This is a genomic window from Gemmatimonadaceae bacterium (assembly GCA_019752115.1).
Lineage (GTDB): Bacteria > Gemmatimonadota > Gemmatimonadetes > Gemmatimonadales > Gemmatimonadaceae > Gemmatimonas.
Genome location: JAIEMN010000045.1, coordinates 173,014 through 214,440, shown reverse-complemented (window position 1 = coordinate 214,440; position 41,427 = coordinate 173,014). Strand labels below are relative to the sequence as shown.

Genomic DNA, 41,427 nt, shown 5'->3' with positions numbered 1-41,427 from the left:
GCGACCGCCGCGGCCACCACCGGCGCCCGCCCCCGCACCCGCCGCCGCAAAGCTCGGCGTCGCGCGCGTCTCGCCGGGACGCTCGTTGAAGAAGCCCGCGGCCCCACCGCGACCGCCGAAGCCGCCGCCACCACCGAAGCCGCCAAGCATCGCCTGCATGGCCGCCGGCGGCGCGCCGGTCTTCATCGTCTCACGAATCATCGCCAGCACCGGCGCCGGCACCGCCCCCGCCTTCTCCAGCGAGTCGAGCTTCCTGGCCACGCGCACGGCGGTGTTGATGCTGTCGCGCACCTGGCTTGGGCTCAGCGCAATGCGCGGGGCCGGCCGGGTCGCACCACGCATGTCCCACAGCACACTGTGGAGCCCCGCCGCGCCCGGACCCGTGAGCGTGCGGAGCGTATCACCCGCCGCGTTCTGGATCACGATGCGCGCCTGCCCGTTGCCCTCGGTGACGCGATACCAGATCGACGCCCCGTACTGGCCGCTGTTCCCCTGGAAGAGCATGTGGCCGTTGTCGCCACCGTTGATCGTCTGCTCGCCCCACTGGAACGCCGTCTTGGGCTCGATGAGCGCCACCTTCTGCGCGAGCGTCTGCGGCGTCATCTGCTGCAGCGGCGTGATGTCGGCGATCCAGATCGACCGCCCGTGCGTGCCGGCAATGAGCTCGCCGTCGCGCGGGTGAATGAGCAGGTCATGCACCGGCACCGTCGGGAAGCCGCTCATGAAGCGCTTCCATGTCTGACCGCGATCGAGCGACGCGTACACGCCCACATCGGTCCCGAGGAACAGCAGGTCGCGGTTCTTCACGTCTTCCCGAATGACGTGCACGAAGTCCGCGTGACCCGTGGGCAGGTTGTTCACGAGGCTCGTGAAGGTCTTGCCGAAGTTCGTCGTCATCCACACATACGGCGTGTAGTCGTCGTTGCGGTGGTTGTCGACGGTCACGAAGAACGTGGCGCTGTCGAAGTGCGACGGCTCGATGCGCGACACATAGCCGTTCGCCGGGAAGCCCGGGATATTCTTCGTGACCTCTTCCCAGCTGCCGCCATCGTTCCGCGTGAGCCACACCCGCCCGTCGTCGGTGCCCGCGTACAACAGCCCCGGGCGGATCGGCGATTCGTTGAGCGACACCACGGTGCCGTACGTTTCGGCGCCGGTCACGTCGGGCGTGATGCCCCCCGTGGTCTTGAGCGCCACGTAGAGCTTGGCGCTGTCGGCATAGCTCAGCTCCGGTGAGATCGGTGCCATCTCCTCACCGCGCTTCACGCTCTTGAGCACGCGGTTGGCGCCGAAGTACAGCGTGGCCGGGTTGTGCTTGGAGATGAGGTACGGCGTGTTCCAGTTCCAGCGCAGCGACCAGGCGATTGAATCGGCCTTCTGCTTGGCACGGAACTCGGCAATGCGGGCCTTCTGCGCCTTCGTGGCCGGCTTGGTGGTATCGGGCCAGATCTCATAGATCGAATCGCTGTACGCGAGGTAGCCGCTCTCGCGCCACGTGGGCTTCCGCAGCGGTGTCCGCTCGCCCGTCGAGAACTTCAGGCGCCCCATGTTGCCGCCCTGGCTCTCGCTGTAGAGGATGTCCGGATCGCTGTAGTCCTGATTGGTGACGAAGCCATCGCCGCCACCCACGTTGTGCCACATCGCGTTCGTCACCGGGCCCTGCTTGCGACGGCTCGGGCCGCACCACGAGCCGTTGTCCTGCAGACCCCCGCAGACGCGGTACGGCACGGCCATGTCGGCCGAGATGTTGTAGAACTGTCCGATGGCGAGATTCTGCGGGAAGATCCAGTTGCCACCGCGATCCATCGAGATGCCGATACCGCCGTCGTTCCCGGTCACGATGCGCTGCGGATCGTTCGGATCGATCCACATCGCGTGATGGTCCACATGAATGCCTTCGGTGGTGTTGCCGGCCGTCTTGCCGCCGTCGCTCGAGTACTTCACCGGCGTGGACGACCAGTACACGCGATCCGCGTCCTTCGGATCGACGCGCACCTGGTTGTAATAGAACGGGCGCGTGTTCTCCGGATTGCGATACTCCCACGTCTTGCCGCCATCCGCCGAGCGATAGAGCCCGCTCGGCCGCGTCTGCGGCTTGCTGCCCGCGGCCGGCTTCGGATTGGGGTTCGTGTCCGCTTCCACCAGCGTGTACATCACATCGGGGTTCGACGCCGCAATCGCGATGCCGATGCGCCCCTTGGTGCTGGTCGGGAAGCCGTTGCCTTCGACCTTGGTCCACGTCGCGCCGGCGTCGGTGCTCTTCCACAGTGCCGAGCCCGGGCCACCGGAGTACAGCGAGTAGGGGCTGCGATAGCGCTGATAGCTCGCCGCCCACAGCACGTCCGGGTTGCGCGGATCGAGCTGCACATCGATGAAGCCCGTCTTGTCATCGATGTACTTGATCTGCGCCCAGGTCTTGCCGCCGTCGGTGGTCTTGTAGAGGCCGCGTTCCTTGTTGGGGCCCCACACGTGGCCGAGTGCCGCGACGTACACGGTGTTCGGGTCCTTCGGGTGCACCTGAATGCGCGCGATCGCCCGCGTATCGGCGAGTCCGAGGAACGTCCACGTCTTGCCGCCGTCGGTGGTCTTGTAGATGCCGCCACCCGGCGAGATGGAGTTGCGCGAGTTCGGCTCGCCCGTGCCCCAGTACACGGTATTGGTATCGGAGGGCGCGATGGCGATATCGCCACCCGACGCCACGCGCGCCGTATCGAGCACCGGCTTGAAGGTCGTACCGTTGTTGGTGGTCTTGAACAGGCCACCCGCGGCGGTCGACACATAGAACGTCTTGGACGGACTCGGAATGCCTTCGACGTCCACAATGCGGCCCATCATGTTCGCCGGGCCGATGTTGCGCCACCGAAGCGCATTGATGATCGCGTCATCGATCGTGACCTTGGCGGGCAGCCCAGGCTGCGCCGACAAGGAGCTGCCCACAACGCCGGTCAACCCGACGCTGAGGGCGAGGGCACGGAGATTTCGCATGCGAGGAGGTGTGAGGGACAAGGAGGGGGCGCCCGTGAGGGGGCCACCATGGGTACTCCGCCGGAGACGTTAATGTTGGGGCAAGGTGATGAGAAACCCCCGAGAGCTCAGGGGGCAGAAGGTCAGGGGCAAGAGCTCAGGACAACATCCGCGGTCCTGAGCTCTTCCCCCTGAAATTCTCCCCCCTGAGCTCTAAGGGGTGACGAACCCGCCTTGCGCCGCCCTTCGTTCAGGTCACGCCACCACTGCCCCACCCGCGTAACCCGGCACCGCATACTCCGCCGTCACCACATACGCCTTGGGCGCCAGCATCTTGTACAACACCGGCGTCACCAGTCGCGCGATGAGCGTGCTCGACACCAGGCCGCCGATGATCACCCACGCCAGCGGCGAGTAGAGCCCCGAGCCCTGCAGCGCCAGCGGCAGCAGGCCGCCGATGGCCGTCAGCGTCGTGAGCACGATCGGAAGGAAACGGATCTCGCCGGCCTTCTGGATCGCCTCGTCCAGCGCCATCCCCTCGGCGCGGAGCTGGTCGGTGAAGTCCACCAGCAGAATGCTCGTCTTGATCTCGATCCCTACTAGCGCCACGAAACCGATCATCGCCGTGAAGCTGAGCGTATAGCCGCTGGCGAAGAGCGCCACGATACCGCCCACCACGCCCAGCGGAATCACGCTGGCCACGACCAGCGTGGTGCGGAAGTCGCGGAATTCCAGCACCAGGATGGCGAGAATCGCAAAGACCGCCACGATGATCGCTCCACCAATGCCGCCAAAGCTTTCCTCGCGGCTTTCGATCTCGCCGGCGGGCCGCAGGGTGTAGCCCGGGGGGAGCGGGATGGAATCGAGCCCCGCCAGCACCGCCTTGGTCACCGCGTCGGTGTTGTACCCCGAACGCACGAACGCCGTGACCGTGACCGCACGCTGCCGGTCGCGATGATCGATGATCGTGGGCGAACTCGCAAAGCCCATCGTGGTCAGCTGCGACAAGGGGACGAGCGCTCCGTTCACGCTGCTCACATGGATGCGATCGAGGGCCTCCGTCCGCGGATGGCCGTCGTGCGCGATCCGCACCGTGATCGGATACTCATCGCCATTGTCCGCGCGGATGCGCCCGGCCTCGAGCCCGGCGATGCCCAGTCGCAGCGTGCGCTCGACTTCGGCGCCCGGCACGCCCAGCAGCCCGGCCTTCTGACGATCCACCGTCAGCCGCAGGTCGGTGCGCGGCAGCCGCACCGGATTGTTCACGTACTGCGTGCCATCGGTCGCCTTGAGCACCGCTTCGTACCTGGCCGCGATGGTCGCCAGGGTATCGAGATTCGTGCCTTCGACGCGCATGGCGATCGGCGCATCGATCGGCGGACCGTTCTCGAACTCCTTGAGCTCGATGCGCACCCCCGGATACAGCGCCAGCTGCTCGCGCAGCGAATCGAGCGCCACCGGCGTGCGCACATTGTCGTAGGCGTTGAGCGTCACCAGCAGCTGCGCGCGGTTGGGCGCCTCAGCGCGCTGGAAGACGTTGTAGTACACGTCGGGATTGTCCTTCCCCACGTTCGCAAAGACGCCCTTGGTGTTCGGGTGCTGCCGAATGACCCGCTCCGCGTACTGCACGGCCCGATCCGTCTCGGCGAGGCTGGTCCCTTCGGGCGCCGTGATGTCCACGTGATACTGCGGCGTGCCGGCCTTGGGGAAGAGCGAGAACCCGACGGCCGGAATCAGCCCCATCGACAGCAGCACCACCGCGAACGACGCCACCACCGTGGTGCGCGGATGCGCAATGGCGCGGTGCAGCAGCGGCGCATACGTCCGCTGAATGCCGCCATCGAGCCACTTCAGGATGCGGTTCTCGCCATGCGCCTCGCGCGGCATCAACCGACTTGCGAGGAACGGAATGATGGTGAGTGAGACGAACAGCGACGAGATCACCGCGTACACCACGGCCACCGGCAGCGAGCGGATGTACTTCCCCGCCAGTCCGGGGAGGAACATCAGCGGCAGGAAGGCAAAGATCAGCGTGCCCGTCGCGCCGAGCACGGCCACACCGATCTGCTTGGTGGCCTCCACGGCCGCGGCCGTCCGACTGTACCCTTGCCGCAGGAATCGCGTGATGTTCTCCACCACCACGATCGAGTCATCGACCAGCAAGCCGAGGGCAATCACGAAGCCCACGATCGACAGCTGGTTGATGGAGAAGCCGGTCACGTACAGCAGCATCACACCCATCGCGAGCGACAGCGGGATCGAGATCATCACGATCACCGACGCCCGCGTCCCCAGCGGGAGCAGGGTGATGAGCACCAGCAGAATGGCAATCAGAAAGTCTTCGCCCAGCCGCGCGAGACGGCGATCGACATTCGCCGACTGGTCGAACCCGCGCGCCAGCGTGATGCCCTTGGGGAGCTGCGCCTCCAGACGATCGAGCTCGACCCACACCGCCTCCTTCACCCGCGAGACGTTCTGCCCCTTCTGCACCGACACGGTCACCCACATGGCGCGCTCGCCATTGTACCGACCGAGATGGACCGGATCGCCGTCGGCCCAGGTCACGGTGGCCACGTCGGCTACGCGTACCACCGACGTGCCCGTCCCGGCGATCACCGTGGCACGAATGTCCTCGGCGGTGCGATAGCGCCCCTGCGTGGCCACGTTGTAGCGGCGCGTCCCCACGTCCACCGAGCCGCCCGGAATGGCGGTGTTGTCGCTGCCGAGGGCGGTCAGAACCTGCCCCGGCGTCAGCCCGAGGCGCGCCATGCGCGCGAGATCGAGCGTCACCTGCATCTCGCGCGGTGGGGCCGCCCACCGCTCCGCCTTCTTCACGCCCGGCACCTTCTCCAGCGCGTCTTCGAGGCGCTTGGCAGCATCATCCACCTGCGCGTACGGCGCCGTGGGCGCCACCAGCGCCACCTGGAACACGGTGAGGTCGGAGTTCTCGTTGCGCTTCACTTCAAGCCGCTGCAGCGAGGCCGGCAGCTGCGGGCGCAACGCGTTGACCTCGCGTACGACCTGATCGTACTTGCGCTCCGCGTCCGCATCCGCATTGAACTCGATCTTGATGACCGACAGCCCATCGCTGCTCGTGCTCTCGAGCTTCTTGATCTCGGTGAGCGACTTGAGCTGCTTTTCGATCGGATCGGCGACGAGTTGCTCCATGTCCTCCGGCGACGCGCCGGGATAGACGGCAATCGTCGTGAAGATCGGCACCGGGAAATCGGGATCTTCGGCGCGCGAGATCGCCTGCCAGCTGGTGACGCCGAGCGCGGCGAACATCAGGAACAGCAGCACGGTGAACTGCCACCGGCGAACCGAAAAGGCGACCAGCTTGCTCAAGAGGTTCATTTCGGCAGCCCTCCCGTGCGGGCCAGCGCCGAGTCGAGAACGGTCGGCGTGATGACGCGCACCGGCGTGCCGCTGGTGACGTAGGCGGCGCCTTTCGCGATCACGCGGGTGTCGGCGGCGAGCCCTTCGATCACCGCTTCATCGCCCATGAGCTGGGCCACGCGCACCCGTGCCCGCTGGGCGATCGGTGCGCCAGTCGGCGCAATCGTGTACACCGTCGCGGAGTCGCCGTGCGCATCCAGCAGGGCATCGACGGGCAACCGGTTGCCGGTGCTCGCGCCCTTCACCGCGATCGTCGCCACGCCGATCAATCCACTCGGCAGCTGATCGGCCTGTGTCAGCGCCACCTCAACGCCGTAGGTGCCGGTGCGCGGATCGGCGCTCTGGCTCACCAGGACCACCCGGCCGCTGAACTGCTTGTCGGGCAGCGCATCGAAGTGCACGGTGGCCTCGTTCCCCACGGCAACCTTGAGCGCATCGCGATCGGGCAGCGCAACCCGCAGCACGCGACCGCGGGTCGAGCCACCGAGCAGTACGATGGGCGTCCCGGAGGCCACATTGCTGCCCGGATTGATCAACCGCTGCAGAACCACGCCGTCTTCGGGCGCCGTGATCGTGGCATACTCCCGATTCACCATCGCACTGGCGAGGTCCGCCTTGGCCGCCTCGAGCGCCGACGTGGCATCGAGGAGCTGGACCGGTGTGGCCACACTGTCGGTCACGAGACGCTGCACACGCGCCCAGTCCCGCTGCGCCTTGTCCACGCCGACGCGGGCCTTGGCCACGGCCGCGTCGATCTCGCGCACATCGAGGGCGGCCAGGATCTGCCCCCGGTGCACGGTCTGCCCGGCGTCCACCAGTACGCGCTGCACGACGCCACCAATCTTGAAGGCGAGCGGAATCTCATCGCGCGAGCCGAACGTACCGGTGGCCGTCACGGGCGCCACGCGCGTGCCGCTGCCAACGGTGGCGATCGTCACCGGCACCGCCGGGGTACGCACCTCCGCAGCAGCATCGGTCTTGTCCTGGCAGCCGGCCAGCAGCGGCAGGGCCGCGGCCGAGAGGTACATGGTGGGGCGAAGCATGCGGGTCGTCATGGAAGGGCTCGGCGGTGGTCAGTTGGGAAGGGCGCGCAGCGCGGCCGCGCGCTCGAGCTCCACCACGCGCGTCGCGAAGGTGAAGCGGGTGATGATCTCGTTGAGCGCGGCGTTGGTTGCCGCGCTGCGGGCACTCAGGAACTCCACCTGATTGGCGAGCCCCTCGGCGTACCGGCGCTGCACCAGCGTGAACGCGCGCTCGGCGCTCGCGCGACGATCGGCGGCGGCGGTGAGATTGGTCCGCGCCGTTTCGACGGCGTCGTACGCATTGGCCACCTGCAGGCGAATGGCGCGCTCGGCTTCGCGGCGGCGATAGTCGGCCTCACTCCGCGTCGCCTGGGCCTGCTCGCGCTTGGCGGCATCCTGGCCGCCATTGAAGAGATTCCAGCTCACGACCAGTGAGGCGAGCGCCACGTCGTTCTTGCTGTCGAAGCGATAGCGATCGCCCTGCACGCCATAGCTGGCCGCCAGCGCGACGGTGGGGAGATAGTTCGCCGTCGCCAGACGGAGCTGCGCGTCGGCGAGCCGCTGTCCGCTGGTGGCCTGCGCGAGCTCTTCCCGATGCGTGAGGGCATACGCGATGAGCTCGTCCTTGGACTGCGGCACGGTCGTCACCAGCGTGCTGTCCGTCGCCAGGGTGATGGCCGTTTCGTCATCGCGATTGCGCAGGAGATTGAATCCGCGCCGCGCGGCATCACGCTGGCGACGCACATCGGCGAGCTGCTGCTGCACCTCGCTCCGTTCGGCGCGGGCGCGCAGCAGGACATCGGGCGTAGCCTGGCCGGCGCCGATGAGGCGCTCACTGACGCGCACATTCTCGTCGAGCACCGGCATGGTGGCTTCGAGCGTCTCGACCGCGCGCACGGCGGTGGCATAGCCCAGCCACGACAGCTGCACATCGGCTGCGAGCTGACGCATTGCCGCGTGGCGGCCAGTGCCCACGAGATCGCGCTGCGCCGTGGCCGCGGCACGGGCGCCGAAGAGCGCATCAGAGAAGAGCGGGAGCGTGAACTCCAGCTTGGTTTCCTGCCGCAGCGGGAGCGTGGCGTTGATGTTGGTCGGGAAGCGCTGCTGGCCGATCAGCTGATTCAGTGCGCTGTACGCCGGATTGATGAAGTCGCCGATGTTGATGACGCCGCTGTACTCGGAGTAGCGGGCGTTGAGGCCGGCACTCGGGAGGAAGCGCCCGTTGGCCTCGCGCACGACGGCGTTGGCGCGCGCCGCGGCCGCGGTCTGCTGCGCGATGGCGAGGTTGGCGGCCAGCGCCTCGCCGACGTAGCGGTCGAGGAGCGCGCGCGCGGTGCCGGCGTCGGCGGGCGCGGCGACCGGCGTGGCGGTTTGCGCGATCAGCGGCATCGCCGGCGCGGCGGCGAGCACCGTCACGAGCAGCGCTGCGTATTGTCTGAACACCGATCTAGTACTTTTCATCGGTTTATGAAATAACAGTGTTAAGTCAGTGGGCCCAAAGAAGGGCGCCGAGGGCGCCCAGGGTGGTGCGTGTGGTCTGAGAGGTGGTACGGTGGGGCGTTAGCTGGGGTTTCGGAGCGCCCCGCGGAGGAGCGTGGTGCACATCGTCCGGACGGTTTCCCGCGGGTTCCGCAGCACGATGTTCGGATCGTCGCAGTGGGTGAACCAGAGCGAGATGACGCCATGGATGGAGCCCCAGAACATCTGGGCGATCTCCGGCCCGTCGGTCATCTCGGCGCGGAAGATCCCCTTGGCGATCCCTTCCTCGACGGTGGCGAGCAGGAAGCCGTAGGCATCCTCATCGGGCTTGAAGCGATCGGCTCCGAGCTCTTCGATGTTCGGGTGTCCGTGTACTGTCATGAACATGAACCGATACTGGCTCGGATTATCGAGCGCAAAATCGGTATAGGCCGCCCCCATGCGCATCAGACGCTCCGCCGGATCCTCGATCCGGCCGATCTTGAGCATCGCCTGCCCCAGGGCGCCGAAGTCCGCCACGCAGAGCTCCTCGAGGAGGGCCTCCTTGTCGCGGAAATGGTGGTAGATCGCGGTGGGGGTGTACCCGATCTTGGCCGCAATCGCCCGCATGGTGGTGGCCTCCACCCCATCCGTCACGAACAGCTCGCGCGCCGCATCCAGAATGCTCTGGCGCGTCTCGGCCTTCTGCCGTTCCCGGCGGGCCAGCGAGGCGGTGCGAATGGCTGAGGTGGTCATACGTCTGGGACGATACGTGGTTCACCTAACAATGTCAAGCAATTGACGACCATGAAGGTGGGGACATCTCGCACAGAGGCACAGAGGGGCACAGAGCGGCACAGAGCACTGCGTTCAAAAAATGCTTACGCGGTTCTCTGTGCCCCTCTGTGGCCCTCCGTGCCTCCGTGCGAGACCTCACCTCTCAAGTCTCACCTCAGTGCCCCGACGCCCCACCCCGGAACATGAAGTAGCACGCCCCCACGATGCACAGCCCGGCCCACAGGTAATCCAGCGTCAGCCGCTGCTTCATATAGAAGAAGGCGAACGGCACGAACACGCTCAGCGCGATTGCCTCCTGCAGGATCTTGAGCTGCCCCAGCGACAGCGCCGTATACCCGATCCGGTTGGCCGGCACCTGCAGCAGGTACTCGGCGAGGGCCACGCCCCAGCTCGCGAAGGCCGCGATGTACCACGGCTTGCCGCTCAGGTTCTTGAGATGCGCGTACCAGGCGAACGTCATGAAGACGTTGGACGCGCTCAATAGCAGGATGGTGCGGACGATGACGGACATGTCCGCAGTTTATGCCGGCGACGCCTCGTCTGCTCGCTGCATGCGTCCCTGCTTCCAGCCCAGCCACATCGTGAGCACCAGCCACACCGCACTCATCGGTGCGGCCAGCAGGGAGATCTCACTCACCGGCAGCCCGCGCGCCGACAGCAGCGCGTAGCTCCAGGCACCGATCTGATCACCGCTCCGGTAGACGAAGGTGTCGATGAAATTCTTCGCCTTGTACTTGTCCTCGGGTGACACCACCGTGAACAGCACCTCGCGCCCGGGGCTCCAGAAGCCGTAGTTCCCCGCGCGGCGCAGCACGTTGAAGATCACGAACGCGCTCACGGCACTCGCCGCCGGAATAAAGCCCAGCGTGGTGAAGCCGATGATGCTCATGACCGGCAGGATGGAGAGCGTCACCGCGACCCCCAGCCACTTGATGATGCGCCCGGTGATGAACAGCTGGGCGAGCACCGTGAGCGTCTGCACCGTGAGATCGATGCGGGCCAGAAACGCCGTGCGCGCGCCTCGATCGGCGAACGCCGCCTTCACGATCTCGGCCTGCTGGAAGTACAGCACGGTGGTGCCGATCGTGAACATCAGCATCGCGAAGCAGATGCCGATCATGTAGCCGCTGCTCAGCACGTGCGTGATGCCGCTCCACGCCGTGCCTCCCACGCTCCCCTGGCGCGCTTCGCGCTCGCGCGTCTCGCCGCGAAAGCTCACCGGAAAGCGGTTGACGCACTGCACTGTGCTTTCGAGCATCACCCAGGAGATCAGCACGAGCACGCCGGTCCCGACGTGCTTGGCCAGCAGCGCCGTCACCAGCGAGCCGGCCATCGCGCCCACCGTGCCGCCCACGGAAATGAAGCCGTACAGGCGCTTGGCCTGCTCCGCGGTGAAGGTGTCGGACATGAAGCCCCAGAACACCGACACCACGAACAGGTTGAACACACTCGTCCAGATCCAGAAGACGGGGACGAGCCACCGCTCCGTGTGCGGCAGCCACGTGACCGCGGCCCCGAAGGCCAGCAGACAGGCGCCAAAGCAGCGATACACCACCGGGATGAACCGCCGCACCGGCACGCGCGCCACAAAGCCCGCCGAGATCGGCTGCAGCACCAGCGTGGTGATCAGCGTGCCGGTGAAGAGCCACGGCAACGTGCCCACGCCGGCCGCCACACCCAACGCATCGCGGATGGAGCGCAGAATGAAATAGCTCGCCAGCAGAAAGAAGAAGAAGACGAAGGCCAGCAGCGTGGCCTTCCATTCTCCCGCTTCCACCGTGACGAGCTTTTCGATCTGGCGGCGGATCACGCGCGGCGGCCGGTTAGCTCAGCATCAGCCGTGCGCGGCATGCCACTCCTTGAGCACCTGCACTTCCTTCTCCGGCGCGAGCCCGGCCTTGAGCGCGGCTTGCCGCTCGGGAGGCTGCGCGTGGAAATACGTCAGCGTGTCGCGTGCCGTGTCGGCCAGTGGACGGAAAGTGAGCCCAGCCGCGAGCGCCTTGCTGATATTCATGCGCGCCCACCCCGCACTGTCGCCACGGGGCGGCATCCACACCGGCAGATCGGCGTACGGGCGCAACTTCCGCTCGAGCAGGAAGTCGGCATCCACCCACGTGAAGCGCGTGTTGCTCGTGGTGACCGCCTTGCAGCCATAGAGCATCTCGCTCACCGTGAGCCCCGCCCGCGGCCCCACCGTGTTGTACGTGCCCGTGGCATCCGCTTCGCACAGCCGCACGATGAATTCGGTGAGATCGCGCTGATCAATGAACGCCACCGGATCGTCCGGCGTCCCCGGGGCGAGCATCTCGCCGCCCTGCTCCACGCGAATCGGCCAGTACGAAAAGCGGTCCGTGAGATCACCGGGGCCCACGATCAGCCCCGGGCGCACGACGAGCGTCTTGTCGTCGCCAAACACCGCCTTGGCTTCCTGCTCGCACTTCACCTTGAGCGGGCCATACGCCGCCTTGGGGGGCTCGGCGTCCGCCGGTGCCGGGTCGTGCAGCAGATGCGTATCGGTTTCGGTGATGCCGATCGGGCCGCGGCTCTTGTACGTGCTGAGCGTGCTCACGAACACATACTTCTTCACGTTCGGCGCGAGCACCGCGCCCGCCTCGCGCACCCACCGCGGGATCTGCGTGGGATTGTCGATCACCACATCCCACTGCCGCCCCTTGAGCGCCGCGTAGCCATCGGGCGCGTTGCGATCGCCGATGAGCTTCTCGACCTTGGGGAACAGCCCGGGGTTGGTCTTGCCGCGATTGAAGAGCGTGACCTTGTGGCCGCGCGACATCGCGTACTCCACCTGATGCGGCCCGATGAATCCGGTCCCGCCGAGAATGAGAATCTTGAGCGGCTTGGGCGGCTGCGGCGAGAGGGCCATGGTTACTTCCCGCTCTTCGCGTGCCACGCGGCCAGGACCGCCTTCTCCTTGTCGGGCGCGATGCCCGCGCGCGCCTTCTCCTGCTCATCGGCCGGTCGCGACTTGTACCAGTCGAGCGTCGTCTTGGCCGTGTCGGCGAGCGGGCGGAAGGTGAGCCCGGCCGCGTACGCCTTCTGGCAGTTGACCTGCATGAAGCCGAGCGTCGGCCCCATCGCCGGCTGCCACACCGGCATCTCGCTCCACGCGCGCACCTTCTGCTCGGCGAGGAACTCCGCCGGCACCCAGGTGAACTTGGCATCGCTCGTCGTGACCGCCTTGATGCCATAGAGCATCTCGGCCATCGTCGTCGGACTCTTGGGACCGGTCGCGTTGAAGGTGCCGATGACGTGGTTCTCGCCGTTGCGCACGATCCATTCGCTCAGATCGTGCACGTCCACGTACTGCACGGGATCATTCGGCGTGCCGGGCGCCATCATTTCCCCGCCCTTGTCGATGCGCACCGGCCAGTAGCTGAAGCGATCGCTCAGGTCGCCCGGACCCACGATGAGGCCAGGGCGCACGATGGTCAGCTTGTCTTCGCCGAACTGCGTCTTGGCCTCGATCTCGGCGCGCACCTTGTTCGGGCCGTACGCACTCGCGTCGTTGCTCGCCCAGATCGCCTCGGCACCCGGCGCATGCAACGGGCCGTTCTCATCCATCCCCGGCTTCGAGTAGTCGCTGAAGACCGAGATGGTGGAGACGAAGATGTACTGCCCCACGCGCCCCTTGAGCGCTTCACCGGCGTCACGCACCCACGCCGGATTGCGCACGGGATTGTCGATCACCACATCCCACGTGCCCTTCTTGAGCGCGTCGTGCCCACCGGCCACGTTGCGATCGCCAATCAGGCGCGGGACCTTCGGAAAGAGCCCCGCGTTGGTCTTGCCGCGGTTGAACAGCGTGACCTTATGCTTGCGATCCAGCGCATACTGCACCTGCTGCGGGCCAATGAAGCCCGTGCCGCCGAGGATGAGAATGCGCAGCGGCTTCGGCTGCGCCTCACCCGTCTCCGGGCGAGACGCGAGCGGGCGCACGCCGTCGGCAGTGAACGCCTGTGCCACGCCGGGCATGCCGAGCCCGATGGCACCGCCCAGCAGGGCCGACGACTTGAGGAACGTGCGACGATCGAGCGACATGAGCAGTCGGGTCAGGGAGTGATGACGGCGTGCTGACGGCGTGTGATTACGGCGTGATCTTGCGATCGAGCTGCTGAATGGTCTTGGTGGACGCCGGCCGTTCCTTCTTGAGACGCGCCGACACCGCTTCGGCGCGCTCGAGGACGCGCAGCACATTGCCGCCGGCCACGCCGGTGATCTCGGCGTCGGTCCAGCCGCGCTTCACCAACTCGGCGAGCAGATCCGGATACTTGGAGACATCCTCGAGCCCCTTCACGGTTTCGGTGATGCCATCGTAGTCGCCACCCATGCCAACGTGTGCGGCGCCCGCGACCTGCTTGATGTGATCCATATGGTCGGCCACATCGGCAATCGTGGCCATCGGCGTGGGATGCGACTCGCGCCACGCCGCCACCGCCTTGAACTGCGCATCGTTGTCGTTCGGGAACTTCTTCGCGATCGAATCGCGCATGGCGGTGAGTGCCTTGTCGTAGTCGGCGACCGCCTGCTTCACGAAGCCGGGCACGAACGTCACCATCACCACACCGCCATTCTTGGGCAGGCGGGCGAGAATGCTGTCGGGCACGTTGCGCGGCACATCCGTGATGGCGCGCGAGCTCGAGTGCGAAAAGATCACCGGCGCTTCGGTGGTGGTGAGCGCGGCGCTCATCACCCCCGGGCTCACGTGCGACAGGTCCACCAGCATGCCCAGCCGGTTCATCTCGCGCACGACTTCCTTGCCGAACGGCGTGAGCCCGCCGTGCACCGCCTTGTCATTCGCGGCGTCGGCCCAATCGAGCGTCACGTTGTGCGTGAGCGTCATGTAGCGCGCGCCGAGATCGTAGTACGCGCGCAGCGCGCCCAGCGAATTCTCGATCGCGTGGCCGCCTTCCATGCCGAGCAGCGAGCCGATCTTCCCCTGCGCATACGCCTTGCGCACGTCAGCGGCGGTGAACGCCGGCATGAAGACGTCGGGATACTTGGCAATGATGCGCTTGGCGATATCGATCTGCTCGAGCTGCACGCGGGCGTATCCCGAGTCGCGAATCTCCCCCGGGATGTAGACCGACCAGAACTGCCCGCCCACCTGCCCTTTGCGCAGCCGGGCGATATCGGTCATGCCGCGCGTCTGTCGGCGCAGGTTGTACGCCTCCACATCGCGCGGCGTCTCCTTCTCTTCGCGCAACGCCCACGGCAGATCGTTGTGTCCGTCCACCAGCGGCGAGGTCCGCAGCAGCTTGCGCACATGCGCCACGCGCGCGGCAAGAGAAGAGTCCCGATACGGCTGCGCGGCCTTCTGCGCCCCCGCCGTCGCGGTGAACCCACCACCCACAACCAAGAACCCGAAACCCAGAACCGATCGGTTCAACACCCGCCTCAGCATCCCAGTCGCTCCAGGTAATGCGGCAGCATCTTCCTCCACCACGGCCAGTCATGATTCACATCATGCCCCCACAGGTCGAAGATGTGGCCAATGCCCTTGCGGTCGAGCAGATCGTGGAACTCGCGCGTGCGCTCGGGCTTCTCGTACGCGCCCTGCCCGCTCACGATCGCAATGCGGGAGTGGTGCCGCAGCTGATCGAGGCTCCACCCCTCGAGGTTCGCCACGTACCACATCGGGTTGTTGAAGTAGCAGTTGTCGTCGCTGTAGCCCTTGAAGTAGCTGACCGCGAGATCGAAGAACCCGCTCATGCCGATCACGCCGCCAAAGAGATCGGGGCGACGGAAGAAGGCGTTCGCGGCGTGGAAGCAGCCGAAGCTCGCGCCCGTCGTGATCGCGCGTGCGCCGCCGTCGCCGCAGGCATGCCGGATATACGGCACGACTTCGTCTTCGACGTACCGCGAGTAGAGCGCCTGCCGACGCGCCGCTTCGGGGACCGGGAGCGACCGATCCATCCAGGCGAGGCGGTTGATGCTGTCGATCGAGAAGACGCGAATGCGCCCCTGCTGCAGCAGCGGCTCGATCGCCTTGATCAGCCAGAAGCGCTCGTTCTCGAGGAAATCGGCGGCGGCGGTGGGGAAGAGCAGTACGGGCTGACCGCGCCAGCCGTACTGCACGATGGGCATCTCAAGGCCGAGGGCCGGGCTGCGCCAGCGATCGATGCGCTTGGGCAGATGGGGATCAACGAAGTGCATCCCATAAGCTCGCCCCGGAGGGCGAGCCTACGCCAGCGCTTTCGTAAAGCAGAACTTCCGACCGATCGACAGCTCGGAGCGCGAGATCGACCGGTAGCGCGCGATCTTCTCGGGGTAGATCTCGATGCTGGTGAGCGTGTACCCCATCTTGAGGAACAGCTGCTCGGCCAGGGAGATCGCGAAGAGCTCATCGTGCCCCCGCTCCCGCGCCAGATGCTCGGCGGCGGTGATGAGCACCTGCCCGAGCCCCTTCCCCTGACAGTCGGGTGCGACCGCCAGCGAGACGAGCTCGACCAGCGAGGGCGAGTACTCGTCCAGCGCCACCTGCCCCAGAATGCTCCCGTCCTCGCCGCGGATCACCTGATAGTCCTGCAGGTGCGCCGTCACGAACGCCTCGCTCCGCCGCAGCGTGAGGCCATCGGGCGCGTACAGGTTGTTGAGCGTGACGATCGCCGGGATGTCGCGCTCCTCGGCGTGGTGCACCAAGACCCCGCCAATGGTGAGCGGGGCCGGTGGGGGCGGTTCGTGAACGACCTCGACGTCCGCGTCGGCGCGGGCGTCCAGCATCGCATCGCTCACGGGCGGCTCAGCGCGTCGCGTAAACGCGCGTCTTCCCCGATTTCTCGAAGAGAATGACGTCGTAGGGCGGCTGCGGCCCGGGCTGCTGCATGCCGGGCGCCTTGTTCGGCATCCCCGGCGCGGCCAGGCCGCGGGCGTTGGCCGGCTTCTCGGTCAGGAGCTTCACGATGAGATCAGCCGGGACGTGTCCTTCGACGACGTAGGTCCCGACCCGTGCCGTGTGGCAGGAGCCGAGCGCCTCGGGCACGCCGAAGGACGCCTTGACCGTCTGCATGTCCGAGGTGTCATGCGACTTTACGGTGAAGCCGTTCTTCTCGAGGTGTTTCACCCACTCCTTGCAACAGCCACAGCCGGCATCTTTATAGACGTTGACCTCCGGCAGGGGGGCCGCCGCCGCAAGCAGCGGGCGGGCCAGGGCGCCACCGGCCACGAAGGCCGCGGCCGTTCCGAGAAAGGCGCGGCGGCTCTGCGCGGCGCCAAAGGCAGGAGTGTGCATGGGCGAAGTATATCGCGAGCGGCGCGGAGAGGTACCGGAGAATACCTGACATCGGCGTGGGAGACCTTTCGGGGGATTTCGGACTCACGAGTCCGCCGTTTCGTCCAAAATCTTGACAAAGCGGCTCCCCGCCCGCTGCCGACACTCTCAGCCGGTCGGGATGCTTGCCCGGCCGTTCGAACCGGCGACGCTGTCGGCCATCTGATGTTCCGCGGACCCGTCTGTCCGCCTCGCCGTGATTGCCATGGCTATGCAGTCTGTCCTCGGTCGGAGCCGCGTTGGCGCCGACCGTCTCCTTGGTGTGGTCCTCCTTGCCCATCTGCCGGTCGCCCTGCTCCTGGGGGCGATCTACCAGGCGTGGACGTCCGCCCTCCTTGTGGGCGGCCCCCTGGCGCTGGGCGCCTTTGCCCTCTCCCGCGCGCGCGCTGGCGCCCCCCTCACGCGCCACCTGCTGGCGGTCGCGTTCATGGGGTTCAGCGCCCTGTTCATTCATCAGTCGCGGGGGCTGATCGAGCTCCACTTCCACGTCTTCGCGTCGCTGGCCTTCCTGCTGGCCTACCGGGATTGGAAGGTGCCGGTCGTCGCGGCCGGGGTGATCGCGGTGCACCATGTGCTCTTCCACGTCCTGCAGCTGAAGGGTGTGGGCGTCTACCTGCTGAACCACAGCCAGCACGGCACGATGATCGTGGCCGTCCACGCGGCGTTCGTCGTGTTCGAGACGGCGGTGCTGGTGTTCCTGGCGCGTCAGCTCGAAGCGGAAGCGACCCAGACGCAGGCGGTGTTCGAATCGCTGGACGCGCTGGGCGAGGGGCGGACGGATGTGGTGCCGGCCGGTGAGGGGGTGGCGGCGGCGCTCCGCACGGTCATCGGGGCGGTTGAAGCGCTCGATGTGCACGCGGCCGAACTCGGGCACGCGGTGGCCGAACGCCGGGCGATGCGCCAGACGAGCGACCGGATCCTGCAGGGCACCTTTGGGTCGGTGGCCGCCCGGATGACCGAAAGCGCGGCGCTGGTCGAAACGCTGCGCGTGCAGAACGACGCCACGCAGGAGGGGACCCGTCGGTTCCTCGCGGCGCTCACGCCGATGGTGCGCGCGATGCGCGACGGCGATCTGTCACGGGCCCTGGGTACCGGGTACGGTCCGGAGTATGATCGCACCGCTGCCGACATGAACGAGGCAGTTGAAGGCCTGCAGAGCGCCATCAGCAAGCTTCATGCGTCCGCCGAGCAGATTGACGGGGCGGCCGGCGAGATCGCGGCCGGGTCGGATGCGCTGGCCCGGGTGACCTCGGAGCAGGCAGCCACGCTGGAGCAGATCACCGCCAGCCTCGCCGAACTCGCGAGCCTGGGGCAGTCCACGGCGTCGAATGTTCGCGAGGCGCAGGCCACCACCCACAGCGCCAGCCAGTCCGCCCAGGCCGGCGTGTCGGGGATGGAGCGGCTGCTGACCGCCATGGAGCAGACGAAGACGGCGGCGCGGGAGACGGCCAAGATCGTGAAGACGATCGACGAGATCGCCTTCCAGACCAACCTGCTGGCGCTCAACGCCAGTGTGGAAGCGGCGCGCGCCGGCGATGCCGGCCGTGGCTTTGCGGTCGTGGCCGACGAGGTCCGGGCGCTCGCGATGCGGGCGGCCGACGCGGCGCGGACCACCGCCACCCTCATTGAAGAGGCCGTGCAGCGTGTCGAAGGGGGCGCCGCCATCTCCGGCGAGGTCGGCGTGCAGCTCGGCGAGGTCGCCCGCCAGATCAGCAGCGTGCAGGCGGTCATGCAGGAGATCGGCAACGCCGCGAGCTCCCAGCAGGAGGGGCTCGCCCAGATCCGCGACGCCGTGACCAGCCTCAACGGCACGGTGCAGCAGGCGGCGGCGAACGCCGAGGAGTCGGCCAGCGCCGCCCACGAACTGGCTGCCCAGGCCGAAGCCCAGATGGGGCAGACCGGGCGGTTTGTGGTGGCGCCGAGGGGAGGGGTGGCGAAAGCCGCGTAAGACCCAAAACGCACAACCAAAAACCCGGCACCCTGAACTGATCAGTTCAGGGTGTCGGGTTTTTGGTCGTGGGTCCTGGGTTTTTCAATTCTCCCCCACCGTATCGGGTATTCCCCGACGCTTTCCCAAGAGCCTCCCGACTCAGCCAGCGGAGTCCACGACCTACACTCTCCGGCAACGTCCCACACTCCCCCTTTGCCCGAGGGCAACTGATGACCCCCGCTACCAGCGCGGCGCCGGATGCGGCCGTGCCGCGTGCGTCGGCCGCCACGCTCGACCGCTTCTCGTACGATGACGACATCGTGCGGAAGTTCCTCTTCGCGACCCTGATCTGGGGCGTGGTGGGGATGACGGTGGGGCTGCTGATCGCACTGCAGCTCGCCAACCCCTTCTTCAACTTCAATACCCAGTACCTGGCGTTCGGCCGGCTTCGCCCCCTCCACACGAACGCGGTCATCTTCGCGTTCGCCGGCAACGCCTTCTTCATGGGCTGCTACTACAGCACCCAGCGCCTGCTCAAGGCGCGCATGTTCTCCGACGCCCTGTCCCGGTTCCACTTCTGGGGCTGGCAGGCGATCATCGTCTCCGCCGCGCTCACGCTCCCCTTCGGCTTCACGCAGGCCAAGGAATACGCGGAGCTCGAGTGGCCCATCGATATCGCCATCGCGGTCGTGTGGGTCGTCTTCGCGGTCAACTTCTTCGGCACGATCGTCAAGCGGCGCGAACGCCATATCTACGTGGCGCTCTGGTTCTACATCGCGTCGATCGTCACCGTCGCCATCCTGCACATCTTCAACAACCTGTCCATGCCGGCCGGGGCGCTGAAGAGCTACAGCATCTACGCCGGCGTGCAGGACGCCTTCATGCAGTGGTGGTACGGCCACAACGCCGTCGCGTTCTTCCTCACGACGCCGTTCCTGGGCCTGATGTACTACTTCATGCCCAAGGCCGCCGAAGGGCCGGTGTTCAGCTACAAGCTGTCCATCCTGCACTTCTGGTCGCTGGTCTTCATGTACATCTGGGCCGGCCCGCACCACCTGCACTATACCGCGCTCCCTGAGTGGGCCTCCACCCTCGGCATGCTCTTCTCGGTGATGCTCTGGGCGCCGAGCTGGGGCGGCATGATCAACGGCCTCCTCACGCTGCGTGGCGCGTGGCACAAGGTGGCGCAGGATCCGATCCTCAAGTTCTTCGTCGTCGGCGTGACGGCCTACGGCATGTCGACGTTCGAAGGCCCGATGCTCTCCATCAAGAGCGTCAACGCCCTCGCCCACTACACCGACTGGATCATCGCGCACGTGCACACCGGCGCGCTGGGCTGGAACGGCTTCATGACGTTCGGCATGGTGTACTGGCTGCTGCCGCGCCTCTTCCAGACGCAGGTCTACAGCAAGCGGGCGATGGAGCTGCACTTCTGGATCGCGTCGGTGGGTATCGTGCTCTACGTCGTGGCGATCTACAGCGCCGGCGTGACGCAGGGGCTCATGTGGCGCGCGTTCGATGAAACCGGGCGCCTGCAGTATCCCGACTTCATCGAGACCGTGCTCAAGCTGATGCCGATGTACTGGATGCGCGTGGTGGGTGGCGCGTTCTACATCACCGGCATGGGCATCTTCGGGTGGAACATCTTCAAGACGTGGGCCACGCGCCCGGCCAAGTACGAGGTGCCGGTCATCGAAGCGGCGCCGCTCGCGCCCAAGTACGTCGAAACGCACCCGGTGACGCCGGCCGCCACCGCGTGGGGCCGCTTCAATCAGGTGCAGTGGCATCGCGCCTGGGAGCGCGCGCCGATGCTCTTCACGGTGCTCACCGTGGTGGCCGTCGCTGTGGCGTCGCTCTTCGAGATCCTGCCGACGTTCCTCATCAAGTCGAACGTGCCGACCATCGCGAGCGTCAAGCCGTACACGCCGCTCGAGCTGGCCGGCCGCGACATCTACATCAGCGAAGGGTGCTTCAACTGCCATTCGCAGATGATCCGCCCCTTCCGCTACGAGACCGAGCGCTTCGGCGAATACTCGAAGCCCGGTGAGTCGGTGTACGAGCATCCGTTCCTTTGGGGCTCGCGCCGCATCGGCCCCGATCTCGCGCGTGAGGGCGGCAAGTATCCGAACCTCTGGCACGTGCGGCACTTCGAGAATCCGCGCGCCGTCACGGCCAAGTCCATCATGCCGGCGTACTCGCACTTCCTCACCGAGCCGCTCGACTTCGACGTGATCCAGAAGCGCGTCGATGCGATGGCGATGGTGGGAGTGCCCTACGGCGACGCCGTGAACAAGGCGCCGGCTATGGCGCGCGCGCAGGCCAAGGACGTCGCCGCCGCGATCGCGTCGGAGGGCGGTCCGAAGGGACTCGAAGACAAGAAGATCGTGGCCATCGTGGCCTACATGCAGCGGCTCGGCCGCGACATCAAGGTCACGGCGACGGCCTCGGCGCCGGCCGTCGGCCGCAGCGGTGGGAGCCACTGATGAAGCTCTCCGACATCATGGCGGCCGCCGGCCTGTCGTTCTACGCGCAGGTCGCGCTGGTCCTCTTCCTCATCGTCTTCGTCGCAATTGCCATTCGCACCTTCCTTCCTTCGCGCAGCCGGGAGCTCGATGAAGCGGCCCGGCTGCCGCTGGAGGATGGACCGGTGCTTCGCCCCAGCCTGCAGGAGCGCTGATCCATGGCCGGCCCAACCAACGACAACATGCAGGACAAGCTGCTGGATCACACCTACGATGGGATCCAGGAGTATGACAACCCCATGCCGCGCTGGTGGCTCAGCACCTTCGCCGGCACGATCATCTTCTCCGTCATCTACTACTTCAACGTGGGCCCCATCGGGATCGGCAAGGGGCGCATCGCGGAGTACGAAGCGGACATGAAAGCCTATGCCGCGGCGCATCCGGCGCCCACCGGCGATATCTCCCCCGACCAGCTCAACGCGCTCATCGCCGACAAGAGCAAGGTCGAGGCCGGTAAGGCCGTCTTCACCACGACCTGCGCGTCGTGCCACGGCCCCGATGGCGGGGGGCTCATTGGTCCCAACCTCACCGACAAGTTCTGGATTCATGGCGGCCAACCGGCCGACATCTACAAGACGGTCGTGAACGGCGTGCTCGAGAAAGGCATGCCCAACTGGGGCAAGATCCTCAAGCCCGATCAGGTCCAGGCCGTGACCGCGTATGTCGTGTCGCTCAAGGGCACGACGCCCGCCAACCCCAAGGCACCGCAGGGAACACCGGTCGAGCCGTGACGCAGACTGCAGCACCCCCAAGCGTGGGGAGACGGGTTCTCCCCACGCTGAACGAAGACGGCAGCCGCCGCTGGATCCGCCCCAAGCCCTCACACGGCAAGTGGTGGCAGCGGCGGCAGGCGGTCGCCTACTTCCTCATGGCGATCTTCTTCGCCGCGCCGCATCTGCGCATCTTCGGCAAGCCGGTCTTTCTCATGGACCTGCCGCGCCGTCAGTTCACGCTGATGGGCTACACGTTTCTGCCCACCGACACGCTGCTGTTCATGTTCACGCTGGGCAGCGGCGTGATCGGCATCTTCCTGCTCACCGCCCTCTTCGGCCGCGCCTGGTGCGGCTGGGCGTGCCCGCAGACGGTCTATCTCGAGTTCCTCTTCCGCCCCATCGGCCGCTGGTTCGATGGCGGCTACACGCAGTCGCGCGCGCTCGACAAGCAGGGCGCGTGGTTCACGCCGCGTCGCATCGGGAAGTACGTCACGTTCTTCCTCATGGCGCTGCTCGTGTCGCACACGTTCCTCGCCTTCTTCGTCGGCACCGACCAGCTCTATGACTGGATCCTGCGGCCGCCCGCGGAGCATCCGAGCGCGTTCTTCTTTGTCGTGCTCTTCACCGGCATCGTCTGGTTCAACTTCACCTACTTCCGTGAGCAGACCTGCCTCATCGTCTGTCCCTACGGCCGCTGGCAGTCGGCGCTGATCGACCGGCAGAGCGTGATCGTCGCCTACGACTACAATCGCGGAGAGCCGCGCGCCCTGGGCGCGAAGAACCGCGACCCCAACGCCGGCGACTGCATCAGCTGCAACGCCTGCGTGCAGACGTGCCCCACCGGCATCGATATCCGTAACGGCCTCCAGATGGAGTGCGTGCACTGCACGCAGTGCATCGATGCCTGCGACGAGATCATGACGAAGATCGGCAAGCCCACGGGGCTCATCCGCTATTCGTCGCAGGACGAGATCGCCGGCCAGCCCAAGCACTTCCTGCGCCTGCGCACGGTGCTCTACCCCATCGTGCTCACCATCCTGCTCGGCGGGCTCGGGACGGCGATGTTCCTCAAGGAACCGGCCGATCTCACCGTGCTGCGCGGCCTGGGCGATCCGTTCACCGTCGAAGCCGACGGGCGCATTGCCAATCAGCTGCGCATCAAGATCACCAACCGGCGCGGCGATCCGATGGCGTACACCATCGTCCTCGACAGCCTGGGGACAACGGGGGCGCGCGCGGAGGAGATCACCGTCGTCACCCCCGACAACCCGATGCAGATCGCGTCGGGTGCCACCAAGAGCACCACCGCGTTCGTCCTGCTCCCCGCGCGCGCCTTCGCGGCCGGGGAGAAGTGGATCTGGATCTCCGTGTCCGACGCGCGTGGCTACCACGAAACCGTGAAGTACCGCCTGCTCGGACCCACCGGCGGCGTCACGCCCAGCAAGTGAGCACCCCATGAAACCAGGCATGGCATGGCCGGTTGGTGTCAGCGTCATCCTTGGCCTCACGGTCGCCGCGAATCTCTGGGTGATGAAGGTCGCCAACAACGATCCGTCGTTTGCGATCGAGCCCGACTACTACAAGAAGGCGGTGAACTACGACTCCACCATGGCCCAGCAGCGGACCAACGCCACGCTCGGCTGGATCGTCGGCACGCAGTTCGCGCCGATCGGCAACGGGAAGGCCACGCAGCTCACCGTCACCCTGCGGGATGCGCAGGCGGTGCCGCTTACGGGAGCCCACGTCGCCATCATGACGCGCTTCAACGCGCGCGCGAACGACACGCTCACGGCGGTACTGACCGAATCACAGCCCGGGCTGTACACCGCCGCGCTCCCGATCGCGCACAGCGGCGAGTGGGAGGTACGGGTCGACGCCACGCGCGACGGAGCGAAGTTCTCGTCGAGCACGCGCGTCACCGCCGTGCGCGAAGTGGCCGCGTCGCCGGCCAACTCCGCGGGTTCGCTGCAATGATCACCACCACTGCCGGCGTGCTGGTCGCCAGTCTGGTCGGCAGTGTGCACTGCGCCGGCATGTGCGGCGGTTTCGTCTGCTTCTATACCGGATCGTCTCCCGGTACCGAAGCCGCCGCGCTCCGGGCGCATGCGATGTATCACGCCGGTCGGCTGACGTCGTATCTCACGCTGGGTGCCGTTGCCGGCCTGGTGGGCGCCCAGGTCGCGCAGGCGGGTGCGCTCGTGGGCGTGAGCCACGCCGCCGCGATCGTGGCCGGTGTGCTCATGGTTGGCTGGGCGCTCAGCACCATCGCGGCGCAGCGCGGCGTCGCGGTCGGGCGCTTTGCCGTGGGGGCGCCCGCCGCGCCCGAGGCCTGGCAGCGGGCGCTGGGCCGCGTGCTGCAGGCCGTCCGCTCGCAACCCATGAGCGTGCGCGCCGGAATGACCGGCCTCTTCACCACCCTGCTCCCGTGCGGCTGGCTGTACGTGTTCGTGGCCACCGCCGGCGGCACCGGCAGCGTGCGCACGGCAATCGCCACGATGGCCATCTTCTGGCTCGGCACGGTCCCCGCCCTGCTCGCCGTGGGCGTCGGAGCGCAAAAGCTGCTGGCCCCGTTCCGCCGCCGCCTCCCCGCCTTCAGTGCGGTGGTGGTGCTCATCATGGGCCTGCTCTCGATGTCCGGACATCTCACCACGGCGGCCGATCACGCGTCGCACCTGATGGCGCAGGAGGCGATGCACCATGAGCACTGAGGCGATGCGACTCGCGACGCCGGCGGTCGCCGCACCCGCCGACGTCGCCTGCGCCCACTGCGGCCTGGCCGTGCCGCCCGGACTCGTAGAACACGGCGCCGAGCGGCAATTCTGCTGCACCGGCTGCCACACGGCGTTTGCCATTCTGCACGAGCACGGACTCGACAGCTACTACGGCTTCGCTGAACGTCGGGAAGCGCCGGTGCGCGCCACCGGCCGCTCGTATGAGGAGTTCGATCACCCGGCGTTCAGTGCGCTGTACGTGCAGGCGCTGCCCAACGGCCTCGCACGCACCGAGCTCTATCTCGAAGGCGTGCACTGCGCGAGTTGCGTGTGGCTCGTCGAACGCGTGCCGCTGCTGCAGGCCGGCGTGGCCCGCGCCGAGCTCGATGTGCGCCGCTCGCTCGCCGCGGTGGAGTGGGATCCGGCCGTGGTGCCGCTCTCGGCGATTGCGCGCGCGCTCGATACGCTGGGCTATCCGCCGCACCCCTTCCGCGGTGTGGCGCGCACGGAGATGCGGCGCAAGGAAGACCGGGCGATGCTGGTACGCATCGGGATCGCCGGCGCCATCGCGATCAATGTGATGCTGGCCGCGCTAGCGCTCTATTCGGGCGAAGTGAACACGATGGAGGCGCAGTACACGCACTTCTTCCGCTGGATCAGCTTTGCGCTCATCGTGCCGAGCTTCTGGTGGCCGGGGCGCGTGTTCTTCACCGGCGCACTGGCCTCGGTGCGGACGAAGTCGTTGCACATGGATCTCCCCATCGCCATCGCGCTGGCGGCGGGGTTCGTGCGCGGCGCCATCAACACGGTGACCGGCACCGGCCCGGTCTACTTCGACGGGCTGGCCATTCTCATCTTTGCGCTGCTCGTGGGCCGCTTCCTGCAGCAGCGGGGCCAGCGACTGGCGGCCGACGCCGCGGAGCTGCTGCACGCGATCGCGCCGAGCACGGCCCGCATTGCCGACGGGGAGCAGGTACGGGAGATCCCCGCCGAGGCGCTGCTCCCCGGGATGACGCTCGATGTACGAGCTGGCGACACGTTCGCCGCCGATGGCGTCATCGTGCGTGGGCATTCGAGTGTGAATGCCGCGCTGCTCACCGGCGAATCGCGCCCCACGAGCGTGAGCGAAGGCGCCACGGTCTTTGCCGGCACGCTCAACGTGGAAGCGCCGGTGCGGGTGCGCGTGGAGCAGGCCGGCGAGACGAGCCGCATTGCGAAGCTGCTGCGTCAGGTGGAAGAGAGCGCCCAGCGCCGCGCGCCCATCGTGCAGTACGCCAACCGGCTCGCCGGGATCTTTACCGCGATCGTGCTGGTCGCGGCAGCGCTGACGTTCGTGATCAAGGCGCAGCTGTCGCCGAGCGTTGCGCACCATGCGCTCGATGACGCCATCGCGCTGCTCATCGTGACCTGTCCGTGCGCGCTGGCGCTCGCCACGCCGCTCGCGATCACGGTCGCCGTGGGACGCGCCGCCGGCAACGGCATGCTCATCAAGGGCGGCGATGCCCTCGAGCTGCTCGCGACGCCGGGGACGCTGGTGCTCGACAAGACCGGGACCATCACCGAGGGACGCACCGCACTGGTGGCGTGGCAGGGCGCCGAGTGGGTGAAGCCGCTGGTCCTCGCGCTCGAGGAAGGGTCGTCGCATCCGTTGGCCGATGGCTTCCGCCGCGCGTGGGCGGGGCTACCGGTCCCGGTGGTGACCGCGTCGCGCCACGTGGCGGGGGGTGGCCTTGAGGGGGAGATCGACGGGCGGGTGGTGCGCATCGGCTCTCCGCGTTTTGTGGCCGACGGCACATCCCAGGTCGATCCCCTGATTGGCGCGTCGCTCGACGCGGTGGACCGGACGCTGACGCCGGTGCATGTCAGCGTCGATGGCGTGCTCGTTGCAGTAGCGGGGATGGGCGATCGTGTGCGTGAAGACGCCGCCAGGTCGCTCCAGCAGTTGCGGGCACGCGGGTGGCGGACCGTGATGCTGAGTGGGGACACTCCCGATGTGGTGGCATCGGTGGGTCGGGCGCTCGGGTTTGCCGCGCAAGACGCCATCGGTGCTGCTTCCCCCGAAGACAAGCTCGCGTTCATCGAGCGCGCGAAGCAGCAGGGGACGGTGGTGATGGTCGGCGACGGCGTGAATGACGCCGCGGCCATCGCGGCGGCGCATGTCGGCATCGGCGTCCACGGCGGCGCCGAAGCCTGCCTCGCCACGGCCGACATCTATCTCACGCGCCCGGGACTGTCCGCGCTCGTGGAGCTCACCGAGGGCGCGCGGCGTACGATGCGCGTCATCCGCCGCAACATCGCCTTCTCGGTCGCGTACAATCTCCTGGGGGCCGGCATGGCGGTCTTCGGCGTCCTCACGCCGCTCATCGCCGCCATCCTGATGCCCACCAGCTCCATCACCGTCGTACTCGGCTCCTGGTACGGCCACACGTTTGCGCGCCCGACCTCGCGCGCCGGAGGTGCCGCATGAGCGTGATCTTCATCGTGCTCCCCCTCGCCCTGCTCATCGTGGGCGGCGCCGTCGCCGCGTTCGTCTGGAGCGCCCGGAGCGGCCAGATGGATGATCTGGAGACGCCGGCGGTGAGGATGCTGCACGATTCCGACCGCTAGGACACCAAAAACCCACAACCCAACCCACAACCCAGAACCAAAAGCCCGAAACCCAAAACTGATCAGTTAAGGGTTTCGGGCTTTTGGTTCTGGGTTGTGGGTTTGCCTGCGGATGAGCCCGCCGCCGCCAGTTGTCCCCGCGGGCCGAGCCGCCAACTTTGTACCATGCCTCACACCCCCTCCCACCAATCCCACACCGGGCCGGAGCGGCGCCATAACCCGCGGCTCCGCGAGCTGGTCGATGAGATGCTGGCCTCCATTCGGGCCGCCGCCAATGTCGAGCTCTGGTCGCCCGAGGAACGGGCGCGCTATGAGGAGGACATGGAGCGCATCATGGCCAACGTCCGGTCCCAGGCGTTCCACGGCAGCAAGCGCGCCCGGCTGGATTAAGGGCCGTTCAGGCTAGCGGCGACCGCTTCGTGCCGTTGGTCCCGTCCGGCGCGTCTATTCTCACGTGAACCGCCGGAATTACTACCGCGTGCTGCATGTGCAGCCGGATGCCCCCGCCGAGGTCGTGCGGGCGGCGTATCGGGCGCTCATGGTCAAGCATCACCCCGATCAGGGGGGCGACCATGATCAGGCCGTCCTGCTGAACGAAGCGTGGGCCGTGCTGGGCGACCCCGTCCGCCGCGCCGCGTACGATGAAAAGCGCGCCCGCGCCGGCCATAAGCCGCGCACCGGCGCCGAAGCCCGCGGCTCGGCGGCGCCGCCGCCACCGCCCCGTCGGGACACGCCGCCGGCCAGTGCGCCGAATGTCCGCACCTGCCCCTTCTGCGGCGGCGGCAATCCCGTCAGCGAGCTCGCCTGCCTGCGCTGTGAGGTCCCCCTCACCCGCGTGCGCCCGGCGGCCCCCACTGCCGGACCGTCGGGCGACGACCGCCGCCGGCTCCCGCGCGTATCCCGCGCCGACTGGGGCACGATGAAGCTCCAGTGGCAAGGCGACGCGATCGACATCCGCCTCCGCAATCTGTCGCTCGAAGGCGTGAGCTTCTTCTCCGGCGCGCCGCTCGTCCCGCGCTCGCGCATCCGTCTCACCGCCGCCGCGTTCGACGCGGTGGTCGATGTGATCCGCTGCGAACGGAGCGGCAATATCTATGTCGCGCAGGGGGCGTTTGTGACGGTGCGGTTTGCGGCGAAAGGTGGGTTTGTCTATACCACGGCGTGAGTGGTGCGTGGTGAGGAACCCCCGAGAGTTCAGGGGGCAGAACGTCAGGGGGGAGAGCTCAGGACTGCCGCAGTCCTGAGCTCTCCCCCCTGATGCCTCCCGCCTGAGCTCTCAGGGGTTGCTATCCGCCCACTAGGTCTATCACTCCAGCATTACCAACGTCATCCCCCCCTCATGCGCGATCTTGAGCACCTGATCGCGCCCATGTCCGTCCGTCACCAGCTCCACGGTGAGCACGCCCGGCACGATGTGCGACAGGTGTGCGCCTTCGAGCGAGGACGCGCCGAACATCAGGGCGAGATCCCGGGACTGCGCGTCGAACGACAGCCCGACCAGCGGGAGGTGATGGCCGAGCGGCTTGATGCCGATGGCCCGCTGGCTCACCTCCACCGTGCAGCCGCGCCCGGTGTTGCGCACACTCAGCTCGAACAGTTCCGCGTCGAGCCGCTCCATCGAGAGCACGCGGGTGCAGTCGTTGAGGGCGGTGGCCTGAGCCCGCGCGGCGGCCAGCGTGCGCGCACTGCCCGGCACGCAGAGGAGTGAGCAGGGAGCGCTGCGGACAAGTTCCGCCGCCACGCTGCCCAGCACCATGCGGCGCAGGAAGCCATAGCCGTGGGTCGCCGTGACCATCAGGTCGGCTTCGGTGGCGGTGAGATGGTCCACAAGCCGCGTCGACGCGTTGCCGTCGAGCAGCAGCGAGGTGAACTGCATCCCGGGCCGCGCGAGTCGTTCTATCAGTTGCGCGAAGCTCGCCGCCGCCTGCTCGCGATACTCCCGAGCGAAATCGCGCAGCACCGGCCCGCTGTCGGTGAGCGTGGGCGCCACGTGCACCAGCTCCACGTGGGCATCCGGCGCCACGAGGTCGAGCGCGACCTGCGCGGCGTAAATGCTGAACACGCTGAAGTCGGTGGCGATCACGATGCGGCGGGGCAGCGCTTCGAGGGTGCGCTCCACCGCCAGCACCGGCGTCTCGCCCAGCTGCAGCAGGCGCAGCACCGATTCACCGCCGAGCACGCGCTCGAGCAGGCCGTGCCGCCCGCGCCCGACCACGATGAGTCGCGCGTCATGCGCTTTGGCCAGGTCGAGAATCTCACGGACCGGATCGCCGGTGCGCACCGTCACCGGCCACGGCGCGGCCGCCGGCACGAGGCGGGCCATCTGCGATTTCACCAGCGTCTCGCGCCCTTCGAGGACCTCAGGCGTGGGCACCACTGGATAGGGGACGGCATCGAAGGCGTACGTCGGCATCGCATTTGGACGGAGCGCACTGATGACCTGCACACTCGCGCCGGTGTGCAGCGCGAGGGCGCGAGCCATCGGGAATGCGGCATCCGATGCCGGGCTCGCGTCGCTGGCCACGAGCAGCGGGCCGGTCGGGGTCAGGACGGGGTCGAAGCGACTCAGGAACTCCGCGGAGCGGGTCGTGGTGGCGGTCATCTGCGCCTCCTTGGGGGGGAGCTGCACGATGCCGCTATGGGACGGGCGGCGAAAGCAGGAAAGTCTGCACACCGTGTAGGGGAGGGCTTTCCCCCCGCCGTATCCGTCTGCAGTTTGGGCCATCCTGTCTTTGAAGATGGTGCCATGAGCGTGCTGCCGAACCCACCGCGTCGTCCGCGTGACGACGAAATCGACGTCTGTGGCCTCTCCCACGCGGGAAAGGTCCGACGAGAAAATCAGGATCACTTCCTGATCGCGAACATCCATCAGCGCATGCAGGTGCTCAGCAGCAACCTCGTCAATGATGGCGAGAGCCTGCCTGACCACCCGCAGCGGCTCGCGCTGCTGGCGATGATCGCCGATGGCGTCGGCGGGGGTGTCGGCGGCGCCGAGGCGAGCGCCATCGCGCTGCAGGCCACGATGCGCTACGTCGAAAGCAGCCTCACCGCGTACTACGGCTCGGCGGATGGTCAGGGCGAATTCACCGCACTGCTTCAGGCGGCCGCGCAGCGCGCGCATGAGGCCGTGCGGGCCCATCGCGACGATCGCGGCGTGGCCGGCACCATGGCGACCACGCTCACGATGTATTTCGCCGTCTGGCCGTGGTATTACCTCCTGCAGGTGGGCGATTCGCGCTATTACGTGTGGCGCGACGGCGTGCTGCGGCAGATGACGCGCGACCAGACGATGGCGCAGGATCTCGTCGAAAGCGGCGTGCTCAGCGAAGCCGACGCCGCCCGCACGCCGCTGGCCCACGTCCTCTCGAGCGCGATCGGCGCCGACAAGTCGATGCCGGTGGTGACCAAGCACGCGTTCGACTGGAACAACCGCCACCTGCTCTGCTCGGACGGCCTCACCAAGCACGTCACCGATGCGCGCATCGGCGAGATCCTCGCGACGATGACGAGCGCGAAGCAGGCCGCCGAGCAGCTGCTCCAGGAAGCGCTGGACGGCGGTGGCAGCGACAACATCACCATCATCGTGGGCAAGTCCACGCCGCGGGACGCGTGATCGAGGCATTACGCACGGCGTTGGCTGGGCGGTATGACCTCCAGCGCGAACTGGGCGCGGGGGGCATGGCCACGGTGTATCTCGCGCAGGACGTGCGGCATGGACGCGAGGTGGCGATCAAGGTCATGCGGCCGGAGATCGCGCAGTCGGTGGGGGCGGAGCGCTTTCTGCGCGAAATTCAGCTCGCCGCCCGCTTGAGTCATCCGCATATCCTGCCGCTCTTCGATTCCGGCGACGCCGACGGCATGCTGTACTACGTGATGCCGCGCGTACGCGGCCGCTCGCTGCGCGATCGGTTGGATGAGGTGGCGGTGCTGCCGGTGCCGGAAGCCGTGCGCGTGGCGACCGAGGTCGCGGAGGCGCTGCATCACGCGCATGCGCACGGTGTCATTCACCGCGATATCAAGCCCGAGAACATTCTGCTGCAGGACGGGCACGCACTGGTCGCCGATTTCGGCATCGGCCGCGCCGTGGGCGAGTTGGGAGGCGAGACGCTGACGCAGGCGGGCGCGAGCCTGGGCACGCCGACCTACATGAGCCCCGAGCAGGCCGTGGGTGATCCGGTGGACGGCCGGAGCGATCTCTACGCGCTGGGCTGTGTGCTGTACGAAATGCTGGTGGGCGAACCGCCGTTCACCGGGCCGACGGTGCAGGCGGTGATCGCGAAGCGTTTCGTGCAGACGCCGGCCGACGTCGCGGGGCTGCGAGAGGGGATTCCCAAGCCGGTCGCCCGTGCGGTGCAGCGCGCGCTGGCGCGCACGTCGGTCGATCGCTTCGAGACCGGTGCGGCCTTCGCCGAGGCGCTGCGGGCTCCGGATGAAGCCGTGGCGCAGGCCGAAGAGCGGTCGATCGCGGTATTGCCATTCGCGAATCTCAGTACCGATCCCGACAACGAGTTCTTTGCCGATGGTATCACCGAGGAAATCCTCGGCGCGCTGGCCCAGAATCGGGAGCTGCGGGTGGCGGGGCGGTCGTCGAGCTTTGCCCTCAAGGGCAAGGGCTTCTCTGCCGAGGAGGCGGCCACGCGGCTCAAGGTACGGACCGTGTTGGAAGGATCGGTGCGACGAGCCGGCACGCGCGTGCGCATTGCCGTACAGCTGACCGATGCGTCGCGCGGCTACCAGATGTGGAGCGAGCGGTACGATCGCGACGCGGCCGATGTGTTCGCGGTGCAGGACGAAATCGCGCGCGCGATCGCCGGAAAGCTGGACGTGACGCTGGCGCGGCCGGCGGAGGCGATTGCGCAGCGCGGATCCACCGACTTGGAGGCCTACGACGCCTACCTCAAGGGGCGGGTATTGCTGGCGCGCCGCGGTGGCGCGGTGCACGAAGCGATTCGGTGCTTCGAGTACGCGCTTGCGCGCGATCCCGATTTCGGTCTCGCCTGGGCGGCGTTGGCCAACGCGTACGTCGTTCAGGGATACTGGGGGAATGTCGATCCCGCGGCGGTCAGTGGCCGCGTCCGGGAAGCGGTGAACAACGCTGTGCGACTCGCCCCCGGCGCCGCTGAAGCCCACGCGATCGAAGCGATGGCATCGCTCATGTTCGAGTGGAAGATTGACGCGGCCGAGCAGGCGTTTCAGCAGGCGATGGCGCTGGATCGGAACTACCTGCAGAGTGGCATGTGGTACTGGCAGTTCCTTCGAGCGCACATGTACGGCGAATGGGACCGCGCGGTCGCCGCGATGATCGCAATCGTGGAGCGCGACCCTCAATCAGCCATCATCGCCGGCGCCGTGGCGGTCCTGCTGGGCACCGCACGACAGGGTGATGAGGCGTTGCGATGGGTCGAACGAGCGGCCGCGCTCGATGCGAATGCCTTCCTGACGCACTTTGGGCGGCAGGTCGCCCATCTGGCGCGGCGCGACTACGACGCCGCCATCCACGCGAGTCAGGCCGCGCTGCTCGTCTCCGGCCGTCAGTCGAATGCGTTGTGCATGCTCGGGCTGGCACGCGCCGGCAGCGGCGACCATGAGGGCGCCCGGGATATCCTCAACGAAATGTTCGCGCGCGAGCGGCGGGAGTTCATGCCGTGCACGAACATGGCGGCGTTGGCGGCGGCCATTGGTGACCCCGAGCAGGCGATGCGCCTGGTCGAGACGGCCCTCGCGAGAAAGGAACCCACGTTGCTCGCGAACATGCTTGGCTGGCCCGGCTTCGAACCGCTGCAGCGCATCCCGGCGTTCGACGAAATCGTTCGCCGGGTGGGACTGCCGGGCTATGGCCGCTACCCGGTGAATCCGCTCGATCGGCCCACCTAGTTGCTGGCACCTCGGGCCCGCACGATCTCCAGTAGCACCAGCACATCCGCCATATCCTGCGGTCGCCCCGTCTGCTTGGATGCGATCAGCAGCGGGAGTGAGATCGTCGGCACCGGCACGCCGTCCACGTCGAACACCACGATATCGCGACTGGCGTCGTCCCAGCGCACGTTCCACGCGCGGGTGAGGACATCGACGTTCGGCGTATCCCCGATCATCGTGACCCCGCGCGCGAGCAAGGACTCGGCGTCCACCTCGCGTGCCACGCCGAAGGGCAGTGCGGCGAGCGCGTCCAGCACGCGCGTGGCGTTCTCGAACGTCGGTTCGATGAGCACATCGATATCGCGCGTCGCTCGCGATGTCCCCCAGAGCTGCATGGCCGTCGCGCCGACGACCATATAGTTCGCCTCGGCGGCATTGAGCAGCGCGCAGACGCGCGCGACGCGCGCCGTGGGTTCACTCACGCGCGCGCTGCCGCCGCCAGGCGGCGAACTCGGCATACGTCGCGAAGGTGCGCGGGGCGCTGGTTGGCGCGGTCCCGCTCGGGCCGAGCGTAACGACGTCCGCCTCCCCTTCACGGACGCGGTCGGATGCCGACAAGCGGAGATCCCGCGCCAGCTGCGCCTGGCGCGACGCATCGAGCGCCTGACTGAGCTGCTCAAAGGCCACGAACCGCCGAAGCGCCTCGCTCAGGACCCAGCTGCGGGACCGGCCGAGCCGCGCGGCGAGGGCGTCGGCCGCGGCCAGGTCGTCCGGCGGGATCGTGATGGCGATCTTGGCGGCTTTGGTCATACTGAATCATACCACATCATACCACATCGGGCAATCGGCGACGTCCCCGGCGCCGGATTGGCGACCGCCGCGAGCCACCGGTAACCTTGGGGCACCCCTCCACCGGCAGGTCATGAGTAGCGGAGTCTCCGAATCGTTCGCCAAGGCCCTGGAAGGCCGCTACGACCTCCAGCGCGAGCTGGGCGCCGGCGGCATGGCGACCGTCTACCTTGCCCGGGATGTGCGCCACAACCGCGACGTCGCCATCAAGGTGCTGCGCGGGGAGGTCGGGCAAGCCGTCGGACAGGAGCGCTTCGAGCGGGAAATCCAGATCGCGGCGCGACTGAGTCACCCGCATATCCTACCGCTCTTCGACAGTGGCGCGGCCGAGGGGCTGCTCTTCTACGTCATGCCGGTGGTGTCCGGCGAGAGCGTGCGCGATCGGTTGGATCGGGAGCGGCAGCTCAACGTGGCCGATGCCATTCGACTCGCCTGCGAGGTAGCGGGCGCACTCGACTACGCACATCGGCAGGGCGTGGTGCATCGCGACATCAAGCCGGAGAACATCCTGCTGCAGGACGGACACGCGCTGCTCGCGGATTTCGGGATCGGCAAGGCGCTGAGCGGTGTGCAAGGGGAACTCGTGACGCAGACCGGCGTCACGGTGGGCACGCCCGCGTACATGAGCCCCGAGCAGGCCGCCGGAGATGCCGTGGATGGACGCAGCGATCTCTATACGCTGGGGTGCGTCTTGTATGAACTGCTGGTCGGGGAGCCGCCGTTCACGGGGGCCACGACGCAGGCGATCATCGCCAAGCGCTTCGTACAGACACCGGCCGATGTCTCCGCGCTTCGCGACGCGGTGCCGCGCACCGTGGGGCGGGTGGTCAGTCGCACACTCGCGCGCGTACCGGCCGATCGCTTCGACACGGGAGCCGCGCTGGTGGCGGCGCTGCAGGCGTCGCTCACGCCTGAGCCGAGCGCTGTGGCGCGTGCCGCCGCGCCGGAGCGATCGCTGGCGGTGCTGCCGTTCATCAATCGCAGTGGCAACAGCGAGGATCAGTTCTTCAGCGACGGCCTGTCGGAAGATCTCACGACCGCACTCTCGGGCGTGCGCGGTCTGCAGGTGGCCTCGCGCACGTCGGCATTCCGCTATCGCGCGAGTGATCTCGATGTGCGGGATATCGGGGCGCAGCTCAACGTCGCCCATGTGTTGGAAGGCAGCGTGCGGCGGTCGGGGAGCAAGCTGCGGGTCACGGCGCAGCTGGCCGCGGCCGCGACCGGATACCAGCTCTGGTCGGAGCGCTTCGATCGGGAGCTCACCGACGTCTTCGAGATTCAGGATGAGATCGTGAGCGCCATCGTGAGCGCGCTGGTGCCCACACTGATGGCCGATGAGTCGTCAGCTCCCGTGCCACGGTCGGCCGCGCAGGGCACGGTCAACGCAGAAGCGTATGAGCTGTATCTGCGGGGGCGGCACCTGTCTCAGCAACGCTCGCCGGCAGCGTTACGCGCCGCCATTCAGGCCTTTACGCAGGCGGCGGCACTCGATCCCGCCTATGCGCTCGCGTACTGCGGGCTGGCAGACTGCTACGGCATTCTGCGCGTCTACGGGTGGACACGACGCGAAGAGAATGTCGATGCGGCACGCGCCGCGGTGGAGCGCGCGATGCAGCTCGCGCCGGATCTCCCCGAGGTGCAGTTCGCGCGCGGGTTCTTTCAGTTCTATTTCGAGCGACGCTGGGTTGACGCGGGGCCGTGGTTCGTCCGCGCCGAAGAGCGCGCGCCGCGCAATTCGCTCATCCAGATCTACAGCGCGCTCTTCTACACCATGACGCGCGACGCGGCGGCGGTCCGGCGGCACGTCGCGCGGGCGCAGGAGGCGGATCCGCATTCGCCGTTCATTTTTGGGCTGTCGAGTTGTGCCTGGTACATCCTGGGCGACCTGCCGGCAGCGGAAGCGGCGGCGCGGCGCGCGGTGGAGTTGCAGGCGGATCACATGCTCGCGACGTGGACGCATATGGTGGCGCTCGCCGCCCTGAACCGGTACGCGGAAGCACTGCCGCTCGTGCGGCGCGTACTCGCGGTCTCGCGCGCTCCCGCGTTCATGGGGGTCTGCGGACTGGTGCTCGCGCGGGCCGGCCGTCGAGACGAGGCGTACGAGCTGCTCGCGGAGATCGACGACCGGACCCGCGACGGCGAGTACGCTGGGGCGCATGCGCGGCTGCACATCTATGTCGGCTTGGGTGATACGGACGCGGTGCGGCGTGAGCTCGCGCTCGCCGCCGAGGAAGTCACTCCGCCGTTCACACTCTGGGTGTGGGGCGGGCCTTTTCTCGAGGCGTTCCGCACCGATCCGGAGATCGGCCGGCTGCTCGATGCGTGGGAGAGCGGTGAGATTCCGGCGGGCACGGCATGAGCACTCTCGAGGCGTTACGCACGGCGCTGACCGGCCGCTACGACCTCCAGCGCGAACTCGGCGCCGGGGGCATGGCCACGGTGTATCTCGCCCGCGATGTGCGCCACAATCGCCAGGTCGCGCTCAAGGTCCTGCACCCTGAGCTCTCGGCGGTGCTCGGTCCCGAGCGATTCCTCAAGGAGATCGAGCTCACCGCGAATCTGCAGCATCCGCACATCCTGCCGCTCTTCGACAGCGGGGAGGCGGGCGGGCAGCTGTTCTATGTGATGCCGTTCGTGGAGGGCGAGTCGCTGCGGGCGCGCCTCGATCGCGAACAGCAGCTGAGTATCCCGGACGCCATTGCCCTCGCGCGGGAAGTCGCCGGCGCGCTGCACTACGCGCACGAGCGCGGCGTCGTCCATCGCGACATCAAGCCTGAGAACATCCTGCTCCAAGGCGGGCACGCGCTCGTCGCCGACTTCGGCATCGCGCTCGCGGTACAGCAGGCAGGCGGGCAGCGCATGACGCAAACAGGGCTCTCGCTCGGTACGCCGCAGTACATGGCGCCCGAACAGGCGATGGGCGAGCGGACCGTCGACGCGCGGGCCGATGTGTACGCGCTCGGCGCCGTGACGTACGAAATGCTCACCGGCGAGCCGCCATTCACCGGGCCGAGCAGTCAGGCGATCGTGGCGCGCGTGCTCACCGTACCACCGGCGCCGCCGACGCAGACGCGCAGTACCGTCCCCGCGCATGTCGAGGCCGCGGTGCTCGCGGCGTTGCAGAAGGTGCCGGCGGATCGGTTCGCGAGCGCGCAGAAGTTTGCGGAGGCGCTGATCACGCCGACCACGGCCATGCCAGCGGCCAGTACGCCACCGTCGCCGCCTGACGCGCCGCCTACGGCGGGCGGGCGAACGCCGACCCTGGCGCTCGTCGCGACGCTCATGCTGGCGATCAGCGTGGGCGCGTGGGGATGGCTGCGACCGCACGCCGGTTCGCCGGCGGACGAACTGCCGGTCTCGGCACAATTCACCGTCGAGTTTCCGGCCGGCACCACCTTTGACAACATCTATGCGCCGCTCGCGATCACCAGCGACGGCCGCACGTTGATCTTCCGCGGTACGGTCAATGGCGAAGCGCAGGCGATGCGCCGCGATCTCGACAAGCTCGAGATCACGCCGATTCCGGGAACGGCGAATGCCGGCTGGTTCAACGTGTCGCCGGACGACGAGTGGTTGTTGTACGCCGAAGGCAACGGCGTGGGTGGGTCAGGGCAAATCCATCGCCTCTCGCTGCGTGGCGGACAACCCACGAACATTGTCGCGCGCGGTGAACAGTTGACCTGGCTGGGCAACGACTCGCTGCTCCTCGGGCTCCCCAGCCTGCGTGTCGCCAGTGTGACCGGCTCCGATTCGGGGCGCGTGGCGGTGGCCGTGGACCGGCAACGCGGTGAAGTGAGCATGCGCTGGCCGCTGGTACTCGACGATCGGCGCCATGCGATCTACACCAGCTGGGGCAACGACGGCCTCGCCGGGGCAAGGCTGGCGATCGCGGATCTCCAGGCCCACACCTCGCGCCCGCTCGATCTGGCAGGGGTCATGACCCTCGGCATCAGCGACCATCGCCTCTACTGGGTGACGCTCGGCGGCACGGTGATGTCGGTGCGCTTCGACGCGAAGACCCTTACGCCGCAGGGGGCGCCTCGTGAGCACCTCCGCGGCGTGTTCGTGGCGCCGAATGTGGGGCACGCGCGAGCGGTACTGTCCGCGTCGGGCACACTGGCGTACCTCATGGACGATGGCATGTGGAGCAATCTGGTCCTGTTCGACCGTCGGGGCGGCAGCGTCAAATCAGTCTCCATGACCAATGTCTCGAGCGTCGCCTCCCCCAAGTGGTCACCCGATGGCAGACGAATCGCGGTGGAGATTGTCAGCGCCCAGGGGGCGTTCGACGTGGGGGTGGTCGATCCGTCCACCGGCTCCGTCCAGCGGCTGACGAGCGACGGGAAGAGCCGCACACCGGTGTGGTCCGCCGACGCCCGGTCCGTCTACTTCATCTCGTGGCGCAGCGGGTCCGGCATGATCTGGCGACAGCCCGCCGACGGAACGGGCACCGCAGAGCAGGTCGGCGTCGTGGGCAACGCCACGCAGCTGGCCGCCAGCCTGGACAGCACGCGCCTCGCGGTGCTCGACGGGAGCACCGTTCGCGCCTTCGACATCGGTGCGCGCACCATGCGCGACGTCTTCACGGAGACGACACAGGTCGAGCATCTCGCGCTGTCACCCAACGGACGCTGGATCAGCTACACCAGCACCAGCGGATCGCGACGCCAGGTTGTTGCCCGACCATTCCCGGGCGGTGGCGCGCCCCTTCCGCTCACGATCGAAGAGGGCGGTGAGCCCGTGTGGTCCGCGGATGGCCGAACCCTGTTCTACCTCTCGTCGCGTGAGCAGATGCGGTCGCTCTCGATCGAGGAAGGGGCAACCCTTCGCGTCACCGGCCGCCACGACGAGGTGAATGGTCCGTATTTCGCGCTGGGGGCCAGCAACCGTCAGCATTTCGATGCGGCCCCTGATGGCCAGCACTTCGCGGGCTTGCGGCGGCTCAACGCCCGGCCGCGCCTGATCGTCATCACCAACTGGCGCCAGCAGGTGGAGGCGTCTCTGGCCACCACCAGACCCGAGTGAATTTGCCTCGATGACATCGGAATCGCTGCCCTCAGGGCTCTCCGGCCGCTACGAGCTCCAACGTGAGCTTGGCGCAGGGGGCATGGCCACCGTGTATCTCGCGCGCGACGTCCGCCACAATCGCCAGGTCGCGTTGAAGGTGCTGCATCCCGAACTCTCGGCGGTCATCGGCCCCGAACGCTTCCTCAAGGAGATCGAGCTCACCGCGAACCTGCAGCACCCGCACATCCTGCCGCTCTTCGACAGCGGCGAGGCGAACGGACAACTCTTCTACGTGATGCCGTTCGTGGAGGGCGAGACGTTGCGAGCGCGGCTCACCCGTGAGCAGCAACTCCCCATTCCGGACGTGATCGGTCTGGCGCGCGAGGTCGCTGGCGCGCTGCAGTACGCGCACGAACGCGGGGTGATTCATCGCGACATCAAGCCCGAGAACATCCTCCTCCAGGGTGGGCATGCGCTGGTCGCCGACTTCGGTATCGCCCTCGCAGTGCAGCAGGCGGGCGGGCAACGCATGACCCAGACCGGGCTCTCCCTCGGCACCCCGCAGTACATGGCGCCCGAACAGGCCATGGGCGAGCGCGCCGTCGATGCCCGAGCGGACGTCTACGCACTGGGCGCGGTCACCTACGAAATGCTGACGGGTGAACCACCCTTCAGTGGGCCGTCGAGTCAGGCGATCGTGGCGCGTGTGCTCACGGTGCCACCGGCACCACCGGCACCACCGGCGCAAACACGCAGCACGGTGCCGGCCCATGTTGAAGCGGCCGTGCTCGCGGCGTTGCAGAAGCTGCCGGCTGATCGACCGGCAACCGCGCAGAAGTTTGCCGACGCCTTGACCGGTGGGTTGGCGCTCGCTCCGCCGAGCCCCCCAGTGGCTTCAACGATCAAGACGAACCCCGTCCGTCGGGGCGTGCCGGCGTGGCTGTTTATCGCAGCCTGTGCGCTTTGCATCGTGATGGGATGGCTCGCGTGGCGCTCACGCGAAGACCAGACGACGTCAGTGCCCGCGACCCGCTTCACGCTTGCCCTGCCTGATTCGATCGTGTTGGCACCGCTCAATACGCAAGTTGGCGTCGCCATGTCGCCCGACGGGCGGGAGTTCCTGTTCCCGGCCCTTGGGCCGAACGGGCTTTCCCTCTACCGGCGACGACTCGATAGCCTCCGTCTTCAACAACTGCCAGCCACCGTTGGAACGGGCAATCCGATGTACTCGCCCGACGGTAACTGGCTCACGCTGGAGGATGAGGAGAACCGACTCGTTCGTGTACCCGTCGCCGGCGGAACGCCACAGATTGTGGACAACCTCGGCTACCGATCGTCGTGGGGCGAACACGATCGCCTGCTGTTCTTGCGCGAAGGCCGGCTCTATCTGCAGGACGGCTTCAGCACGGCTCCACGGCTGCTGGCGACGCCGAAGAATGGCGAGTTCTTCGCCTTTCCCTTTGTGCTGCCCGGTGCCGACGAAGCGCTCGTGAATATCATCGCGCCGGGCGTCGTGAACCCGGACGAGTTTCGGATCGCAAAGGTGTCACTGAAGACGGGCGCCGTTTCGCTGCTGAACGCACGGGGCGCCCAGCCACGGTTCGTGCCACCGAATTTCCTGCTGACGTCGTGGCAGGATCAGTCATTGCGGGTCGCGGAGTTCTCACCAGCGGCAACCGCGGAAGTCGGTTCGCCAACGGTGGCGTTGGAGAACGTGCTGGTGCGCACGGGCGGTGGCGCGCTGTATGGCGTATCGCGGAACGGCGTGCTCGCCTACGTCACCACGGGCGGCACGCCGAACCCGGTGTTGATCTCACATGGCCAGACGCGGGTGATCCGCGTCGATCGATCGCTCGGCGTCCTCGTCGGCGGTGCACGTTTTTCACCGGATGGGTCACAGTTCACACTCGCCACGGACCTGGGGGGAAACGTCGGCTCGATCCTGATCGGCTCGTCGGCAACGGGCGACGTTCAGCCGTTGGTCCGCTCGCCAGGCTTCACGTCCGGCTCCTTTCCAGTCTGGCGCGCGGATGGACGCGCGATCATCTGGGCCGCGCGCAATTCGCTCACGGAAGGCGGCGGCGTCATCCTGCAGAAGGCCGTCGACGGCACGGGGCTGGTCGATACGCTCTACCGGTTGCCCAAGGGCGAGGGGCTGTATGGTTTGGAGTCCTGCGGCGCTCGCGATTGCCTGTTGCTCCAGGTCCGTTCCCCCTCTGGCGACGTCGAGATCCGCGAGCTGACGCTCACGCCATCGGTGAATGCGCGCCGCCTGCTCACGCTGCGCAGCTTCGGTGTACTCCGTGTCT

32 protein-coding genes (1 of these 32 only partly in view) are annotated in these 41,427 nt (G+C 67.5%); 16 read left to right on the top strand and 16 right to left on the bottom strand.

Translation table 11 applies throughout. The features are described 5' to 3' along the window. The 13 genes from K2R93_18795 to K2R93_18735 form a co-directional block, all read right to left on the bottom strand. A partial coding sequence (locus tag K2R93_18795) for a hypothetical protein (protein MBY0491896.1) occupies positions 1-2,985 on the bottom strand: 2,985 nt, incomplete at its 3' end. Positions 2,986-3,219: 234 nt separating this feature from the next. Next, positions 3,220-6,318 (bottom strand): efflux RND transporter permease subunit, encoded by a 3,099-nt coding sequence (locus tag K2R93_18790; protein MBY0491895.1) that lies wholly within the window; start codon positions 6,316-6,318, stop codon positions 3,220-3,222. Beyond that, positions 6,315-7,415, bottom strand: a complete 1,101-nt coding sequence (locus K2R93_18785; GenBank protein MBY0491894.1) for an efflux RND transporter periplasmic adaptor subunit — start codon at positions 7,413-7,415, stop codon at positions 6,315-6,317. Before K2R93_18785 ends, K2R93_18790 begins: the two co-directional genes overlap by 4 nt. Before the next feature lie 18 nt (positions 7,416-7,433). Beyond that, positions 7,434-8,843 (bottom strand): TolC family protein, encoded by a 1,410-nt coding sequence (locus tag K2R93_18780; protein MBY0491893.1) that lies wholly within the window; start codon positions 8,841-8,843, stop codon positions 7,434-7,436. A gap of 99 nt (positions 8,844-8,942) precedes the next feature. Beyond that, entirely contained in the window at positions 8,943-9,596 is a 654-nt protein-coding gene (locus K2R93_18775) for a TetR/AcrR family transcriptional regulator (GenBank protein ID MBY0491892.1), read from the bottom strand. Positions 9,597-9,792: 196 nt separating this feature from the next. Further along, positions 9,793-10,149, bottom strand: a complete 357-nt coding sequence (locus K2R93_18770; protein MBY0491891.1) for a DMT family protein — start codon at positions 10,147-10,149, stop codon at positions 9,793-9,795. A 9-nt stretch (positions 10,150-10,158) separates the two neighbouring features. Further along, a complete protein-coding gene (locus K2R93_18765) occupies positions 10,159-11,448 on the bottom strand; it encodes an MFS transporter (protein MBY0491890.1) in 1,290 nt (429 codons plus the stop codon). A 24-nt stretch (positions 11,449-11,472) separates the two neighbouring features. After that, on the bottom strand, positions 11,473-12,519 hold the full coding sequence (locus K2R93_18760; protein MBY0491889.1) for an NAD-dependent epimerase/dehydratase family protein: 1,047 nt from the start codon (positions 12,517-12,519) through the stop codon (positions 11,473-11,475). Positions 12,520-12,521: 2 nt separating this feature from the next. Beyond that, entirely contained in the window at positions 12,522-13,694 is a 1,173-nt protein-coding gene (locus tag K2R93_18755; GenBank protein MBY0491888.1) for a twin-arginine translocation signal domain-containing protein, read from the bottom strand. A 46-nt stretch (positions 13,695-13,740) separates the two neighbouring features. Further along, the gene (locus K2R93_18750; protein MBY0491887.1) at positions 13,741-15,057 is read right to left on the bottom strand and encodes a dipeptidase; all 1,317 of its coding nucleotides are present in this window, start codon (positions 15,055-15,057) and stop codon (positions 13,741-13,743) included. Then, the gene (locus K2R93_18745) at positions 15,051-15,809 is read right to left on the bottom strand and encodes a hypothetical protein (GenBank protein ID MBY0491886.1); all 759 of its coding nucleotides are present in this window, start codon (positions 15,807-15,809) and stop codon (positions 15,051-15,053) included. Before K2R93_18745 ends, K2R93_18750 begins: the two co-directional genes overlap by 7 nt. A gap of 27 nt (positions 15,810-15,836) precedes the next feature. Beyond that, entirely contained in the window at positions 15,837-16,376 is a 540-nt protein-coding gene (locus K2R93_18740) for a GNAT family N-acetyltransferase (GenBank protein ID MBY0491885.1), read from the bottom strand. A 19-nt stretch (positions 16,377-16,395) separates the two neighbouring features. After that, complete coding sequence (locus K2R93_18735; protein MBY0491884.1) at positions 16,396-16,884, bottom strand: DUF411 domain-containing protein; 489 nt, start codon at positions 16,882-16,884, stop codon at positions 16,396-16,398. A 244-nt stretch (positions 16,885-17,128) separates the two neighbouring features. Here K2R93_18735 and K2R93_18730 point away from each other — a divergent pair, with 244 nt between their 5' ends. From K2R93_18730 to K2R93_18680, 11 genes are all read left to right on the top strand, one after another. Continuing rightward, positions 17,129-18,871, top strand: a complete 1,743-nt coding sequence (locus K2R93_18730; protein MBY0491883.1) for a methyl-accepting chemotaxis protein — start codon at positions 17,129-17,131, stop codon at positions 18,869-18,871. Between the two features lie 212 nt (positions 18,872-19,083). Further along, on the top strand, positions 19,084-21,336 hold the full coding sequence (ccoN, locus tag K2R93_18725; GenBank protein MBY0491882.1) for a cytochrome-c oxidase, cbb3-type subunit I: 2,253 nt from the start codon (positions 19,084-19,086) through the stop codon (positions 21,334-21,336). After that, positions 21,336-21,530, top strand: a complete 195-nt coding sequence (locus K2R93_18720) for a cbb3-type cytochrome c oxidase subunit 3 (GenBank protein MBY0491881.1) — start codon at positions 21,336-21,338, stop codon at positions 21,528-21,530. The genes ccoN and K2R93_18720 overlap by 1 nt, the downstream gene beginning before the upstream one ends. A gap of 3 nt (positions 21,531-21,533) precedes the next feature. After that, on the top strand, positions 21,534-22,106 hold the full coding sequence (locus tag K2R93_18715; protein ID MBY0491880.1) for a c-type cytochrome: 573 nt from the start codon (positions 21,534-21,536) through the stop codon (positions 22,104-22,106). A 23-nt stretch (positions 22,107-22,129) separates the two neighbouring features. Beyond that, on the top strand, positions 22,130-23,536 hold the full coding sequence (ccoG, locus tag K2R93_18710) for a cytochrome c oxidase accessory protein CcoG (GenBank protein ID MBY0491879.1): 1,407 nt from the start codon (positions 22,130-22,132) through the stop codon (positions 23,534-23,536). A 7-nt stretch (positions 23,537-23,543) separates the two neighbouring features. Continuing rightward, complete coding sequence (locus K2R93_18705) at positions 23,544-24,062, top strand: FixH family protein (GenBank protein MBY0491878.1); 519 nt, start codon at positions 23,544-23,546, stop codon at positions 24,060-24,062. Next, positions 24,059-24,796 carry a sulfite exporter TauE/SafE family protein gene (locus K2R93_18700; GenBank protein ID MBY0491877.1) on the top strand — a complete coding sequence of 246 codons (738 nt, stop codon included), beginning with the start codon at positions 24,059-24,061 and terminating at the stop codon, positions 24,794-24,796. The genes K2R93_18705 and K2R93_18700 overlap by 4 nt, the downstream gene beginning before the upstream one ends. Further along, entirely contained in the window at positions 24,786-27,266 is a 2,481-nt protein-coding gene (locus K2R93_18695; protein MBY0491876.1) for a heavy metal translocating P-type ATPase, read from the top strand. Before K2R93_18700 ends, K2R93_18695 begins: the two co-directional genes overlap by 11 nt. Further along, complete coding sequence (gene ccoS, locus K2R93_18690; protein MBY0491875.1) at positions 27,263-27,406, top strand: cbb3-type cytochrome oxidase assembly protein CcoS; 144 nt, start codon at positions 27,263-27,265, stop codon at positions 27,404-27,406. Before K2R93_18695 ends, ccoS begins: the two co-directional genes overlap by 4 nt. 165 nt (positions 27,407-27,571) lie before the next feature. Beyond that, positions 27,572-27,796: a hypothetical protein gene (locus K2R93_18685; protein ID MBY0491874.1), complete on the top strand. Its 225-nt coding sequence runs from the start codon at positions 27,572-27,574 to the stop codon at positions 27,794-27,796. Positions 27,797-27,860: 64 nt separating this feature from the next. Further along, positions 27,861-28,571 (top strand): J domain-containing protein, encoded by a 711-nt coding sequence (locus tag K2R93_18680; protein MBY0491873.1) that lies wholly within the window; start codon positions 27,861-27,863, stop codon positions 28,569-28,571. Positions 28,572-28,712: 141 nt separating this feature from the next. Here the strand turns inward: K2R93_18680 and K2R93_18675 are convergent, their stop codons facing one another. Continuing rightward, a complete protein-coding gene (locus tag K2R93_18675; protein ID MBY0491872.1) occupies positions 28,713-30,008 on the bottom strand; it encodes a universal stress protein in 1,296 nt (431 codons plus the stop codon). Between the two features lie 144 nt (positions 30,009-30,152). Here K2R93_18675 and K2R93_18670 point away from each other — a divergent pair, with 144 nt between their 5' ends. Together K2R93_18670 and K2R93_18665 are read left to right on the top strand one after the other, a co-directional pair. Beyond that, on the top strand, positions 30,153-31,019 hold the full coding sequence (locus K2R93_18670; protein ID MBY0491871.1) for a protein phosphatase 2C domain-containing protein: 867 nt from the start codon (positions 30,153-30,155) through the stop codon (positions 31,017-31,019). After that, complete coding sequence (locus K2R93_18665; protein MBY0491870.1) at positions 31,016-33,280, top strand: protein kinase; 2,265 nt, start codon at positions 31,016-31,018, stop codon at positions 33,278-33,280. The genes K2R93_18670 and K2R93_18665 overlap by 4 nt, the downstream gene beginning before the upstream one ends. Here K2R93_18665 and K2R93_18660 read toward each other — a convergent pair. Next, positions 33,277-33,780 (bottom strand): nucleotidyl transferase AbiEii/AbiGii toxin family protein, encoded by a 504-nt coding sequence (locus tag K2R93_18660; GenBank protein ID MBY0491869.1) that lies wholly within the window; start codon positions 33,778-33,780, stop codon positions 33,277-33,279. The two genes, K2R93_18665 and K2R93_18660, sit on opposite strands and share 4 nt — an antisense overlap. Continuing rightward, positions 33,737-34,072, bottom strand: coding sequence for a ribbon-helix-helix protein, CopG family (locus K2R93_18655; protein ID MBY0491868.1), 336 nt, complete (start codon positions 34,070-34,072; stop codon positions 33,737-33,739). Before K2R93_18655 ends, K2R93_18660 begins: the two co-directional genes overlap by 44 nt. 112 nt (positions 34,073-34,184) lie before the next feature. Here K2R93_18655 and K2R93_18650 point away from each other — a divergent pair, with 112 nt between their 5' ends. The 3 genes in view from K2R93_18650 to K2R93_18640 are tightly spaced (at most 10 nt apart) and all read left to right on the top strand, a layout consistent with a single transcriptional unit that may run on beyond the window. Beyond that, on the top strand, positions 34,185-36,470 hold the full coding sequence (locus K2R93_18650) for a protein kinase (protein MBY0491867.1): 2,286 nt from the start codon (positions 34,185-34,187) through the stop codon (positions 36,468-36,470). After that, positions 36,467-39,136: a protein kinase gene (locus K2R93_18645; GenBank protein MBY0491866.1), complete on the top strand. Its 2,670-nt coding sequence runs from the start codon at positions 36,467-36,469 to the stop codon at positions 39,134-39,136. The genes K2R93_18650 and K2R93_18645 overlap by 4 nt, the downstream gene beginning before the upstream one ends. A gap of 10 nt (positions 39,137-39,146) precedes the next feature. Continuing rightward, positions 39,147-41,427, top strand: the 5' portion of a protein-coding gene (locus K2R93_18640) for a serine/threonine protein kinase (protein ID MBY0491865.1). Its footprint extends 422 nt past the window's final position; the window shows 2,281 of its 2,703 coding nt (coding positions 1-2,281); it begins with the start codon at positions 39,147-39,149; the stop codon falls past the right edge of the window.

Bases quoted from the DNA above. Each gene is read 5' to 3' on its own strand.
- K2R93_18735 (MBY0491884.1), bottom strand. From the start codon at position 16,884: ATGCACACTCCTGCCTTTGGCGCCGCGCAGAGCCGCCGCGCCTTTCTC.
- K2R93_18790 (MBY0491895.1), bottom strand. From the start codon at position 6,318: ATGAACCTCTTGAGCAAGCTGGTCGCCTTTTCGGTTCGCCGGTGGCAG.
- K2R93_18650 (MBY0491867.1), top strand. From the start codon at position 34,185: ATGAGTAGCGGAGTCTCCGAATCGTTCGCCAAGGCCCTGGAAGGCCGC.
- K2R93_18755 (MBY0491888.1), bottom strand. From the start codon at position 13,694: ATGTCGCTCGATCGTCGCACGTTCCTCAAGTCGTCGGCCCTGCTGGGC.
- K2R93_18785 (MBY0491894.1), bottom strand. From the start codon at position 7,415: ATGACGACCCGCATGCTTCGCCCCACCATGTACCTCTCGGCCGCGGCC.
- K2R93_18740 (MBY0491885.1), bottom strand. From the start codon at position 16,376: ATGCTGGACGCCCGCGCCGACGCGGACGTCGAGGTCGTTCACGAACCG.
- K2R93_18775 (MBY0491892.1), bottom strand. From the start codon at position 9,596: ATGACCACCTCAGCCATTCGCACCGCCTCGCTGGCCCGCCGGGAACGG.
- K2R93_18655 (MBY0491868.1), bottom strand. From the start codon at position 34,072: ATGACCAAAGCCGCCAAGATCGCCATCACGATCCCGCCGGACGACCTG.
- ccoN (MBY0491882.1), top strand. From the start codon at position 19,084: ATGACCCCCGCTACCAGCGCGGCGCCGGATGCGGCCGTGCCGCGTGCG.
- K2R93_18700 (MBY0491877.1), top strand. From the start codon at position 24,059: ATGATCACCACCACTGCCGGCGTGCTGGTCGCCAGTCTGGTCGGCAGT.
- K2R93_18715 (MBY0491880.1), top strand. From the start codon at position 21,534: ATGGCCGGCCCAACCAACGACAACATGCAGGACAAGCTGCTGGATCAC.
- K2R93_18670 (MBY0491871.1), top strand. From the start codon at position 30,153: ATGAGCGTGCTGCCGAACCCACCGCGTCGTCCGCGTGACGACGAAATC.
- K2R93_18685 (MBY0491874.1), top strand. From the start codon at position 27,572: ATGCCTCACACCCCCTCCCACCAATCCCACACCGGGCCGGAGCGGCGC.
- K2R93_18720 (MBY0491881.1), top strand. From the start codon at position 21,336: ATGAAGCTCTCCGACATCATGGCGGCCGCCGGCCTGTCGTTCTACGCG.
- K2R93_18730 (MBY0491883.1), top strand. From the start codon at position 17,129: ATGGCTATGCAGTCTGTCCTCGGTCGGAGCCGCGTTGGCGCCGACCGT.
- K2R93_18660 (MBY0491869.1), bottom strand. From the start codon at position 33,780: ATGCCGAGTTCGCCGCCTGGCGGCGGCAGCGCGCGCGTGAGTGAACCC.
- K2R93_18645 (MBY0491866.1), top strand. From the start codon at position 36,467: ATGAGCACTCTCGAGGCGTTACGCACGGCGCTGACCGGCCGCTACGAC.
- K2R93_18770 (MBY0491891.1), bottom strand. From the start codon at position 10,149: ATGTCCGTCATCGTCCGCACCATCCTGCTATTGAGCGCGTCCAACGTC.
- ccoS (MBY0491875.1), top strand. From the start codon at position 27,263: ATGAGCGTGATCTTCATCGTGCTCCCCCTCGCCCTGCTCATCGTGGGC.
- K2R93_18695 (MBY0491876.1), top strand. From the start codon at position 24,786: ATGAGCACTGAGGCGATGCGACTCGCGACGCCGGCGGTCGCCGCACCC.
- K2R93_18760 (MBY0491889.1), bottom strand. From the start codon at position 12,519: ATGGCCCTCTCGCCGCAGCCGCCCAAGCCGCTCAAGATTCTCATTCTC.
- K2R93_18780 (MBY0491893.1), bottom strand. From the start codon at position 8,843: ATGAAAAGTACTAGATCGGTGTTCAGACAATACGCAGCGCTGCTCGTG.
- K2R93_18745 (MBY0491886.1), bottom strand. From the start codon at position 15,809: ATGCACTTCGTTGATCCCCATCTGCCCAAGCGCATCGATCGCTGGCGC.
- K2R93_18705 (MBY0491878.1), top strand. From the start codon at position 23,544: ATGAAACCAGGCATGGCATGGCCGGTTGGTGTCAGCGTCATCCTTGGC.
- K2R93_18675 (MBY0491872.1), bottom strand. From the start codon at position 30,008: ATGACCGCCACCACGACCCGCTCCGCGGAGTTCCTGAGTCGCTTCGAC.
- K2R93_18750 (MBY0491887.1), bottom strand. From the start codon at position 15,057: ATGCTGAGGCGGGTGTTGAACCGATCGGTTCTGGGTTTCGGGTTCTTG.